49 protein-coding genes (2 of these 49 running past the window's edge) are annotated in these 57671 nt (G+C 71.6%); 36 read left to right on the top strand and 13 right to left on the bottom strand.

Annotated features, from left to right (window positions below):
• The 7 genes from rpsA to aroD all read left to right on the top strand — a co-directional run.
• A protein-coding gene (gene rpsA / locus JOF44_RS00750; RefSeq protein WP_209886144.1) for a 30S ribosomal protein S1 crosses the window boundary here: on the top strand, nucleotides 1-159 show its end. It extends 1347 nt beyond the left edge of the window; only the last 159 of its 1506 coding nucleotides appear in the window; its start codon lies beyond the left edge, outside the window; it ends in the stop codon at nucleotides 157-159.
• 144 nt (nucleotides 160-303) lie between these two features.
• Entirely contained in the window at nucleotides 304-1134 is an 831-nt protein-coding gene (locus tag JOF44_RS00755) for an HAD-IIA family hydrolase (protein ID WP_209886147.1), read from the top strand.
• 260 nt (nucleotides 1135-1394) lie between these two features.
• Nucleotides 1395-2195, top strand: coding sequence for a hypothetical protein (locus JOF44_RS00760; RefSeq protein ID WP_209886150.1), 801 nt, complete (start codon nucleotides 1395-1397; stop codon nucleotides 2193-2195).
• Nucleotides 2196-2312: 117 nt separating this feature from the next.
• The gene (gene aroC / locus JOF44_RS00765; RefSeq protein WP_209886153.1) at nucleotides 2313-3563 is read left to right on the top strand and encodes a chorismate synthase; all 1251 of its coding nucleotides are present in this window, start codon (nucleotides 2313-2315) and stop codon (nucleotides 3561-3563) included.
• The gene (locus JOF44_RS00770; RefSeq protein WP_209886156.1) at nucleotides 3560-4114 is read left to right on the top strand and encodes a shikimate kinase; all 555 of its coding nucleotides are present in this window, start codon (nucleotides 3560-3562) and stop codon (nucleotides 4112-4114) included. Before aroC ends, JOF44_RS00770 begins: the two co-directional genes overlap by 4 nt.
• The gene (aroB, locus tag JOF44_RS00775; protein ID WP_209886159.1) at nucleotides 4111-5193 is read left to right on the top strand and encodes a 3-dehydroquinate synthase; all 1083 of its coding nucleotides are present in this window, start codon (nucleotides 4111-4113) and stop codon (nucleotides 5191-5193) included. Before JOF44_RS00770 ends, aroB begins: the two co-directional genes overlap by 4 nt.
• A 10-nt stretch (nucleotides 5194-5203) precedes the next feature.
• The gene (gene aroD / locus JOF44_RS00780) at nucleotides 5204-6007 is read left to right on the top strand and encodes a type I 3-dehydroquinate dehydratase (protein ID WP_342591620.1); all 804 of its coding nucleotides are present in this window, start codon (nucleotides 5204-5206) and stop codon (nucleotides 6005-6007) included.
• Nucleotides 6008-6011: 4 nt separating this feature from the next.
• Here the strand turns inward: aroD and JOF44_RS00785 are convergent, their stop codons facing one another.
• Nucleotides 6012-6950: a trimeric intracellular cation channel family protein gene (locus tag JOF44_RS00785; RefSeq protein WP_209886161.1), complete on the bottom strand. Its 939-nt coding sequence runs from the start codon at nucleotides 6948-6950 to the stop codon at nucleotides 6012-6014.
• Nucleotides 6951-7007: 57 nt separating this feature from the next.
• Between JOF44_RS00785 and coaE the strand changes: the two genes are divergently transcribed.
• Both coaE and uvrB read left to right on the top strand, forming a co-directional pair.
• Complete coding sequence (gene coaE / locus JOF44_RS00790) at nucleotides 7008-7658, top strand: dephospho-CoA kinase (protein ID WP_209886163.1); 651 nt, start codon at nucleotides 7008-7010, stop codon at nucleotides 7656-7658.
• A 51-nt stretch (nucleotides 7659-7709) separates the two neighbouring features.
• Entirely contained in the window at nucleotides 7710-9812 is a 2103-nt protein-coding gene (gene uvrB, locus JOF44_RS00795; protein ID WP_209886166.1) for an excinuclease ABC subunit UvrB, read from the top strand.
• Between the two features lie 180 nt (nucleotides 9813-9992).
• Here the strand turns inward: uvrB and JOF44_RS00800 are convergent, their stop codons facing one another.
• Together JOF44_RS00800 and JOF44_RS00805 are read right to left on the bottom strand one after the other, a co-directional pair.
• A complete protein-coding gene (locus tag JOF44_RS00800) occupies nucleotides 9993-10496 on the bottom strand; it encodes a mycothiol transferase (protein WP_209886169.1) in 504 nt (167 codons plus the stop codon).
• Entirely contained in the window at nucleotides 10493-10990 is a 498-nt protein-coding gene (locus JOF44_RS00805) for a pyrimidine dimer DNA glycosylase/endonuclease V (RefSeq protein WP_209895556.1), read from the bottom strand. The genes JOF44_RS00800 and JOF44_RS00805 overlap by 4 nt, the downstream gene beginning before the upstream one ends.
• A gap of 265 nt (nucleotides 10991-11255) precedes the next feature.
• Here JOF44_RS00805 and JOF44_RS00810 point away from each other — a divergent pair, with 265 nt between their 5' ends.
• Nucleotides 11256-11756 (top strand): hypothetical protein, encoded by a 501-nt coding sequence (locus JOF44_RS00810; protein ID WP_209886172.1) that lies wholly within the window; start codon nucleotides 11256-11258, stop codon nucleotides 11754-11756.
• Between the two features lie 53 nt (nucleotides 11757-11809).
• Here JOF44_RS00810 and JOF44_RS00815 read toward each other — a convergent pair whose 3' ends face one another.
• From JOF44_RS00815 to JOF44_RS00825, 3 genes are all read right to left on the bottom strand, one after another.
• Nucleotides 11810-13387, bottom strand: a complete 1578-nt coding sequence (locus tag JOF44_RS00815) for a DUF222 domain-containing protein (RefSeq protein ID WP_209886175.1) — start codon at nucleotides 13385-13387, stop codon at nucleotides 11810-11812.
• Nucleotides 13388-13615: 228 nt separating this feature from the next.
• Nucleotides 13616-15358, bottom strand: coding sequence for a bifunctional 3'-5' exonuclease/DNA polymerase (locus tag JOF44_RS00820; protein ID WP_209895558.1), 1743 nt, complete (start codon nucleotides 15356-15358; stop codon nucleotides 13616-13618).
• The gene (locus JOF44_RS00825; RefSeq protein WP_209886177.1) at nucleotides 15352-16041 is read right to left on the bottom strand and encodes an MBL fold metallo-hydrolase; all 690 of its coding nucleotides are present in this window, start codon (nucleotides 16039-16041) and stop codon (nucleotides 15352-15354) included. The genes JOF44_RS00820 and JOF44_RS00825 overlap by 7 nt, the downstream gene beginning before the upstream one ends.
• Nucleotides 16042-16112: 71 nt before the next feature.
• On the opposite strand from JOF44_RS00825, the gene uvrA reads away from it, so the two are divergent.
• From uvrA to secG, 9 genes are all read left to right on the top strand, one after another.
• Nucleotides 16113-19025, top strand: a complete 2913-nt coding sequence (uvrA, locus tag JOF44_RS00830; RefSeq protein ID WP_209886181.1) for an excinuclease ABC subunit UvrA — start codon at nucleotides 16113-16115, stop codon at nucleotides 19023-19025.
• Nucleotides 19026-19037: 12 nt separating this feature from the next.
• Entirely contained in the window at nucleotides 19038-20978 is a 1941-nt protein-coding gene (gene uvrC / locus JOF44_RS00835) for an excinuclease ABC subunit UvrC (RefSeq protein WP_209886184.1), read from the top strand.
• 40 nt (nucleotides 20979-21018) lie between these two features.
• Entirely contained in the window at nucleotides 21019-21915 is an 897-nt protein-coding gene (gene rapZ / locus JOF44_RS00840) for an RNase adapter RapZ (protein WP_209886188.1), read from the top strand.
• Nucleotides 21912-23042 carry a gluconeogenesis factor YvcK family protein gene (locus JOF44_RS00845; protein ID WP_209886191.1) on the top strand — a complete coding sequence of 377 codons (1131 nt, stop codon included), beginning with the start codon at nucleotides 21912-21914 and terminating at the stop codon, nucleotides 23040-23042. The genes rapZ and JOF44_RS00845 overlap by 4 nt, the downstream gene beginning before the upstream one ends.
• Nucleotides 23026-24024, top strand: a complete 999-nt coding sequence (gene whiA / locus JOF44_RS00850; RefSeq protein WP_209886194.1) for a DNA-binding protein WhiA — start codon at nucleotides 23026-23028, stop codon at nucleotides 24022-24024. Before JOF44_RS00845 ends, whiA begins: the two co-directional genes overlap by 17 nt.
• Before the next feature lie 141 nt (nucleotides 24025-24165).
• Nucleotides 24166-25170: a type I glyceraldehyde-3-phosphate dehydrogenase gene (gap, locus tag JOF44_RS00855; protein WP_209886197.1), complete on the top strand. Its 1005-nt coding sequence runs from the start codon at nucleotides 24166-24168 to the stop codon at nucleotides 25168-25170.
• A gap of 147 nt (nucleotides 25171-25317) precedes the next feature.
• Complete coding sequence (locus JOF44_RS00860; protein ID WP_342591622.1) at nucleotides 25318-26520, top strand: phosphoglycerate kinase; 1203 nt, start codon at nucleotides 25318-25320, stop codon at nucleotides 26518-26520.
• Nucleotides 26517-27290 carry a triose-phosphate isomerase gene (tpiA, locus tag JOF44_RS00865; protein WP_209886200.1) on the top strand — a complete coding sequence of 258 codons (774 nt, stop codon included), beginning with the start codon at nucleotides 26517-26519 and terminating at the stop codon, nucleotides 27288-27290. The genes JOF44_RS00860 and tpiA overlap by 4 nt, the downstream gene beginning before the upstream one ends.
• A 102-nt stretch (nucleotides 27291-27392) precedes the next feature.
• Nucleotides 27393-27635: a preprotein translocase subunit SecG gene (secG, locus tag JOF44_RS00870; RefSeq protein ID WP_209895562.1), complete on the top strand. Its 243-nt coding sequence runs from the start codon at nucleotides 27393-27395 to the stop codon at nucleotides 27633-27635.
• 105 nt (nucleotides 27636-27740) lie between these two features.
• Here the strand turns inward: secG and pgl are convergent, their stop codons facing one another.
• The 4 genes from pgl to tkt all read right to left on the bottom strand — a co-directional run bounded on the left by pgl (nucleotide 27741) and on the right by tkt (nucleotide 34476).
• On the bottom strand, nucleotides 27741-29456 hold the full coding sequence (gene pgl, locus JOF44_RS00875; protein WP_209886203.1) for a 6-phosphogluconolactonase: 1716 nt from the start codon (nucleotides 29454-29456) through the stop codon (nucleotides 27741-27743).
• Nucleotides 29453-31009, bottom strand: a complete 1557-nt coding sequence (gene zwf / locus JOF44_RS00880) for a glucose-6-phosphate dehydrogenase (protein WP_209886206.1) — start codon at nucleotides 31007-31009, stop codon at nucleotides 29453-29455. Before zwf ends, pgl begins: the two co-directional genes overlap by 4 nt.
• Nucleotides 31010-31085: 76 nt before the next feature.
• Nucleotides 31086-32198, bottom strand: a complete 1113-nt coding sequence (gene tal / locus JOF44_RS00885; RefSeq protein WP_209886209.1) for a transaldolase — start codon at nucleotides 32196-32198, stop codon at nucleotides 31086-31088.
• Between the two features lie 169 nt (nucleotides 32199-32367).
• The gene (gene tkt / locus JOF44_RS00890) at nucleotides 32368-34476 is read right to left on the bottom strand and encodes a transketolase (RefSeq protein ID WP_209886212.1); all 2109 of its coding nucleotides are present in this window, start codon (nucleotides 34474-34476) and stop codon (nucleotides 32368-32370) included.
• A 335-nt stretch (nucleotides 34477-34811) separates the two neighbouring features.
• Between tkt and JOF44_RS00895 the strand changes: the two genes are divergently transcribed.
• The 11 genes from JOF44_RS00895 (at nucleotide 34812) to JOF44_RS00945 (ending at nucleotide 46640) form a co-directional block, all read left to right on the top strand.
• Complete coding sequence (locus tag JOF44_RS00895; protein ID WP_342591623.1) at nucleotides 34812-35774, top strand: heme o synthase; 963 nt, start codon at nucleotides 34812-34814, stop codon at nucleotides 35772-35774.
• On the top strand, nucleotides 35771-36769 hold the full coding sequence (locus JOF44_RS00900) for a site-specific tyrosine recombinase XerD (protein WP_342591624.1): 999 nt from the start codon (nucleotides 35771-35773) through the stop codon (nucleotides 36767-36769). Before JOF44_RS00895 ends, JOF44_RS00900 begins: the two co-directional genes overlap by 4 nt.
• A 164-nt stretch (nucleotides 36770-36933) precedes the next feature.
• Complete coding sequence (locus tag JOF44_RS00905; RefSeq protein ID WP_209886218.1) at nucleotides 36934-37806, top strand: ParA family protein; 873 nt, start codon at nucleotides 36934-36936, stop codon at nucleotides 37804-37806.
• Nucleotides 37806-38693 carry a pseudouridine synthase gene (locus JOF44_RS00910; protein ID WP_209886222.1) on the top strand — a complete coding sequence of 296 codons (888 nt, stop codon included), beginning with the start codon at nucleotides 37806-37808 and terminating at the stop codon, nucleotides 38691-38693. The genes JOF44_RS00905 and JOF44_RS00910 overlap by 1 nt, the downstream gene beginning before the upstream one ends.
• Nucleotides 38690-39799 carry a prephenate dehydrogenase gene (locus JOF44_RS00915; RefSeq protein WP_209886225.1) on the top strand — a complete coding sequence of 370 codons (1110 nt, stop codon included), beginning with the start codon at nucleotides 38690-38692 and terminating at the stop codon, nucleotides 39797-39799. Before JOF44_RS00910 ends, JOF44_RS00915 begins: the two co-directional genes overlap by 4 nt.
• Nucleotides 39800-39819: 20 nt before the next feature.
• Nucleotides 39820-42075 carry a bifunctional cytidylate kinase/GTPase Der gene (gene der, locus JOF44_RS00920; RefSeq protein WP_209886229.1) on the top strand — a complete coding sequence of 752 codons (2256 nt, stop codon included), beginning with the start codon at nucleotides 39820-39822 and terminating at the stop codon, nucleotides 42073-42075.
• 97 nt (nucleotides 42076-42172) lie between these two features.
• Nucleotides 42173-42646, top strand: a complete 474-nt coding sequence (locus JOF44_RS00925) for an NUDIX hydrolase (protein ID WP_209886231.1) — start codon at nucleotides 42173-42175, stop codon at nucleotides 42644-42646.
• On the top strand, nucleotides 42643-43260 hold the full coding sequence (locus JOF44_RS00930; protein ID WP_209886233.1) for a hypothetical protein: 618 nt from the start codon (nucleotides 42643-42645) through the stop codon (nucleotides 43258-43260). The genes JOF44_RS00925 and JOF44_RS00930 overlap by 4 nt, the downstream gene beginning before the upstream one ends.
• Before the next feature lie 85 nt (nucleotides 43261-43345).
• The gene (locus JOF44_RS00935) at nucleotides 43346-44767 is read left to right on the top strand and encodes an extracellular solute-binding protein (RefSeq protein WP_342591627.1); all 1422 of its coding nucleotides are present in this window, start codon (nucleotides 43346-43348) and stop codon (nucleotides 44765-44767) included.
• A complete protein-coding gene (locus JOF44_RS00940) occupies nucleotides 44764-45717 on the top strand; it encodes a carbohydrate ABC transporter permease (protein WP_209886235.1) in 954 nt (317 codons plus the stop codon). The genes JOF44_RS00935 and JOF44_RS00940 overlap by 4 nt, the downstream gene beginning before the upstream one ends.
• Nucleotides 45714-46640, top strand: a complete 927-nt coding sequence (locus JOF44_RS00945; RefSeq protein WP_377785022.1) for a carbohydrate ABC transporter permease — start codon at nucleotides 45714-45716, stop codon at nucleotides 46638-46640. The genes JOF44_RS00940 and JOF44_RS00945 overlap by 4 nt, the downstream gene beginning before the upstream one ends.
• A 13-nt stretch (nucleotides 46641-46653) precedes the next feature.
• Here JOF44_RS00945 and JOF44_RS00950 read toward each other — a convergent pair whose 3' ends face one another.
• The gene (locus JOF44_RS00950) at nucleotides 46654-47856 is read right to left on the bottom strand and encodes an acyltransferase family protein (protein ID WP_209886237.1); all 1203 of its coding nucleotides are present in this window, start codon (nucleotides 47854-47856) and stop codon (nucleotides 46654-46656) included.
• Nucleotides 47857-47977: 121 nt separating this feature from the next.
• On the opposite strand from JOF44_RS00950, the gene JOF44_RS00955 reads away from it, so the two are divergent.
• Both JOF44_RS00955 and JOF44_RS00960 read left to right on the top strand, forming a co-directional pair.
• A complete protein-coding gene (locus tag JOF44_RS00955) occupies nucleotides 47978-49255 on the top strand; it encodes a sensor histidine kinase (RefSeq protein WP_209886239.1) in 1278 nt (425 codons plus the stop codon).
• On the top strand, nucleotides 49252-49872 hold the full coding sequence (locus tag JOF44_RS00960; RefSeq protein ID WP_209886242.1) for a response regulator: 621 nt from the start codon (nucleotides 49252-49254) through the stop codon (nucleotides 49870-49872). Before JOF44_RS00955 ends, JOF44_RS00960 begins: the two co-directional genes overlap by 4 nt.
• Before the next feature lie 30 nt (nucleotides 49873-49902).
• Here JOF44_RS00960 and JOF44_RS00965 read toward each other — a convergent pair whose 3' ends face one another.
• Nucleotides 49903-50784, bottom strand: a complete 882-nt coding sequence (locus JOF44_RS00965) for a formyltetrahydrofolate deformylase (protein WP_209886245.1) — start codon at nucleotides 50782-50784, stop codon at nucleotides 49903-49905.
• Between the two features lie 87 nt (nucleotides 50785-50871).
• Nucleotides 50872-53067, bottom strand: a complete 2196-nt coding sequence (locus JOF44_RS00970) for an MMPL family transporter (RefSeq protein WP_209886247.1) — start codon at nucleotides 53065-53067, stop codon at nucleotides 50872-50874.
• Nucleotides 53068-53175: 108 nt separating this feature from the next.
• Here JOF44_RS00970 and JOF44_RS00975 point away from each other — a divergent pair, with 108 nt between their 5' ends.
• From JOF44_RS00975 to JOF44_RS00990, 4 genes are all read left to right on the top strand, one after another.
• A complete protein-coding gene (locus tag JOF44_RS00975) occupies nucleotides 53176-53778 on the top strand; it encodes a MarR family transcriptional regulator (RefSeq protein ID WP_209886249.1) in 603 nt (200 codons plus the stop codon).
• A 277-nt stretch (nucleotides 53779-54055) separates the two neighbouring features.
• Nucleotides 54056-55315 carry an aspartate aminotransferase family protein gene (locus JOF44_RS00980; protein WP_209886251.1) on the top strand — a complete coding sequence of 420 codons (1260 nt, stop codon included), beginning with the start codon at nucleotides 54056-54058 and terminating at the stop codon, nucleotides 55313-55315.
• Nucleotides 55315-56523, top strand: coding sequence for an ectoine hydrolase (gene doeA, locus JOF44_RS00985; RefSeq protein WP_209886254.1), 1209 nt, complete (start codon nucleotides 55315-55317; stop codon nucleotides 56521-56523). The genes JOF44_RS00980 and doeA overlap by 1 nt, the downstream gene beginning before the upstream one ends.
• Nucleotides 56524-56536: 13 nt before the next feature.
• Nucleotides 56537-57671, top strand: the 5' portion of a protein-coding gene (locus JOF44_RS00990; protein WP_209886257.1) for an NAD-dependent succinate-semialdehyde dehydrogenase. It continues 242 nt past the right edge of the window; only the first 1135 of its 1377 coding nucleotides appear in the window; the start codon lies at nucleotides 56537-56539; its stop codon lies off the right edge, out of view.

Below are 57671 nucleotides of genomic sequence, written 5' to 3' on the forward strand. Positions count from 1 at the left end.
GCCGTCGAGTCGTCGTCCTCCTCGTCCTCGTCCTCCTCCTCGACCCCGGCGGCTGCGCCCGCGGCGCAGTCCTCCTACCAGTCGAGCACCACGGACGAGGGCACCCTGGCCTCCGACGAGGCCCTGGCCGCCCTGCGCGCCAAGCTCACCGGCAACTGATCGACTGATCCGACCGTCGCACGCAGCGGCCCGGCCCCGAGGGGGTCGGGCCGCTGCGTCGTTCCCGGGTCGGACTCCGGGAACGTCCTCGACGCGCCCCGAACGTCCCTGCATCCGAGGGCTCTCGCAGGGCACACTGGTGCCATGACCACCGCGCTCGATGACCATCCGATCCATTCCTGGCTCACCGACATGGACGGGGTGCTCGTCCACGAGCAGTCCGCCCTGCCCGGGGCGGCCGACTTCATCGCGGCGCTGCAGCGCTTCGGGCGGCCCTTCCTGGTGCTCACCAACAACTCCATCTTCACGCCCCGGGACCTGCGTGCCCGCCTGTCCCGCAGCGGCTTCGACATCCCCGAGGAGTCGATCTGGACCAGCGCCCTGGCCACCGCCCGCTTCCTCGCCGAGCAGGCCCCCGGCTCCGCCGCCTATGTGATCGGTGAGGCCGGTCTCACCAGTGCGATGCACGAGGAGGGGTTCATCCTCGCCGACAGCGACGTCGAGTTCGTGGTGCTGGGGGAGACCCGCACCTATTCGTTCGAGTCGATCAGCCGTGCCATCCGCCTGATCACGAACGGGGCGAAGTTCATCGCCACCAACCCGGACGTCACCGGACCCAGCGCGGAGGGGCCGCTGCCGGCCACGGGCTCCGTCGCCGCCATGATCACGGCGGCCACGGGCATCCACCCGTACTACATCGGCAAGCCGAACCCGCTCATGATGCGCACCGCGCTGAACCGCATCGGTGCCCACTCCGAGACCTCTGTGATGATCGGGGATCGGATGGACACCGACGTGAAGTCGGGTCTCGAGGCGGGCATGCGGTCCGTGCTGGTGCTCACGGGCTCCACCAGCGAGGACGAGATCGCGCAGTACCCCTACCGTCCCACCGCCGTTCTGGACGGCATCGCCGACGTCGTCCCGCTCGTCGAGGCGCTCACCCCGCTGGAGTCCGTCGAGCTCGACGAGGACTGAGCGCGGGCGCCCCCGTCCGGCCGCGCCGCCGACGGCGGACTCCCGCCACCGTGCGTGATGACGATGTGCAGGCCCCGTGGACGTCCCGGCGAGGGTGCTTGACCCGTCCGCCCCGCTCTGGAAAGGTCATGCCTGACCCGAGAACCGGTCAAGGAACGGTCAAGTCGTGTCGAGCGCAAGCTCGTCGACGTCGACCGTTCCGCCCGGCGGGTCCCCGGGACGCCAAGGGGCGCCCCGGCCGCAGAGCGAAGGAGACGACGATGACTCGCCGACATCCGATCAGGGCCGTGGCCGCGCTGGGACTGTCCGCCCCGCTGGTGATGGGACTGACCCTCGCCGGGGGAACCCTCGCCTCCGCCGACCCGGCTCCGCGGCCCGCCGCCGAAGCGTCCCGGGAGGCACCCCACGAGGCATCCGGCGAGGCCGACCACCGCACCGACGCCCCGACGGACGTGTTCACCACGGGCCCGGAGGTCTTCACGCCGCAGCAGCGGGCCGATGGGGACACCTCCGTGTCCGCGGCCGTCCTCGGCGAGCGGCTCGGGGACCGCGCCGGCGATCCGGGGGCAGAGGATCGGGCCGACTGCGCCGGGGGCCTCGATCTGAACGACGCGGCCACCGCGGTGCCCTGCACGGTGACCGGCGCCGACGGCGCGGAGGAGACCTTCTATGCCTATATGGCTCCCGCTGCCGTCGCGGACACCGACTACGCCCTCTACTTCTCCCAGGGCGCCCCGCTGTCGACCGAGGCTGCGACGGCCCTGAACGACGGCCTGAACGGCACCGGTGCCTACCCGGTCTTCGACGAGACCGACCCCGACACTCCGCGGGTGCTGGACCGGACGCTCGCCGCCGAGCGGGCGAACTACGTGCTGGACGGCGTCGGCCGGGACGACCTGGTCGTCGAGTCCGTCGCGGCGGAGGTCGATCTCCGCGAGGCCGAGCCGGTCTCGGGCACGGCGGTGGAGACGGCATCCGGCCGCTCCGTGGAGGTGACCCTGCTGCCGATCCCCACCGACGGGGAGGCTCCGGGGATGCTGGTGAGCATCGAGGGCCCGTGAGCCGTCCGTCGTGAGCTCCGCCCGGCGTCGCGCCGTCGCCCGGGCGGGGCGCCGAGGCGGCGCACGCCCGGCGGACGACGACTCCTCTCCTCAGCGCCGCATGAGAGGATCGGGGCCATGTTGCGCTGGCTCACGGCCGGGGAGTCCCACGGCCCGTCCCTCATCTCCCTGCTCGACGGCGTCCCCGCCGGTGTCGAGCTGACCAGTGACGATCTGAAGGCGGCCCTGGCGCGTCGCCGGCTCGGACACGGCCGCGGCAGCCGCCAGAAGTTCGAGCAGGATGTCCTGCGGATCCACGGCGGCCTCCGTCACGGGCGCACCCTCGGCTCCCCGCTGGCGATCGAGATCGCCAACTCGGAATGGCCGAAGTGGGAGAAGGTCATGAGCGCCGATCCGGTGCCGCGGGAGGACCTCGTGGTCGACGCCGGCACCGGGGACGAGCGCGAGATCGCCCGCAACCGGGCCCTGACCCGGCCGCGCCCCGGCCACGCCGACCTCTCCGGCATGCTCAAGTACGGCTTCGACGAGGCCCGTCCGATCCTCGAGCGCGCCAGCGCCCGGGAGACCGCGGCCCGCGTGGTCGCCGGCCGCGTCGCGAGCGCGATCCTCGAGCAGACCGCCGGGATCCGACTGGTCTCCCACACCCTCGCCGTCGGCACCGTCCGCGTTCCCGAGGACGCCCCCCTGCCGACGCCGGACGACGACGCCGCGCTGGACGCCGACCCGCTGCGCTGCTTCGATCCCGGGACCTCGGAGGCGATGGTCGCCGAGGTCGACGCGGCGAAGGCCGACGGAGACACCCTCGGCGGCGTCGTCGAGGTCCTCGCCTACGGCGTCCCCGTGGGGCTGGGATCCCACACCCAATGGGATCGCAAGCTCGACGGCCGCCTCGCCCAGGCCGTCATGTCCATCCAGGCCATGAAGGGCGTCGAGATCGGGGACGGCTTCGCCACCGCCGCCCGCCGCGGCTCCGCCGCGCACGACGAGATCCTCGCCGCCGGGGACGAGGGCGGCACCACGGCGACCCCGCGCGCCACCAACCGCGCCGGCGGCCTCGAGGGCGGCATGAGCAACGGCCAGGTGATCCGCGTGCGCGGCGCCCTGAAGCCGATCTCGACCGTGCCGCGCGCCCTGCGCACGATCGACGTCGCCTCCGGCGAGCAGACGACCGCGAACCATCAGCGCTCCGACACGTGCGCCGTCGCCCCCGCTGCCGTCATCGCGGAGGCCGTGGTCGCCCTCGCCCTGGTGGACGCCCTGCTCGAGAAGACCGGCGGCGACAGCGTCGAGGAGATCCGCGCGCACCTCGAGGGCACCGTCTCGCTGCAGTCGAGGATCGTGGGCGGCCGCGCGGGCGGGGCCTCGTGACGGGACCCGCCGTCATCCTGCTCGGCGCGATGGGCGCGGGCAAGACCAGCGTCGGCCGGGAGCTCGCCGCCCGGTTGGACCTGCCCTTCGACGACCTCGACGCGATGATCGTCGCCGAGGCCGGACGTCCCATCCCGGACATCTTCGCGCACGATGGCGAGGACGGCTTCCGTCGGCTCGAGGCGGCGGTGCTCGAACGGGCCCTGAGCGCATCCCGGGGCACCCGCGGCGTGCTCTCCCTCGGCGGCGGAGCCGTCATGGCCCCGGAGTCCCGGGAGCGCCTGCGGGGCGGGCCCATCGTGCTGCTCGAGGTCGAGGAGCAGGTGGCGGCCGTGCGGCTCGGCCGTGGCCACGGACGCCCGATGCTCGCCGGGGGAGAGGACCCCATGATCCGCTGGCGCGAGCTCGCCGCCGAGCGCGGCCCCGTCTACCGGGAGCTGGCTCGATGGCGCATCGACGCCGGACGCGGGACCGCCCCGGCGGTCGCGCGCGCCATCACCGACATGATGGGCCAGGACCTGCTGTCCGGCCCCGAGGAGAAGAACGCATGAGCACGACCGTGATCCCCGTGACCACCCCGACCGGCGGCTACGACGTCCGCGTGGGCCGGGGAGTCCTCGCCGACGTCCCGGGCCTGGTCCCGCAGCGGACCCGGCGCGTGGTGATCGTCCACCAGCCGAGCCTGCGCGAGGTCGCCGAGGAGGTCCGCGCCGCGATCGCGGAGACCGGACGGGACGCCTTCGCCGCCGAGGTGCCCGACGGGGAGGAGGCCAAGACCGCGCAGGTCGCCGGCTTCCTCTGGGGCGTGTGCGGGCAGGCCGAGATCGGACGCCAGGACCTCGTCATCGGCCTCGGCGGCGGGGCCGCCACCGACCTGGCCGGCTTCGTCGCCGCCTCCTGGCTGCGCGGCGTGGACGTGCTGCAGATCCCCACCACCGTGGCCGCCATGGTCGACGCCGCCGTCGGCGGGAAGACCGGGATCAACACGGCCGAGGGCAAGAACCTCGTCGGCGCCTTCCATCCGCCGCTGGCGGTGATCGCCGACCTCGACGTGCTCGCCGGGCTCGGGGCGCACGACGTCGCCGCCGGTCTCGCCGAGGTCGTCAAGGGAGGGTTCATCGCCGACCCCCGCATCCTCGAGATCATCGAGGAGGACCCGGCCGCGGTGCTCGACGTCGGAACCGATGCCTTCCGCGAGGTCGTCGAGCGCAAGATCCGGATCAAGGCGGAGATCGTCTCCGCGGACCTGACCGAGCAGGGTGAGCGCGAGATCCTCAACTACGGGCACACGCTCGCCCACGCTATCGAGCGCAACGAGCGCTACCAGTGGCGTCACGGCGCCGCGGTGTCCGTCGGCATGATGTTCGCCGCGGAGCTCTCGCACCTGGCCGGCAAGCTCTCGGAGGCCGAGGTGGACCGGCACCGCCAGGTCCTCACCTCGCTGGGGCTGCCCACCACGTACCGCGACCGGCAGTGGCCCAAGCTCGAGGACGCCATGAAGCGTGACAAGAAGACCCGCGCTGGCCTGCTGCGGTTCGTGGTGCTGGACCGGATCGGATCCGTCTCCCGCCTCGAGGGGCCCGACCCCGCGCTGCTGCTGTCCGCCTACGCCGCCATCACGGCAGACTGAGGAGGAGACCGTGAACGACATCGCTGCGAGGACCGCGACGGTCCGAGGCATCGAGCTGGGCCGCGCCCGGCCCGAGATCATCGTGCCGCTGGTCGGCGACGACCACGAGGCGCTGCTGGCCCAGGCCGACGCCGCGGTCGCGACCCCGGCGCGGATCCTCGAGTGGCGGATCGACCGCTTCCGCCCGGACCTCGAGGACGCCGAGGAGCACCGGGAGTCCGTGCTGTCCTCGCTGTCTCCTCTGCGGGCCGCGCTCGGGCCGGACAAGGCCCTGCTGGCCACGTACCGCACGGCCGCGGAGGGCGGGGGCCGACAGCCCCGCGACACCGACCTCGCCATCCTGCTGGAGGCCCTCATGGGCTCGCGACGGGCCGGGACGCAGTCCCAGGTCGACCTGATCGACGTGGAGACCTCCCGATCCCCGGAGATGGTCTCGCGGGTGATCGCGACCGCGCACCGCAACGGCGTGGTCATCATCGGCTCCCATCACGACCTCGAGGGGACCGGGGACGAGGACGAGCTCATCGAGCGGATGCGCGCCCAGCGCGCTCTCGGCGCCGACGTCCCCAAGATCGCCGTCACCCCGCACAGCGCGCGCGACGTGCTGACCCTGCTGTCGGCGAGCCTCACGGTCGCCGCCGAGGGGCAGGGACCGCACATCGCGATCGCCATGGGGTCGCTCGGCGTGGTCAGCCGCGTCTCGGCGGAGACCTTCGGCAGCGCCGCGACCTTCGCGTCCGTCGGGCGCGGCTCCGCCCCCGGCCAGCTCGAGGCCGACGACGTTGCCCTGATGCTGGAGCGCCTGCGCCCCTGACGTCTCAGCGCGCTCGGGAGCCCTCCGGTCCGGGATCGTCAGGGGGCTCCTCGTCCGTGCTGCCCGTGCTCTCCGTGCTCTCCGTGCTGCCCGTCTGCGGGAACTCGACGTCCTCGCCGTCGTGCTCGGCGAAGGTGCGCTCGGCGTACTCGCCGGCGTCGACGTCCAGGAAGCCGATGTCGTCGGCCAGGTCGTCCACCGTGGCATCGACCACGGGGATCGCGCCGGTCTCGTGCGCCACCCGCTCCCGCTCGGAACGTCGGGTGCGGCGCACCAGCGCCTTCAGCTGGGAGGCGGACATCGTCACCTGCCACTCGCTGTGCGCGGGCAGCGACCAGCGGCGCCAGGCCGCGAGCCCCGCCAGCAGGGCCCCGATCCCGACGGCCACCAGGACGTACGGGGAGGGGATCCCGAGTGCGACGACCCCCCAGGTGCCGACGGCCGTGACCAGCGCGCCGGTCGCATAGAGGGGGCCGCCGCCGAAGATCGCGGGGACGCGCCCCACCAGCACATCGCGGATCACCCCGCCGCCCACGGCGCTGACGACGCCCAGCAGGATCGCCGGCAGCGGATCCAGGCCGTAGCCGATCGACTTCGCCGTGCCGGTCGCCGCCCACAGCGCCATCGCGGCGATGTCCAGCACGGAGACCAGGTGCCGCCACCACGCCCCCTCGGCCGTGATCAGATAGGCGAACAGCGATCCGCCCAGCGCGCAGGCCAGGTACCAGCCGCCGTCGAAGGCCGCCGGGGTGCCGTAGTCGAGGATCAGATCACGCACCAGGCCCCCGCCCAGGCCCGCGACGATCCCGATGAATGCGAAGCCGACGGCGTCGAAGTTCAGCCGAGCCGCCAGCGCCCCGGCGGCCACACCCATGACGGCCACGCCGATCAGGTCCAGCACGCGCAGCAGGTCGTTGGTCACGAGCAGTTCGAGGGGGTCCACGGATTCGACGGTAGTCCTCCGGCCGCCCCGGGGCATGCCTCCCCGTACGATCGGAGCATGACACCGGCCACCTCCGCATCCCTGACGCGTCTCGGCCTGACCGGCGGCATCGGATCCGGGAAGTCCACGGTCGCGGCGCTCTGGCGGGCGGCGGGCCACCGGGTGATCGACCTGGATGCCTATTCCCGCGCGGTCCTCGACGTGCCGGGCGAGGGGGTCGAGGAGGCCGTGGCCCGTTTCGGCGAGGGACTGCGCACCCCGGCAGGCACCATCGATCGTGCCGCCCTGGCGTCGATCGTCTTCGCCGACCCGGCGGCGCGCGCCGATCTGGAGGAGATCGTGCTGGGCCGCGTGGATCGCGCGGTCGGCGCCGAGGAGCGCCAGGCGGCCGATGCGGGCGAGCTCTTCGTGATCCACGACAGCCCGCTGCTGCTGGAGAAGCATCAGGAGGCCGGCTACCGGGCGGTCGTCGCCGTGCTCGCCCGGCGCGAGGACCGCATCGAGCGAGTGATGCGGGACCGCGGCAAGGACCGCGCCTATGTCGTCTCGATCATGGCCGCCCAGGTCACCGACCTGGATCGGATCCGGCGCGCGGATCGCCTGGTGCTGAACACCTCCGGGCGCGACGTCCTGGCCGATCGCGCCGAGCACGCCCTGGCCGTCGTCACGGCCGGGCTCGGGGATCTCGCGGATTCCGCCGTGCGCTGACCGTGCGGCCCGACCGTGTCGCCCGTCGGCCCCGGGTCGTAGGCTCGTCCCATGCGTCCTGTCACCGATCTGGTCCGTGCCGAGCATCCCTTCGAAGTCGTCTCCGAGTACAACCCCTCGGGCGACCAGCCGCGCGCGATCGCCGACCTCACCCGCCGCATCAACGATGGGGAGCAGGACGTCGTGCTGCTGGGTGCGACGGGCACCGGCAAGTCCGCCACGACGGCGTGGCTGATCGAGCAGGTCCAGCGCCCCACTCTGGTGATGGCCCACAACAAGACCCTCGCCGCGCAGCTGGCCAGCGAGTTCCGGGAGCTGCTGCCGCACAACGCGGTGGAGTACTTCGTCTCCTACTACGACTACTACCAGCCGGAGGCGTACGTCCCGCAGTCGGACACGTACATCGAGAAGGACTCCTCGGTCAACGCCGAGGTGGAACGCCTGCGGCACAGCGCGACCAACTCCCTGCTGACCCGCCGCGACGTGGTGGTGGTCTCCTCGGTCTCCTGCATCTACGGCCTGGGCACCCCGCAGGAGTACGTCGACCGCATGGCGCAGCTGTCCCGCGGCCAGCAGCTGGACCGCGACGAGCTGCTGACCCGCTTCGTGGACATGCAGTACGACCGCAACGATGTCGCCTTCGAGCGCGGCACCTTCCGGGTGCGCGGCGACACCGTCGAGATCATCCCGATGTACGAGGAGCTCGCCATCCGCGTCGAGTTCTTCGGCGACGAGATCGATGCGCTGTACACGCTGCACCCGATGACGGGGGAGGTGATCCGCGAGGAGGACCACATCCACATCTTCCCCGCTTCCCACTACGTCGCCGGCCCCGAGCGGCTGACCCGTGCGATCGGGACGATCGAGGTCGAGCTCGGCGAGCGCCTCGAGGAGCTCGAGAGCCAGAACAAGCTGCTCGAGGCGCAGCGGCTGCGCATGCGCACCACCCATGATCTGGAGATGCTGCGGCAGATGGGCTCGACCAACGGCGTCGAGAACTACTCCCGTCACCTCGACGGGCGCGATCCCGGCACGGCGCCGAACACCCTCATGGACTACTTCCCCGAAGACTTCCTGCTGGTCATCGACGAATCTCATGTGACCGTCCCGCAGATCGGTGCCATGTTCGAGGGGGACCGCTCCCGCAAGCGCACCCTGGTCGACTTCGGCTTCCGCCTGCCCAGCGCGCTGGACAACCGCCCGCTGACCTTCGCCGAGTTCACCGAGCGCACCGGGCAGACCGTCTACCTCTCCGCGACGCCCGCCGACTACGAGCTGGGCAGGTCCGACGGGTACGTCGAGCAGATCATCCGCCCCACCGGCCTGGTGGATCCCGAGGTGATCGTCAAGCCCGTCAAGGGCCAGATCGACGATCTGCGCGAGGAGATCGACAAGCGGGTCCAGCGCGACGAGCGCGTGCTGGTGACCACGCTGACCAAGCGGATGGCGGAGGATCTGACGGATTTCCTGCTGGAGAACGGGGTGCGCGTGCAGTACCTGCACTCCGACGTCGACACCCTGCGCCGCATCGAGCTGCTGCGCTCGCTGCGCCAGGGCGAGTTCGACGTGCTGGTGGGCATCAACCTGCTGCGTGAGGGCTTGGACCTGCCCGAGGTCTCGCTGGTGGCGATCCTCGATGCCGACAAGGAGGGGTTCCTGCGCTCGCGCACCTCGCTGATCCAGACCATCGGCCGTGCGGCCCGCAACGTCTCCGGGCAGGTCCACATGTACGCGGACACCGTCACCGACTCGATGCAGTCCGCGATCGACGAGACCAACCGGCGCCGCGAGAAGCAGATCGCGTTCAACACCGAGAACGGCATCGACCCGACTCCGCTGCGCAAGCGGATCGCGGACGTGACCGACATGCTCGCCCGCGAGGACATCGACACCGACACGCTGATGGCGACCGACTACCGCTCCGGGAAGGAACGAGTCTCCCGGGACAAGGCGCGCGCCAACGCCGTGGACGCCGTCAGCGGCCGCACGGTCGACCTCGGGGACGATCCGGTCGGTTCCCTGACCGGCATGATCGACGAGATGACCGGCCAGATGCACCAGGCCGCCGAGACCCTCCAGTTCGAGCAGGCGGCCCGTCTGCGGGACGAGGTCCAGGAGCTGAAGAAGGAGCTGCGCGCGATCCAGCGGTCCTGAGCGGGCCGCGCGGGGACCGTCCAGGACGCTCCCCGTGGAGATCGGTGAACTCGGGCGCAGCGGGGCGGTGGGGGTTCACTCCGAGGTCGCCGAGGAGCACGACCTGGTCGTGGTCGACACACGCCCCGCGCCCGAGCGGGATTCCGCTCGCTCGAGGCCTTTCACGCGAGCAGAGGCCTGTCAGCCGACCACCAGGTCCTGATGGCCGTCCATCGCTTCCCGAGCCATGTCGAGATGCCCTGCATGGACCGCGGTCTCGTCGATCACCCGCAGCAGGATCTCCCATCCCGTCAGGAGTCGAGGCGCGTCGAACACCTCGACGGGCGGCCACCACAGGGGCGGTGCGTTCAGATCGGCCCGGGCGAGGGCCGCGTCACCGAGGGCTGTCTCACGTCGGTACGCCTCGCGGAGCGCGGGTCCGGGCAACGGCGGCGCGCGCCAGCCGTCCCGGAGCTGATCGATCGCGGTGCCGTCGCCGCCCAGCACTGCGCGGAGCCAGAAGCTCTCGACGTCATGGATCAGGTGGCTGAGCATCGAGCGCGGCGTCCAGCCGGACGGAGCTGCGACATGATCGAGCTCCGACTCACCCAGCCCGTCGATCGTGCGCAGCACATGGTCTCGATGCCGTACGAGGTCGCGCAGCGCGAGGGAGCGGGCGACCGATTCCTGTGCGGAGTCCGTCATGCTGGTCCTATCTCAGGGGCGGCAGGGCCGGGGGAGCGGGGACGGCCCCCGGGAGACGCGCGCTCCCAGGAGGCGACGGCCCCGGGCACAACGGTGAACAGCGGATGGGGCTCGGGCGCCGCGAGGCGCCGCACTCGCTGCCAGCGTACCGGGTCGCGCTGCTCGAGCTTCGCCAGCAGATGCTCCCATTCACAGGCGAGCTGACCGTCAGGGACGGGGATCCGCGCCGGGCGCGCCCCGCCGTTCGGCGCCTCGTCGATCCGGGTGCGATCGAAGCGGTATCCCCGCGCCGTGGCCTCCTCGGCCAGGACGTCGAGATAGGCACCGAGGGCTGCGAGCGGATCGACCTGCGCCCGGAACCGCTCGAGCTGCGGGTGGGAACGGTAGCCGCGCGTGCGGCCGGCGAGCACCGCCTGGGCCAGCAGTGATTCGCGCCAGCAGCCCGTGAGGCCCTGGCGCTCGAGGTGTCGGGGGTGCAGTGACCAGAGGCGCATCTGCCCATCCTCCTGCACCTCGTGGATCCGGGCCAGCGGACTGCGGCCCGCACCGTGTCCGGCCCGGTGCACGGGCCATGTCCTTCCGCGCGGGATGCCGATGGGGGGACTATCCGCCACCCATGAGGTCCCCACCGGACGTCGCCGGGGATGCGATCTTCGGTCGGGTGACGTGCTGAGGCCGCTTCGATACGGTGAAGTCCGCACCGAGGCGGTCGCCGAGAGCGTCCACCTCTGACACCGACACTCAGGAGCGACCTGACCGATGCCTGCAGCACGACGCGACCAGATCCTTCCCCTCGCCGTCGGGGGAGCGGCCGCGGCCGCTCTCGGCATGGTCCCGCTGCATCGGCTGCCGCGCCCGGTGCAGGTCGCCTATGTCCTCGTCCCGGCGGTGCTCACCGCCACGATCACCTACGCTGCCGAGGGGGCGCGGAGCCCCCGGCAGGTGGACGGGACAGCGACGACGCCCCTGGCCCAGGCTCCAGCCCGAACCCCGGCTTCCGCGTCGGCCGCGGAGGATGCGCAGCCCACCGACGGCGAGAGCAGCAGGTCGCAGCCGTGGTTCGCCCGATTCGGCCTGTCCGTCGGGCTCGGCGCCGTCGTCGCCGGAGGGGGTGTCGCCGCGATCCGGATCGACCATCGGGTGGAGAACGCTCTGCGATCCCGCGGTGTGCCGTCGCCACGCCTGGTCATCGGACTCGCGACCGGGGTTCTCACCGTCGCCTCGGTGGCGATCGATGATTCCGGGGACTCCGAGGGGTGACCGGCGCCCGGTCGGATGCGATGGAGCCCTCATGGACATTCGGCCCTCAGGGATCACGCGGCAGATTCCAGCACGCTGCTGCAGAGAGCATCGACGCAGTCTGCGAGCCGGAAGCGTGCGCCGCCCGTCGTCGCAGCGATGCGCTCGGGATCGGTGTCCTGCCCCGCGCTGGAGACGGTGGGGGCGTCGGGCCGCACGCGCACGGACTCGTGCAGGGCGGGCCAGCGAGCCTGGACGGAGTGGGCCGCACGGTCCAGCACCTGGAAGCGCGGCGCGAGCGGGGTCGCGCGAGCTGTGTCGGGGACGAGGCGGAGTCCGCCTTCGTGAACCATCACATGGTGGCGTCGGCACAGCAGGGCCAGGCCCTCGATGTCGGTTGCTCCGCCCTCTGACCAGGGCGTGGTGTGGTGGGCGTCGAGGTGACGGCTCTGATGGCAGCCGGGGAAGCTGCAGACACCGTCGCGCAGGCGCAGGGCGCGCCGCTGGGCTCGGGATGCGAGACGTCGGGACCTGCCCAGGTGCAGCACCTCGCCCCCGGCATCGGTGATCATCAGCGCGACCTTTCCGGTGCAGGCCAACCGCTCCGCCGTGCGGGGCTCCAGAGGCCCCTGTCCGACGACGCCGCAGCGCGGGGGCGTTCCTGCGGGAACGTCGGCGGCGGCGCCGGTCCCGGGTGTCGGGACCGGTGCGAGGTCGGGGCCGACGGCGGCCGACGCAAGGGAGGGCTCAGACGTTCCCGCGGGAACGTCTGGAGCGAGGGCGTGCTCGGGCGTTCCCGCGGGAACGTGGTCGGTGAGCGTGTCGGCGCTGACCTCGACGATGACCAGATGGCGGTCCTCCCCGGAACGGTCGTCCGGTTCGGCGTCGAGAAAGGTGCGGGCGATGTCGTGCAGGGCATCCGCTTTGCGCTGTTCCAGGGTCGGGGTGGCGCTGATCTCCGCCGCCTTCGCCGCGAGGTCATCGGGGCTCGGCTCCGCGGCACCGCTGCTCGACAGATCCTCGGCGTCGGATTCTGCCATCGAGGGGTCGTGACCGTCGCGGTCCAGGGCCAGGTCCAGAGCGGTGACCACCTCGGCGCCCATCTCGGCCGGCAGCACTGCCCGGATCTCGACCATGCCGTCCCCGCGGGTCTGCCAGCGGGCCTCGCGGATCGCGTCCTGTTCGAGGCGGCTGCCGTCGACGGCGCGGAAGGAGGAGATGGCCCGGGCGAGTTGGGAGGCGGTCATCGCCCGGGCCATCTCCACCAGCATGGTCTCGTCGACGCGCCCGACGACGCGGGTGATCTCTCGGACCTTGGAGTAGGACAGCCGACCGGCCCGGAACTCCTCGACGGTCAGCGGCATCTCCGGCAGGGCCCGGGACACCCGCACGTGCTCGCGAGAGGTGCCCGGGGTCATCGAGCACGCCCAGGCGAGCCAGTGGGCCGTGGACTTCAGGCCCACGAAGCACCTCGTCCCATCGCGAGCGTCGAAGTCGGCGACCATCAGCAGCAGTTCGCAGGTGGCTTCGGCGATCAGAGCCGCCTGCTGCTGGATCTGCTGCCCCAGTTCCTCGGCCTCCGGCCGGGCGAGACGGTGGGGACGGGGTGAATCCGACTGATCGGGTCTCGGGGGCAGCGGGGTGAGGGTCATGACGGTCTCCAACCGGCGGGGGTTCTGGACTGCAGTCCCAGTGCACCAGAGGGCACCGACATCCGAGACAGGAGACCGAGCGCTGTGGACCGACGCGGGGTGGGGAGGATGGTGTCTGGGAGCTGGGAGCTGGGAGCTGGGAGCTGGGAGCTGGGAGCTGGGAGCTGGGAGCTGGGAGCTGGGAGCTGGGAGCTGGGAGCTGGGAGCTGGGAGCCGGCCCCGATGGGCTCACTTCGCCGGCGAGCGCTCCGTGATCGTCAGGTCCAGCGGGAAATCGACGACGCTGCCGGGGAACAGCAGACGTCCGGCCGCTTCGGCGGAAGTCAGGATCGCCGAGGCGGCGGCGTCGGCCTGCGCGGCCGGGGCATGAACGATCACCTCGTCGTGCAGGAAGAAGACGAGGTGGGCCCGTCGGGCGAACACCGGGCCCGAGGGCGTCGCCTGCTCCGCCTCCGGGACCGGATCGAAACCGGCCAGGGACAGCCGCAGCGCCGCGAGCCAGGACAGCGCCCATTCCGCGGCCGTGCCCTGGACGACGAAGTTGCGGGTGAACCGGCCCCGGTCGCGGGCCGCACGCCGTGCGCGCTCCTGCTCTCCCGAGGCGGCATCGGGGAGGTTCGCGGTGGTCTGCGCGCGGGTCCACTCGGCCTCCGGGGCGGGGGAGGAGCGGCCCAGCCAGGTCGAGACGGTCCCGCCCCGCTCCCCGGTGGCGGCGGCCTCGTCGACCAGGCGCATCGCCGCGGGGAAGTTCCGCCGCAGCCGCGGCACCACCCGGCCGCTGTCCCCCGTGGTGCCGCCGTACAGCGCGCCGAGCACTCCTACCTTGGCCTCCTGGCGGGTCTCGACCACGCCGGCGTCGACGATGCCCGCATAGAGGTCGCGATCCGCGCCCGCGGCCGCCATCGCGCTGTCGCCGGACATCGCGGCCAGCACGCGCGGTTCCAGCTGGGACACGTCGGCACTGACCAGACGCCAGCCCTCGTCGGCCCGCAGTGCGGGGCGCAGCTGGCGCGGGATCTGCAGCGCCCCGCCGCCACTGGCCGCCCAGCGGCCCGTGACCACGCCGCCGGGGACGTAGACGGGCCGGTATCGGCCGTCGTCGACCCACTCGTCCAGCCAGGTCCAGCCGTTGGCGGTCAGCAGGCGGGACATCTTCTTGTAGCGCAGCAGCGGCTCGATCGCCGGGTGGTCGTGCTCCAGCAGCTCCCACTGCGAAGTGGACTCGACGTCGATCTCCGCCCGGTGCAGGGCGCGCAGGAGCTTCGGCGGGGAGTCGATGCTCAGCGTCGGGTCACCGAGCGCGCTGCGCACCTCCGCGGCGGCCTCGACCATCCGCGCCGGCGCCTGCCCGGTGCCCGGGCGGGGGCCGAGCGCCTCGGCGAGGATGCGGTCGTGCTCGGCGACGTCCCAGGGGACCCCTGCGGCGTGGAGCTCGGCGGCCACCAGCGCCCCGGCCGATTCGGCCGCCACCAGCAGTCGCAGCCGGCCCGGATCGGCGGAGCCATCGGTCGCCGCGCGGTGCCGGGCGAACTCGGCGAGCGACTCCTCGAGGTCGTGCGGGACTCCACCGCTGCTCGCCGAGGCGTCCAGGTCGAACAGCGTCGCGCCCTGGTCCGGGGCCGCCTCGAGGCCCTGGTCGATGGGGGCGTCCCATGCCGTCGCCGCGCGCACCGGCCCAGGATCCTCCACGAGCTGCGAGTGACGCAGGATCACGTGGATCAGACGCAGGTCGTGGCAGCGGGAGACAGTCACCCCGGCCGCCAGGAGCTGCGGATACCAGGAGGCCGTGTCGCTGAAGACCCAGCGCGGTCGATGCGCGCCCTCGTGGTGCCGGGCGTGCTCGGGCCACTGCTCGGCGGTGAGGTGCGCGGTCTGCAGCTCGCCGCCGTCGGCGTCGAGGTCGACCACCGTCACCGCACCGCGGGCCCCGCGGCCCACGACGGACCAGACCGGGGCCTGCTGGCTCACCAGCCCCGCTCGCGCCACTCGGGCAGCGACGGGCGCTCCGCGCCGAGGGTGGTGTCGTCCCCGTGCCCGGGGTAGACCCAGGTGGCGTCGGGAAGACGGTCGAACACGCGGCGCTCGACGTCCTCGATCAGCTGCGTGAAGCGCTCGGGATCCGAGTCGGTGTTGCCCACGCCGCCGGGGAACAGCGAATCGCCCGTGAAGAGGTGGTGCGTCTCGGTGCCCTCCTCATCGGCGCCGCGCCACAGCACGGCGACCGAGCCCGGCGTGTGGCCGCGCAGCGCGATGATCTCGACCTGCTGCTCGCCGACCTCGAGCACGTCCCCGTGGGAGAGCGGGTGATCGGTGGCGGTCATGATCCGTTCGGCGTCCGGGCCGCCGGCCGCCGTGCGCGCGCCGGTGGCGGCGGACAGCTCGGCGAGCGCCCCGATGTGGTCGTGATGGCTGTGGGTGGTGACGATCAGGTCCAGCTGCTCCTGCTCGGACCCCTCGGCGACCAGACGGCGCAGCCGCTCCGGCTCGGCGGCCGCATCGATCAGCAGCTGCGCGCCGGTCGACCGGCAGGTCAGCAGATAGGTGTTGTTGTTCATCGACCCCACCGAGGCCTTGCGGATCTGCAGCCCGGGAAGGGTGCGCAGAGCGCTGTCACCATGGGGTTCGACGTGTCCGGTGTACTCGTTGGCGACCATGCCCCCAGTATGTCGCGTCTCTCCCCGGCGAACAACTGTTCGAACGTCGGTGACGCTCGTAGGATGTCCGGGTGACTGATTCCCTCGTCGTCCGCGGTGCGCGCGAGCACAACCTCAAGAACATCGACATCGATATCCCCCGGGACCGCCTGGTGGTCTTCTCCGGGCTGTCCGGATCCGGTAAGAGCTCCCTGGCCTTCGACACCATCTTCGCCGAGGGCCAGCGCCGGTACGTGGAGTCGTTGTCGGCCTATGCCCGGCAGTTCCTGGGGCAGATGGACAAGCCCTCGGTCGATCTCATCGAGGGGCTCTCCCCGGCGGTCTCCATCGACCAGAAGTCCACCAACCGCAACCCGCGCTCGACGGTCGGCACGATCACGGAGATCTACGACTACCTGCGCCTGCTGTTCTCGCGCACCGGCGTCCAGCACTGCCCGATCTGCGGCGAACCGGTCAGCTCCTCCTCGGCCGAGCAGATCGTCGACACCCTGCTCGAGCAGAGCGAGGGCACCCGCTTCCAGCTCCTGGCCCCGGTCGTGCAGGGCCGCAAGGGCGAGCACGTCGATCTGATCAGCGCGCTGCGCTCCCAGGGCTACGCCCGCGCCCGGGTCGACGGGACCACCCGGCGCCTGGACGAGGAGATCAGCCTCGAGAAGAACATCAAGCACACCATCGAGGTGGTCGTGGACCGCCTCGCGGCCAAGCCCGACGCGCGCCGCCGCCTCACCGACTCGGTCGAGACCGCGCTGCGTCTGGCCGAAGGCATCGTGGTGGTCGACTTCGTGGACCTCGAGGAGGGCTCCGAGGACCGCCTGCGGCGCTTCTCGGAGAAGCGTGCGTGCCCCAACGACCACCCGCTGGCCATCGACGACATCGAGCCGCGCACCTTCTCGTTCAACGCGCCCTACGGCGCCTGCCCCGAGTGCACCGGCATCGGGATGCGCCTCGAGGTGGATCCCGAGCTCGTGATCCCGGACGAGGACCTCAGCCTCGCCGACGGGGCGATCGCGCCGTGGGCCATGGGCTCCGCGGATCGCCACCAGGAGGTGATGGCCGCGCTCTCCGAGGAGCTGAGCTTCTCGATGGACACGCCGTGGCGGGCGCTGCCGGAGCGGGCCCGGGAGGCCCTGCTGCACGGCAAGGATTACAAGGTCCACGTGAAGTACTGCAACCGCTTCGGGCGCGAGCGGACCTACGCCACCGGGTTCGAGGGCGTCATGCACTTCCTCGAGCGTCGCCACTCCGACACCGAGTCGGACTGGGCCAAGGAGCGCTACGAGCAGTTCATGCGGGAGGTGCCGTGCCCCGCCTGCCAGGGCGCGCGGCTGCGCCCGGAGGTGCTCGCGGTCACCGTCGGCGGCCGGTCCATCTCCGAGGTCACGGAGATGTCGATCCGCGACGCGCTGACCTTCCACGAGGGTCTCGAGCTCGGCGTGCGCGAGGCCGCGATCGCCGACGAGGTGCTCCGCGAGATCCGCTCCCGCCTGGGATTCCTGCTCGACGTGGGACTGGACTACCTCAACCTCGCCCGGGCGGCCGGGACGCTGTCCGGCGGGGAGGCCCAGCGCATCCGCCTGGCCACCCAGATCGGCTCCGGACTGGTGGGAGTGCTCTACGTGCTCGACGAACCCTCGATCGGACTTCACCAGCGCGACAACGATCGCCTCATCGGAACCCTGACGCGGCTGCGGGACCTCGGCAACACGCTGATCGTCGTCGAGCACGACGAGGACACCCTCAACGCCGCCGACTGGGTGGTGGACATCGGTCCGCTGGCCGGTGAGCACGGCGGCCAGGTGATCCACTCCGGGTCGGTCGAGGGGCTCAAGAAGAATCCGAACAGCCTCACGGGCCGCTACCTCAGCGGCGAGCTGTCGATCCCGCTGCCCCTGACCCGTCGACCGGTGGACCGCTCCCGGATGGTCACGGTCGTCGCCCCGCGCGCCAACAACCTCGTCGGACAGGACGTCAGCTTCCCGCTGGGGGTCCTGACCGCGGTCACCGGAGTCTCCGGCTCCGGGAAGTCGTCCCTGGTCAACGACATCCTCTACGGGGTCCTCGCCAAGGAGCTGAACCGGGCGCGGATCGTGCCGGGCCGACACAAGCGCGTCACCGGGCTCGAGCATCTCGACAAGGTCGTCCACGTCGACCAGTCGCCGATCGGCCGCACCCCGCGCTCGAACCCCGCCACCTACACCGGGGTGTGGGACCGGGTGCGCACCCTGTTCGCCCAGACCGCCGAGGCGAAGATCCGCGGCTACACCGCCGGGCGCTTCTCCTTCAACGTCAAGGGCGGACGCTGCGAGGCCTGCTCCGGCGACGGCACCTTGAAGATCGAGATGAACTTCCTGCCCGACGTGTACGTCCAGTGCGAGGTGTGCCACGGCCAGCGGTACAACCGCGAGACGCTCGAGGTGACGTTCAAGGACAAGAACGTCGCCGAGGTGCTGGACATGTCGATCGCGGAGGCGCTGGAGTTCTTCGACGCCGTGCCCGCGATCCGTCGCCAGATGCAGACCCTGGTCGACGTCGGCATGGGATACGTGAAGCTCGGCCAGTCCGCGACCACGCTCTCCGGCGGCGAGGCGCAGCGCGTGAAGCTCTCCTCGGAGCTGCACAAGCGCTCCAACGGCCGCACCGCCTACGTGCTCGACGAGCCCACCACGGGGCTGCACTTCGAGGACGTGCGCAAGCTGCTCTCGGTGCTCGGCGGCCTGGTCGACAAGGGCAACACCGTCATCATCATCGAGCACAACCTGGACGTCATCAAGACCGCCGACCACGTCATCGACCTCGGCCCCGAGGGTGGCGCCGGCGGCGGTCGCGTCGTGGCCACCGGCACCCCGGAGGACGTCGCGGCGGTGACCGGCTCGTACACCGGGCACTTCCTCGCCCCGATGCTCGAGGCCGGCCGCTCCGGCAGCGCCGAACGCACGGACCGCGCCGACCACACCGATCGCGCAGTCCGCTCAGGACGACGCTGAGGTCCGCTCTCCATGGCTGATCCCTCCACCTATCGCCCCGCCACCGGCTCCATCCCGACGAAGCCGGGGGTGTACCGCTTCCGTGACGAGCACGGGCGCGTCATCTACGTCGGCAAGGCGAAGAACCTCCGCCAGCGCCTGGTCAACTACTTCCAGGACCTCGCGGTGCTGCACGAGCGCACCCGGCGCATGGTCACCACGGCGGCGAGCGTGCAGTGGACGGTGGTGGGCACCGAGGTCGAGGCCCTCACCCTCGAGTACACCTGGATCAAGGAGTTCGACCCGCGGTTCAACGTCAAGTTCCGCGACGACAAGTCCTACCCCTATCTCGTGATCACGATGGGGGAGGCGGTGCCTCGGGTGCACATCACCCGTCGGCCCCGTGCCAAGGGCGATCTGATCTTCGGGCCCTACCCGCAGGTGGGGGCGATCCGGGAGACCCTCGACCTGATGCTGCGGGTGTTCTCGATCCGGTCCTGCACCCCGGGTGTCTACCGTCGGGCCGAGCGCTCCGGTCGCCCCTGCCTGCTGGGTTTCATCGGCAAGTGCGCCGCGCCCTGCGTCGGCGACATCTCGATCGAGGACCACCGGCGCCTCGCCGAGCAGTTCGCGGACTTCATGGCCGGCAACACGGCCACCTACACCCGCCGCATCGAGCGGCAGATGCGCGATGCCGCCGCGGCGATGGACTACGAGACCGCCGCCGGGCTGCGCGACGACCTCGCGGCGCTGGACAAGGTCATGGAGAAGAACTCGGTGGTGCTCTCGGATGCCACCGACGCCGACCTCGTGGGCCTGGCCCAGGACGAGCTCGAGGCCTCCATCCAGGTCTTCCACGTGCGCGGCGGCCGGATCCGCGGCCAGCGTGGGTGGACCGCCGAGATCCTCGACGAATCCACCGCCCCCGATCTCGTCGAGCGGGCCCTGACCACCCTGTACGCCGAGGGCACCGCCCCCAAGGAGGTGCTGGTCCCCGTCCAGCCCACCAACCGCGATCAGGTGCTCGAGCTGATCGGCCGCCCCGTCGACCTGCGGATCCCGCAGCGCGGCGAGAAGAAGGACCTCCTGGCCACGGTCACCGAGAACGCGACCGACGCGCTGCGCCTGCACCGGCTGAAGCGCACCGGGGACCTCACGGCCCGCACCAAGGCGCTCGAGGACCTGGGGGAGGCGCTGGAGCTGGCCGAGCCCCCGCTGCGCATCGAGTGCTTCGACATCTCCCACTCCTCGGGCACCAATGTGGTCGGCTCCCAGGTGGTCTTCGAGGACGGGCTGCCCAAGAAGAGCGAGTACCGCCGCTACTCGGTGACCGGCTCCGCCGCGCGCGACGACACCGCCTCGATGCACGACGTGCTCACCCGGCGTCTGAAGCATCACCTGGACCCGCCCGAGAAGACCGAGGAGGAGTCGCGGCGCTTCGCCTATCCGCCCTCCCTGATCCTGGTCGACGGCGGACCTCCGCAGGTCGCCGCCGCCCAGCGCGTCCTCGACGAGCTCGGCATCACGGACATCGCCCTGGCCGGCATCGCCAAGCGGCTCGAGGAGATCTGGCTGCCCGGGGACGAGTACCCGGTGATCCTGCCGCGCACCAGCGAGGCCCTGTTCCTCGTCCAGCGCCTGCGTGATGAAGCCCACCGCTTCGCGATCACGTACCACCGCTCCAAGCGGGGTCGGGCCATGCAGGCCAGCGCCCTGGACGGCATCCCGGGCCTGGGCCCGGCCCGGCGCCGCGCTCTGCTGGACCGCTTCGTGACGGTCTCCGCGATCCGGGATGCGAGCCAGGACCAGCTCCAGGAGGTGGACGGGATCGGTCCCGCGTTGGCCGCGCAGTTGCTGGCCGCGCTACGATCCGAGCAGGCGACGGACTCCGACGCCGTGAGGGACGACAGCACGGACGAGGACTCTCTCGACGTCGCGGTGGACATGGCCACCGGCGAGATCCTCGACCGCTGAACCGGCCCCGCGCAGCCCACGACCCGGGAAGGAATCTCCCATGCAGGACGATCCCTCGACGGCGCCCCCCTCCGATGCGACCGGGGACATCGTCATCATCACCGGGCTCGCCGGTGCAGGGCGGGAGACCGCCGCGCACGCCCTCGAGGACATGGGGTGGTATGTCGTCTACAACATCGCCCCCCAGCTGATCATCACCCTGTACGAGCTGCGCGCCAGCGCCGTCGGCCGCGAGAACCGCTTCGCGGTGGTGGTCGACCCCCGCTCCGGTCCGTTCTTCTCCGAGCTCTCCGACGTGGTCGCCGACCTGCGCCGCTCCGACCTCCGCCTGCGCCTGCTTTTCCTCACCGCCGACGAGTCCACGCTGGTGCGCCGCTTCGACTCCGTGCGCCGCCCGCATCCGCTGCAGGGCGAGGAGGGGGTGCTCGAGGGGATCCGTCGCGAGCGCGAGATGCTCGCGCCCTACCGGCGCATGGCCGATCTGGTCATCGACACCTCCCCGCTGAACGTGCACCAGCTGACGATGAAGATGCGCTCCGTCTTCGGCACCAGCGAGGAGCAGCGCCTGACGGTGACCATGCTGTCCTTCGGCTTCAAGTACGGGATCCCGCTGGAGGCCGACCACGTCAGCGACGTGCGCTTCATCCCCAATCCGTACTGGGTGCCCGAGCTCAAACCCCTGCGCGGGACCGACCGCGAGGTCTCAGACTTCGTCCTCGGCGACGCCAACGCGGGGGAGTTCGTCGGCAAGTACCTCGAGATGATCACCCCCGTGCTGCGCGGGTACAGCGCCGAGAACAAGCACTTCACGACCCTCGCGATCGGCTGCACCGGCGGCAAGCACCGCTCCGTCGCCGTGGCCGAGAACCTCGGGGACCAGCTGCGCTCGGCCGGGTACGCGGTCCGGATCCGCCATCGCGATCTGGGGCGCGAATGAACACCATCGCCTCCCGCTCCGGCGGGCATCGTCTGCGCACCGCCGACCGCTCCGCCAGCGCCCGCCGCGGCCGGCGCGGCGATCCGCAGCGACCGCTGCGCGTGGTCGCGCTCGGCGGCGGCCACGGCCTGGCGGCGAACCTGCGCGCCCTGCGCCTGCTGACCGACGACATCACCGCAGTGGTCACCGTCGCCGACAACGGCGGTTCCTCCGGCCGGATCCGCACCGAGATGCCCGTGCTGCCCCCGGGCGATCTGCGGATGGCGCTGGCGGCGCTGTGCGAGGACTCCGACTGGGGATCCATCTGGGGCGATGTGATCCAGCACCGCTTCGCAACCGACGGGGAGCTGGACGGGCACGCCCTGGGCAATCTCCTGATCGTCTCGCTGTGGCAGATCCTCGAGGACCCCATCGAGGGCCTCGACCAGATGGCGGAGCTGCTCGGCGCGCGCGGGCGCGTGCTGCCCATGGCGCTGGAGCCGCTGGACATCGAGGCCCGCGTGCGCGGCACCGACGGCACGGTGCGCTCCATCAGCGGCCAGTGGCAGGTCGCCACCGCCGAGGGCCGCGTCGAGCAGGTGCGTCTGGTCCCGCCGCGGCCCCGGGTGCCCGAGGCGGTGCTGGAGGCCATCGGCCGTGCCGACTGGATCATCGTCGGTCCCGGCTCCTGGTACACCTCGGTGCTGCCGCACCTGATGATCCCCGAGATCGCCGAGGCGATCCGCACCAGCCCGGCCCGGCGCTGCATCACCACCAATCTGACGGTGGGGGCGCAGGAGGCCGAGGGGATGACCAGCCTGGACATGCTCGACGTGCTGCTGGAGCGGGCCGACGGCTGTCGTTTCGACGCCCTGGTCGCCGACCCCACGACCCTGGACGACGCCCTGATGCTGGCCCAGGCCGCGGAAGCCCGCGGGATCCGGGCGCTGCTGCGTCAGGTCAGCGTCGGCGACGGTCGCCCTCATCATGACCCGGTGCGGCTGGCCGCGGCCTATCGGGACCTGTTCGACGACGCCTACGGCGACGTCGAACCCACCCGTGGCACCACCGCCCCGGGCACGACCTACGGCACGGCGACGGCCGAAGACCCATCGAACGAGGAGGACCTGCATGGCGCTGACGGGTGAGGCCAAGGAGGAGCTGAGCCACCTCGAGGTGACCCGGCCCTCGGCCCGCAAGGCGGAAGCGGCGGCGATGCTGCGCTTCGCCGGCGGGCTGCACCTGGTCGCCGGACGGGTCGTGGTCGAGGCGGAGCTCGACTCCGCGGCGGTCGCGCGGCGGCTGCACGCGATCATCGGGGACATGTACGGCCACCGTGCCGATCTCGCGGTGCTCGCCCCGGCCGGGATCCGCCGCACCACCCGCTATCTCGTGCGGGTGGACCGCGAGGGCGGGATGCTGGCACGCCAGACCGGACTGCTGGACGCCCGCGGGCGCCCCGTGCGCGGCATGCCGCCGTTCGTCGTCGGCGGGGCCGCGGTCGATGCGGAGGCCGCCTGGCGCGGCGCGTTCCTCGCCCGCGGCACCCTGACCGAACCGGGACGCTCCTCGGCGCTCGAGCTGTCCTGCCCGGGCCCGGAGGTCGCCCTGGCGATGGTCGGCGCCGCACGGCGCCTCGGGGCGGCCTCCAAGGCGCGCGAGGCCCGGGGCGCGGACCGGGTGGTGCTGCGTGACGGGGACGCCATCTCGACGCTGCTGTCCCGCATGGGTGCTCGGGCCACCGTGCGGACCTGGGAGGAACGCCGCACCAAGCGCGAGGTCAAGGCCACGGCCCACCGCCTGGCGAACTTCGACGACGCGAATCTGCGCCGCAGCGCCCGGGCGGCGGTGGCCGCGGGCCAGCGCGTCCAGCGGGCCCTGGAGATCCTCGGCGACGAGGTCCCCGAGCATCTGCAGTCCGCGGGGCGGCTCCGGCTGGAGCACCGCCAGGCCAGCCTCGAGGAGCTCGGGCGCCTCGCCGATCCGCCGCTGACCAAGGACGCCGTCGCCGGACGGATCCGTCGGCTGCTGGCGATGGCCGACAAACGGGCGGAGGATCTGGGACTGCCGGGGACCGATGAGGAGGTCGACGAGAGGCAGCTGCCGACGTCTCCGGATCCCGGGACGTGATACGTCCCGTTCCCGGACCCTCAGGCATTGATAGGATTGTTCCGGTCGTCGGTCACAGCCGGCGCCGTCCCAGCGTACGAGGGCGTGCGCGCCACTGCCAGTACCCGCATTTCGCAGATTCCTGCGAATCAAGGAGGAACCGTGACCATTAAGGTCGGAATCAACGGATTCGGTCGCATCGGGCGCAACTACCTGCGCGCAGCGCTCGAGCAGAAGGCTGACATCCAGATCGTCGGGGTCAACGACCTCACGGACAACGCCACGCTCGCGAATCTCATCAAGTACGACTCCATCGGTGGTGTGCTGCCCTACGAGGTCTCCCACGACGAGGACTCGATCACCGTCGGCGAGACCACCTTCAAGGCGTTCGCCGAGCGCGACCCCAAGAACATCCCGTGGGGCACGATCGGCGCCGACGTCGTCATCGAGTCCACCGGCATCTTCACGGATGCCGAGAAGGCCAAGGCCCACCTCGAGGCCGGTGCCAAGAAGGTCATCATCTCCGCTCCGGCGAAGAACGAGGACGCGACCTTCGTGATCGGCGTCAACGACGGCGACTACGACCCGGCGAAGCACGACATCGTCTCGAACGCCTCGTGCACCACCAACAGCCTCGCTCCCGTGGCCAAGGTGCTCAACGACGAGATCGGCATCGTCAAGGGCCTGATGACCACCATCCACGCCTACACCTCGGACCAGGTGTTGCAGGACGGTCCCCACAAGGATCCCCGCCGTGCCCGCGCCGCCGCCCTGAACATCATCCCGACCACCACCGGCGCGGCCAAGGCCGTGGCGCTGGTGCTGCCGGAGCTCAAGGGCAAGCTGGACGGCTACTCGCTGCGCGTGCCGGTCCCCACCGGCTCGATCACCGACCTCACCTTCGAGGCCTCCCGCGAGGTCACGGTCGAGGAGGTCAACGCCGCGATCAAGAAGGCCGCCGACGGACCGCTGAAGGGCGTTCTGCGCTACACCGAGGACCCGATCGTCTCCAAGGACATCGAGGGCGATCCGCACTCCGCGATCTTCGATGCGCAGCTGACCAAGGTCAACGGCAACCAGGTGAAGATCTTCTCCTGGTACGACAACGAGTGGGGCTTCTCCAACCGCCTCGTCGAGCTCTCGCAGCTCGTGGGCAAGTCCCTCTGATCCTCGCTGTCCCGTCCTGACCACCAGGACATCCCCGGAGCCCGCCGGTCGCCACCCCGAGGGGTCGGTGTCCGGCGGGCTCCGTTCGTCCGACGGCCTCGTGCGCACCCCGTTGCCGCACGACCACGACCCGAAGGAACCACCACCGTGCTGAAGACCATCGATGCGCTCGGAGAGCTGCGCGGCACCCGCGTGCTCGTCCGTGCCGATCTCAACGTCCCGCTGGACGGGACCACCATCACCGACGACGGCCGCATCCAGGCCGCCCTGCCCACCCTCACCCGCCTCGTCGAGGCCGGTGCCCGCGTCGTGGTGATCTCCCACCTCGGCCGCCCGAAGGGCGCCCCGGAGGACAAGTACTCCCTGCAGCCCGTCGTCGGCCGCCTCGGCGAGCTGCTGGGCCAGGAGGTCGCCTTCGCGACCGACACCGTCGGCGAGTCCGCGCGAGCGGCCGTCGACTCCCTCGCCGACGGCCGTGTCGCCGTGCTCGAGAACCTCCGCTTCCACCCCGGCGAGACCGCGAAGGACGAGGGCGAGCGGCTCGCCTTCGCGAAGGAGCTGGCCGCCCTCGGGGACGCCTTCGTCTCCGACGGCTTCGGCGTCGTCCACCGCAAGCAGGCCTCGGTCTACGAGCTGGCGACCCTGCTGCCGGCGGCCGCCGGCGACCTGGTGCTGAGCGAGGTGGAGGCCCTCCGGAAGGTCACCGACGAGCCGCAGCGACCCTTCGTGGTCGTCCTCGGCGGCGCGAAGATCGCCGACAAGCTCGGGGTCATCGACGCGCTGCTGGGCAAGGCCGACCGCCTCCTGATCGGCGGCGGCATGGCCTACACCTTCCAGAAGGCGAAGGGCTACGAGGTCGGCGACTCGCTGCTGGATACGAGCAAGCTCGACGTCGTGCGCGAGTACATGGAGCGGGCAGAGCGCAACGGGGTCGAGCTGGTGCTGCCGGTCGACACCGTCGTGGCCCCCGAGTTCTCGGCCGACGCGCCCGCCACCGTGGTCGCCGCCGACGCCATGCCGGCCGACCAGGAGGGCATGGACATCGGTCCGGAGACGGCGAGGCTGTTCGGCGAGAAGATCGCCGACGCCGCCACCGTCTTCTGGAACGGCCCCATGGGGGTCTTCGAGTTCGAGAGCTTCGCCGGCGGCACCAAGGCCGTCGCCGACGTCCTGGCCTCGGCCGACGGCTACACCGTGGTCGGCGGTGGCGACTCCGCCGCCGCGGTCCGCACCCTCGGATTCGACGAATCCCTCTTCTCGCACATCTCCACCGGCGGCGGCGCGAGCCTCGAACTCATCGAGGGCAAGGACCTGCCGGGCATCTCGATCCTTCAGGAGGACACCAAGTGAGCACCCGTACCCCGCTGATGGCGGGCAACTGGAAGATGAATCTCGACTGGAAGCAGGGCCTGGCCCTGGTCGAGGAGCTGGGCGACCAGCTCAAGGGCGTCAGCACGGACACCGTGGAGGTCGCCGTGCTGCCCCCGTTCGTGGACCTCCGCACCGTGCAGATGGTGGTCGAGGCCGACAAGCTGCCGATCACCTACGGCTCCCAGGACGTCTCCGCGCACGAGTCCGGCGCCTACACCGGGGAGGTCTCCGGCTCCATGCTGAAGGCCCTCGGCGCGACCTACACGACGGTCGGGCACTCGGAGCGCCGTCAGCACCACGCCGAGACCGAAGAGGTCACCAACGCGAAGGTGAAGGCGTCCTTCGCCGCCGGGCTGGTCCCGATCCTGTGCGTCGGCGAGCCGCTCGAGGAGCGTCAGGCCGGCAAGCACGTCGAGTACACCCTGGCGCAGCTCACCGGCGGCATCGAGGGGCTGGACGCCGAGCAGGCGAAGCAGATCGTCATCGCCTACGAGCCGGTGTGGGCCATCGGCACCGGCGAGGTCGCCACCCCGGACGACGCCCAGGAGGTGTGCAGCGCCATCCGTGACGCCCTGCGCGGCCTGTACGGGAACGAGGTCGCCGACGCCGCGCGCGTCCTGTACGGCGGCAGCGTGAAGTCCTCCAACGTGGTCGAGCTGATGGGCAAGGAGGACGTCGACGGGGCCCTCGTCGGCGGCGCCTCGCTCAAGGCCGAGGAGTTCGCGAAGATCGCGGGCTTCCAGGGCTGAGCGAGAGCTGTCCCACGCGGGCCGGATCCCTGAGGGGTCCGGCCCGTGGCGTATGCTGTATCGGTCATCCTGTCGTCGTGGAAGGTGCTCCTCCCCGTGGATCTGTCCCTGCTGAAGCTCATCCTTCAGATCCTGCTGGCCGTGTTCGGCCTCCTGGCCATCATGCTCGTGCTCCTGCACAAGGGACGTGGCGGCGGCCTGTCCGACATGTTCGGCGGCGGCGTGTCCTCCTCGGCCAGCGCCTCGGGCGTGGCCGAGCGCAACCTCAACCGGCTGACGGTGTCGATCTGCGTGCTGTGGGGGCTGACCTGCGTCGGGCTCGGCGTGCTGGAGCGCTTCCTCTGAGCGCGAGCTCCTGAATCCCGGACGAAGGGCCGGTCACCGCGAGGGTGACCGGCCCTTCGTCCGTTCTGCCGCGGCGGGTGGGGACCGCCGGCCGGGGCGTCCGGCTCAGCGGCCGTGCTGCGAGGCGGCCGCCCGGTCGAGGAACCAGGTGGTCGAGTGCAGGCCCCGCACGGCGGAGGCCGGGACCGTCCAGGGCTCGATGGGCCCGTGCGCCGCGGCGACCGCTGCGGCCTTCTCCTCGCCGGCGACCAGCAGCGCCACGTGACGAGCCGAGTTCAGCACCGGCCAGGTCAGCGAGATGCGCTCGGGCGGAGGCTTCGGGGAGCCGGTCACCGCGACGGCGGTGGCCCCGACCTGTCGCTGGTCCGGGTGCTCGGGGAACAGGGAGGCGATGTGCCCGTCCGGGCCCACCCCCAGCATGAGCACGTCGAAGAACGCCCGGCCGCGGGTGCGGAACGGCTCGTCGCCGCCGGACTGGTCGAGCTGCTGGCCGTACCAGGCGGCGGCTTCCTCCAGGGACATGCCGTCGGCGGGGGAGGGCATCACGTGGATGTTCCGCGGCGGCATCCCCGCCTGCTGCAGCGGTTCCAGCAGCCCGGACCGCACGGCGACCTCGTTGCGGTCGCTCGAGTCCGGATCCACGTAGCGCTCGTCGCCCCACCAGATGTGCAGACGGGAGACGTCGACGTCCGCGGCGGCCAGAGCCGCCGGGAGCGCCTGGGCCGTCGCCGTGCCGACCGTGCCGCCGGTGACCACGAGGTGGGCGAGGTTGCGCTTGTCCAGAGCCGTGGCCAGCTGGGCCGCGGCGGCCTCGGCGGCAGCGGTGGCGACCTCCGCCCCGTCGGCGAGCACCGTGTCGGTGGCGTCGGGCTTGCCGCTGGCGTAGGTGCCGGAGTCGTCGATCGCGCTGAAGGCCGTGGCGAGGACCTCGCCGTAGACCTCGTCGGGATCCAGCCGGCGCAGCTCCTCGGCGAGCAGCTCGTCGAGCGACCGGCGCGGCATGGTGACGTGCTGGCCGCTGTCGTCGCCGGGCAGCGTCATCACGATCGACTCGTCGCTGACACGGGTGAGGTCGATGACGCCGTCCTCCCGGATCAGCCGCACCCCGTGCACCCCGGCCGTGCCGGTCGGGCCCGAGGAGTCCTCGACGATCTCGGTGTCGACCCCGAGGCTGTGCGAGAGCCAGGCGGCCATCAGGACCACCGAGGGGTTCCCGGGCGCGCCGGAGACCTCCACCCGCTGCGGCACGGTCACCGGCGGGACCTCGAAGGCGCTGGCGACCAGCCCGCGCCAGCGGGTCAGCCGCGCCCAGGCCAGATCCGAGTCGCCGCTGGTGTATCCGCGGCGCAGCCGCTTGAGCGTCTCGAGCGGCCCCTCGCACGCGGCGGAATCGGTGATGCGCCGCTGCGACATGGAGCCCAGCACGTCGTGGACGGGAGAGGACGGGGCGCTCTCCGGCCACCAGGTGACGATCGGGGCGTCGGGCAGAAGCAGCGCCATGACCAGGGTGTCCAGCGAGGCCATCAGGTCCCCGCGGGTCCGCAGAATGACGATCTCGCCGGCACCCGCGTCGCGCCCGACACGGATCTCGGCGTCGAGCCCCGAGGTCTCGGCCTCCGGATCGGCGTCGACCACCAGCACCCGGGCGGGATGCTCGTGGCTCGCGCTGATGGCGGCCTGGAGGGGCTCCTCGATGTCGCCGGTGGCGATGATGATGAGCGTCAGGACCCGGCCGATGGTGTTCGCGCCGAAGGTCTCCCGCATCTCGATCATCTTCTTGTCGATCGATGATGCGGTGGTGTCGGTCAGGGTGGTGATCACGGTCGCCTCCAGGTACGTCCGTCACGAGCGAGCATCTCGTGGGCGGTGTCGGGGCCCCAGCTGCCGGGGCGGTAGGGCGCCGGCTTCAGGTTCTCGGCCCAGAACTCGGTGATGGGGTCGAGGATCTTCCAGCTGAGCTCGACCTCCTTCTGCCGCGGGAACAGCGGCGGATCGCCCAGGAGCATGTCCAGGATCAGCCGCTCGTAGGCCTCGGGGGACTCCTCGGTGAAGTTCATGCCGTAGGCGAAGTCCATGGTCACGTCCCGCACCTCCATCTGGGTGCCGGGCACCTTGGAGCCGAAGCGCATGGTGACGCCCTCGTCGGGCTGGACGCGGATGACGATCGCGTTCTGGCCCAGGTCCGCCGTGTCGGTGGAGCGGAAGGGCAGGAACGGGGCCCGCTTGAACACCAGGGCGATCTCGGTGACCCGTCGACCCAGCCGCTTGCCGGCGCGCAGATAGAACGGCACGCCCGCCCAGCGGCGGGTGGCGATGTCCAGCCGCAGAGCGGCGAAGGTCTCCGTCACCGAGTCGTCGGGGATGCCGTCCTCCTCGAGGTAGGGACGGACCTCCTCGCCGCCCTGCCAGCCGCCCACGTACTGGCCCCGGGCGGTGTGCGCCCCGAGGTCCTCGGGCAGCTCGAGCGCGGAGAGCACCTTCTCCTTCTCCGCGCGCAGATCGGAGGCGCGGAAGGAGACCGGCTCCTCCATCGCGGTCAGGGCGAGCAGCTGCAGCAGGTGGTTCTGGATGACGTCCCGCGCGGTGCCGATGCCGTCGTAGTACCCGGCGCGCGAGCCGATGCCGATGTCCTCGGCCATCGTGATCTGCACGTGGTCGACGTACCCGGCGTTCCAGACCGGCTCGAACATCTGGTTGGCGAAGCGGAGCGCCAGGATGTTCTGGACGGTCTCCTTGCCCAGATAGTGGTCGATCCGGAAGACGTCCTCGGGGCGGAAGGCCTTCTCGACGACGTCGTTGAGCTCCCGGGCGGAGTCGAGGTCGTGGCCGAAGGGCTTCTCGATCACCACGCGCCGCCAGGAGCCGTCCCGCGGGGTGTTCAGCCCGGAGTTCGCCAGCTGCTCGCAGACCTGCGGGAACGCGTCCGGCGGGATCGAGAGGTAGAAGGCGTGGTTGCCGCCGGTGCCGCGGGTGCGGTCGAGCTCGCCGACGACCTCGGTCAGCCGCTCGAAGGCGGCGGTGTCGTCGAAGGTGCCCGTGACGAAGCGCAGACCCCCGCGGAGCTGTTCGAAGACGCTCTCGGAGAACCCGGTGCGGGAATGCTCGGCCACGGACGTGCGCACGTAGTCGGCGAAGTCGTCGTCGGACCAGTCGCGGCGCCCGTAGCCGACCAGGCCGAAGCTGGGCGGCAGCAGACCGCGGTGGGTGAGGTCGTAGATCGCCGGCAGGAGCTTCTTGCGGGCGAGATCGCCGGTGACCCCGAACATCACCATGGAGCTGGGGCCGGCGATGAGGGGGAGGCGGCGGTCGCGAGGATCGCGCAGCGGGTTGGCGACGTCCTCCGCTCCGACCGGGGGAGTGCTGGTATCGGTCACGATCGTCCTTTCTCGGACACGGACTCACGAGAGCACGGCCCGCCCCGGAGGGCAGGACCGTGCTCGCCGCGAACTCTCAGGCGCTGACGTCGTCGATCGACGCCGAGACGGTCTCCAGGAGACCCTCCCAGGCCTTCTCGAACTTCTCGACGCCCTCGCGCTCGAGGACGGCGTAGACGTCGGCCAGATCGACGCCGGCGGCCTCGACCCGATCGAGCACGGCCTTGGCGGAGACGGCCTTCTCGGCGGTCAGGGCCGGGGCGGGCTCGGAGTGGTCGGCGACCGCGTCGAGAGTCTTCTCCGGCATGGTGTTCACGCTCGGGGACGAGACAAGCTCGTCGACGTAGAGCGTATCGGGGTAGTCCGGGTTCTTCACGCCGGTGGACGCCCACAGGGTCCGCTGGGTGTTGGCGCCCTTCTCGGCCAGCGCCGCGAAGCGCTCGGAGTCGAAGGCCTCGAGGTACCGACCGAAGGCGACCTGGGCGTTGGCCAGCGCAGCGCTGCCGCGCAGCGTCTCCGCCTCGCCGCCGAGCGCCGCGAGGCGGTCGTCGATCTCGGCGTCGACGCGGGAGACGAAGAACGAGGCCACCGAGTGGATCCTGGAGAGGTCCTTGCCGGCCGCGGCAGCCTGTTCGAGGCCGCTGAGGTAGGCGTCGATGACCTCGAGGTAGCGATCCACGGAGAAGATCAGGGTCACGTTGACGCTGATCCCTTCGGCGATCGTCGCGGTGATGGCGGGCAGACCCTCCTTCGTCGCGGGGATCTTGATGAAGACGTTCTCGCGGCCGACGACCTCGTGCAGGTGCTTCGCCTGGGCGACGGTCTTCTCGGTCTCGTGCGCCAGACGCGGGTCGACCTCGATGCTCACCCGGCCGTCGACGCCCTGGGTGGAGGCGTGCAGATCGGAGAAGAGATCGGCGGCGCTGCGGACGTCATCGGTGGTGAGCACCTCGACGACGGCGTCGACGTCCTTGCCCTCGCCGGCGAGGCGGGCGATGTCGTCGCCGTACTCCGAGCGGCCGGAGATCGCGGACTGGAAGATCGAGGGGTTGGTGGTCACCCCGACGATGTTGCGGGTGTCGATGAGCTCCTGCAGGTTGCCCGAGGACATCCGCTGGCGGGAGAGATCGTCCAGCCAGATGGAGACTCCGGCGTCGGAGAGGGCCTGGGTGCGGGGATTCTGGGTCATATGCGTTCCTTCCGGGCGCGGCGCGCCCTGCGTCGAACTGCGGTCACCCTCGTCAACGTACGAGACGCGGATCCTCTTCCACGTCGTGGCGGAGGGAACCCGGTCGCTCGCGCGAGAGAGTGGGGGAGAGGACGCGGGGCGGGGCCCGGAGGACCCGCCCCGCGACCGATCAGGCGCCGGCGGCGGCCAGGGACTCCTTCGCGGCGGTGACCACGGCATCGGCCGTGAACCCGTACTCGCGGAACAGGGTCTTCGCGTCGGCCGAGGCCCCGTAGTGCTCGAGCGAGACGGCGCGGCCATGGGTGCCGAGGAACCGGTACCAGGGCATCGCGATGCCTGCCTCGACGGTGACGCGGGCGGTCACCGACGACGGCAGCACGGACTCGCGGTAGGCCTCGTCCTGCTCGTCGAACCATTCGACCGACGGCATGGAGACCAGGCGGGCGGGCACGCCCTCGGCCTCGAGCTGCTTCTGCGCCTCGGCGGCGTACTGCAGCTCGGACCCGGTGCCGATGAGGATGACCTGCGGAGCGCCCGAGGACGCCTCCTTCATCACGTAGCCGCCCCGGACCAGGTTCTCGGCCCCGGCGTACTCGGTGCGATCGAAGGTGGGCATCGCCTGGCGGGACAGGACCAGGCCGACCGGGCCGTGGTCGCGCTCGAGGGTCGCCTTCCACGCCTGCGCGGTCTCGTTGGCGTCGGCCGGACGCACGATCGAGAGGTTCGGGATCGCGCGGTAGGCCGCCAGGTGCTCGACCGGCTGGTGGGTGGGGCCGTCCTCGCCGAGGCCGACGGAGTCATGGGTCCACACGTAGGTGGCCGGGACCTTCATCAGCGAGGCGAGGCGCACGGCGCCGCGCATGTAGTCGGCGAACTGGAAGAAGGTGCCGCCGTAGGGACGGGTCAGCCCGTGCAGGGAGATGCCCGAGAGGATGGAGCCCATGGCGTGCTCACGGATGCCGAAGTGCAGCGTGCGGCCGAACTCGTTCCCGGCGAACTCGGCGGAGCCGTACTCCTCGGGCAGGAAGGACGGCTCGCCCTTCATGGTGGTGTTGTTCGAGCCGGCGAGGTCGGCGGAGCCGCCCCACAGCTCGGGCATCACCGGGGCGAGGGACTCGAGGACCTTGCCGGAGGCGGCGCGGGTGGCGATGCCCTTCTCGTCGGCCTCGAAGGTCGGGAACGCCTCGGCGAAGCCCGCGGGCAGCTCGCGGCTCCGCAGACGGTCCAGGAGTGCGGCGGCCTCGGGGTTCGCGGAGCGCCAGGCCTGGTAGCCCGTGTCCCACTCGGCCTTGGCGGCGGCGGCGCGCTCGGCGAGGGAGCGGGTGCGCTCCAGCACGTCGTCGTCCACCTGGAACTGCTGCTGGGGATCGAAGCCGAGGACCTCCTTCAGCCCGGCGACGGCCTCGGTGCCGAGCTTGGCGCCGTGCACGGCATGACTGCCGGCGAGCTCGGGGATGGGCCAGCCGATGATCGTGCGCAGGCGGATGAAGGTCGGCTTGTCGGTGACCTCCTGAGCCGCGAGGATCTCGGCCTTCAGCGCGGCGACGTCCTCGCCGTACACAGAATCGGCGGCGCCGCCGTTCCTCCAGTCGACGGTGCGCACGTCCCAGCCGTAGGCGGCGTAGCGCGCGGCGGTGTCCTCCTGGAAGGCGATGGAGGTGTCGCCCTCGATGGAGATCTCGTTGTCGTCCCACAGGACGATGAGGTTGCCGAGCTGCTGGGTGCCGGCGAGCGAGCTGGACTCGCTGCTGACACCTTCCTGGAGGTCGCCGTCGGAGGCGATCACGTAGGTGAAGTGGTCGAAGGGGCTGGTGCCGGGGGCGGCCTCGGGGTCCAGCAGGCCGCGCTCGCGGCGCTGGGCCATCGCCATGCCGACGGCCGAGGAGATGCCCTGGCCGAGGGGGCCGGTGGTGACCTCGACGCCCCGGGTGTGGAAGTTCTCGGGGTGCCCCGGGGTCTTCGAGCCCCAGGTGCGGAACTCCGCGAGGTCCTCCTTCTCGAGGCCGAAGCCGCCGAGGTAGAGCTGGATGTACTGGGTGAGGCTGGAGTGGCCGGCCGAGAGCACGAAGCGGTCGCGGCCCAGCCAGTCCGGATCGGTGGGATCGTGGCGCATCAGGTCCTGGTAGAGCAGGTATGCGGCGGGCGCCAGGCTGATCGCGGTGCCGGGGTGGCCGTTGCCGACCTTCTCCACCGCGTCGGCGGCGAGGACGCGGACGGTGTCGACCGCCCGCTTGTCGAGCTCGGTCCAGCCCTCGGGGGCCTTGAACGTTTCGGTCACGAGGAGTGCTTCCTTTCACCGGAGTGCGGCCGCTGCGGCCGCTCGGACGGACTGCTCCGCTCGGCGCGGCCCGACCTGCGTCCTGCGAGGTCGGGGCCGAGCGCGGAGCGACGTGCCCACCTTAATGCGAGCCGGCCTCCGGCACATCTTGGTCCAGCCTGTTGCCCCGGGGCCCCGGGGCCCGGACCGCCCGAAGCGCAGGCGCGGGTCGCGCCCGGGGCGGCGACGGTGCCGGGGCTCACCCCCGTGGTGACTGGGACCTCAGGGGGCGAGCGACTAGACTGGCCGGGTTCATGCGACGGCTGCGTCGCGCTCAGGAGGAAGGACGGTGGGCGGTGTCCGCCACCCAGGGAGCTTCGGTCCGGGACTCGGGTCAGGGCGGTGATCGGCCCCCTCGCCCCCATGACCGGACGGCGCGTTCGGTGCTCCGGGCGTATGTGGCGCTGACGAAACCGCGCATCATCGAGCTGCTGCTGATCACCACCATCCCCACCATGTTCCTGGCGGCGGGCGGCTTCCCGTCCCTGTGGCTGATCATCGCCACGGTCGTCGGCGGCTATCTGGCCGCGGGCGGCGCGAACACGCTGAACATGTACCTCGAGCGCGACATCGACGCGATGATGAAGCGCACCCGCCATCGGCCGATCCCCTCGGGGGCGGTCTCGCCCCGTGCGGCCCTCGTCTTCGGGCTGTCCCTCTCGGTGATCTCGACGGTGTGGCTGGGCGTGCTCGTGAACTGGGCCTCGGCCGCCTTCGCGGTCGGCGCGATCCTGCTGTACGTCGTCTTCTACACGATGATCCTCAAGCGCCGCACGAGCCAGAACATCGTCTGGGGCGGCGTGGCCGGCTGCATGCCGGTGCTGATCGGCTGGTCGGCCGTCACCGGCACGATCTCCTGGACGGCGGTGCTGCTGTTCCTGGTGATCTTCTTCTGGACCCCTCCGCACTACTGGCCGCTGGCCGAGAAGTTCAACCGCGACTACGCGGCCGCCGGGGTGCCGATGCTCCCCGTGGTCGCCTCCCGCAGCACCGTCGCCCGCCAGATGGTCATGCACACGCTGGCGATGATCACGGCCAGCCTCGCGATCATCCCGCTGGGCCACACGGGATGGGTCTATGCCGTCAGCGCCGTCGCCGTGGGCGCCTGGTTCGCCTTCCTGGTCATCCGCTACGCCGTGCGCGTCGGCAAGGGACTCAGCGGGAAGGCTCTCGGCCCCATGGCGGTCTTCCACGGATCGATCACCTACCTCACGCTGCTGTTCGTCGCCCTCGCGGTCGATCCCTTCGTGCACCTGTGAGCCCCCGCGGCGGTCCGAATCCCCCCGGGGAGCCGTCGCTGCGCCCCGGGGACCGGCGGATCCTGGAGCAGTACCTCAGCCATCTGCGCATCGAGCGCGGGCTGGCCGCCAACACGCTGGCCGCCTATCGGCGCGACCTCGAGCGCTACCTGCGTCATCTCGCCTGCGAGGACGTCGACCCCGCGGCGGTCGAGCCGGAACGGCTGACGGCCTGGCTGCAGGCCCTGCGCACCGGGGCCGACGGGGGCACCGTGCTGTCGGCCGCCTCGGCGGCCCGCTCGCTGGCCGCCGTGCGGGGGCTGCACGCTTTCCTCGACGACGAGCGGGTCTCGAGCACCGGGGATCCTTCGCGCGCGGTGCCCACCCCCTCGTTGCCCGGCCGGTTGCCGCACCCGCTGGCCCTCGACCAGGTCGAGGCGCTGCTGGAGGCGGCCGGACGCCCCGGCACCGGGCGGGACGCCGCCGAGCGGGCGCTGCGGGACCGCGCGCTGCTGGAGATCCTCTACGGGCTCGGGGCTCGCATCTCCGAGGCGACCGGCCTCGATCTCGACGACGTCGACCGCGACCAGCGCTCCGCGATCCTGCGGGGCAAGGGGGACAAGCAGCGGGTGGTGCCGGTGGGCCGGTACGCCCTCGAGGCGCTGGATGCCTATGTCACCCGCGGTCGGCCGGTGCTCGCGCGCCACGGCACCGGGACTCCCGCCGTCTTCCTCGGCTCCCGCGGCACCCGGCTGACCCGCCAGGCTGCCTGGCAGGTGGTCCAGCGGGCGGCCGAGGAGGCCGATCTCGCGGATCTTCCCGAGCCGATCAGTCCTCACACGCTGCGCCATTCCTACGCCACGCACCTGCTGCACGGGGGAGCGGACGTCCGCAGCGTGCAGGAGCTGCTGGGGCATGCATCGGTCACCACGACCCAGCTGTACACGCAGGTCACCGTCGATTCCCTGCGCGAGACCCACGCCGGCGCCCACCCTCGGGCCCGCCGGGGGGCTTAGACTTGTCCCTCACGACGACCTCGCCCCGCGACGGCCGCCGTCCCCATGACGCCGACGACTGCTCGCAGCCGTCGCTCCCCGGTCTGGGGCCCGTCCCGTACCGTGCACGGGGCGGCACCTCCCGGCCGCGCACCAGACCACGAAGCCGACGACAGGACACCGACGTGAGCTCGACCTCCAACCAGCAGCTGGACATCGACCTCGGCCCCACCGGCCGTCCGATGCCGGAGCTGCCGGAGCCAGCCCCGCTCGACGACCACGGACCGGCCCGGATCATCTCGATGGTCAACCAGAAGGGCGGGGTGGGCAAGACCACCAGCGTCATCAACCTCGGCGCCGCGCTCGCGGAGATGGGTCGCAAGGTGCTGCTGGTGGATCTCGATCCGCAGGGCGCGCTGAGCGCCGGGATGGGCGTGAACCCCTACGACCTCGACGTGACCGTCTACAACCTGCTCATGGAGCGCGGTCACGATGTGCACGAGGTGATCCGCTCCACCAGCACCGACGACCTCGACGTGCTGCCGGCGAACATCGACCTCTCCGCCGCGGAGGTGACCCTGGTCAACGAGGTCGCCCGCGAGATGGCCCTGGCGCGGGTGCTGCGCCCGGTCGCCGACGACTACGACGTGATCCTCATCGACTGCCAGCCGTCCCTGGGCCTGCTGACCGTCAACGCCCTGGCCGCCAGCCACGGCGTGATGATCCCGCTGGAAGCGGAGTACTTCGCCCTGCGCGGCGTGGCCCTGCTGGTGGAGACCATCGAGAAGGTCCAGGACCGCATCAACCCGCGCCTGGAGATGGACGGCATCGTCATCACCATGTTCGACCCCCGGACCCTGCACGCCCGCGAGGTCTGTCAGCGCGTCGTGGAGGCCTTCCCCGACAAGGTCTTCCACACCACCATCAACCGCACCGTGAAGTTCCCCGACGCCTCCGTCGCCGCCGAGCCCATCATCTCCTTCGCCGGTTCGACGAAGGGCGCCGATGCCTATCGGCAGCTGGCCCGGGAGCTGATCTCCCGCGGCGCGGCCGCCTGATGGCGACGAAGGGCTCCGACGGCCGCTCCGGGGCTGCCGGGCGACGTCGTCGCAGCGCCTTCACCCCGCCCCGCACCGTGCGCCTGCGCGACGACCAGGGTGCTCGCGTGGCCCCGGCCGCCGACGAGCAGGGCGCGGACGGCGACCTCCACCGCGAGGACGGGGAACGGCTCCAGAAGGTCCTGGCGCGCGCCGGCTTCGGGTCCCGCCGGGCCTGCGAGACGCTGATCTCGACCGGGCGGGTCGCGGTCGACGGGGCGACGGTGCGGGAACAGGGTGTGCGGATCGACGCCGGGACCCAGGTGGTCCACGTCGACGGCCGGCGCCTCCAGCTCGACACCGCGAAGCGGACCGTCGTGCTGCACAAGCCGCGGCACGTGGTCTCCGCGATGAGCGACCCCGAGGGGCGTCGCGACCTCACCGAGTTCTCCTCCCGGTTCCCCGAGCGGCTCTACCACGTGGGCCGCCTGGACTACGAGACCGAGGGGTTGCTGCTGCTGACGAACGACGGCGAGCTCGCCCACCGCCTGACCCACCCCAGCTTCCTGGTCGAGAAGACCTACGTCTGCCGCTTCGACGCCCCCGGCGGGCCGCCCCGATCCCTGGTGCGGGCGCTGCGCGACGGGGTCGAGCTCGGCGATGGTCCGGCCCGCGCCGATTCCGCCCGGGTGCTCGCCCAGGACGGCCGGGAGGCCGTCGTCGAGGTCACCCTCCATGAGGGTCGCAACCGGATCGTGCGACGCATGTTCGCCTCCCAGGGATTCGAGCTGACCACTCTGGTGCGCACCCGGATCGGCCCCGTGCTGCTCGGCGACCTCGGCGCGGGGGAGACCCGCGAGCTGAGCGGACGGGAGCTGGGCACCCTGATGGCCGAGGTCGGACTGTGAGCGCCCTGGTGCCGTCCCCGGTGCGGATCATCGGCACGGGGCTGATCGGTGGATCCCTCGGGATGGCGCTGCGGCGCTCCGGCGCCGAGGTGCAGGTCGAGGACGTCTCCCCGGGCACCACCGCGCTGGCCGTCGAGCTCGGCGTGGGCACCGCGACCACCGCGCAGGACCCCGCCCCGGCCCTCGTGGTCGTCGCCGCCCCGCCGGACGTGACCGCGCGGATCGTCGCGGACTCCCTGGGACGCTGGCCCCGGGCCCTGGTCACCGACGTCGCCAGCGTCAAGCAGATCGTGCTCGAGGGCGTGCGCCACCACGCGGATCCCGAGGATCTCCCGCGCTACATCGGGGCGCACCCCATGGCCGGCCGCGAGGTCTCCGGGGTGATCGCCGCCCGCGGGGACCTGTTCCAGGGACGGCCCTTCGTGGTCGCCCCGCACGAAGACACCCGGCCGGAGGCCGTCAGCGTGCTCAAGGGGCTGGCCGCCGAGATCGGCTCGGTCCCGGTCGTGATGCGGCCGGCGGCCCACGACCTCGCCGTCGCCCACGTCTCCCACGCTCCGCAGGTGATGTCCAGCCTGCTCGCCACGAGCCTGCTCGCTCCCGACGAGGCGGCCCTCGGCCTGGCCGGTCAGGGGCTGCGGGACACCACCCGGATCGCCGACTCCGATCCGCGGCTGTGGGTCGAGATCCTCGGCGCGAACGCCGCGGCCGTCTCGACGGTGCTCGAGGAGGTGCGCGCACGGCTGGACGATGTGCTCGCGGCCCTGGGGACCATGCCGGGCGATCCGGACCCGTCCGTCGGCTCCCGGCGCGCCCTGGCCGAGCTGATCGCCGACGGCAACCGAGGGGTGCGCCGCATCCCCGGCAAGCACGGCGGGGCCACCGACGCCTTCGCGACGCTGACCGTCCTGGTGCCGGACCGCCCCGGGGAGCTGGCCCGCCTGCTGACCGAGATCGGCGAGATCGGCGTGAACCTCGAGGACCTCCGCCTGGAGCACGAGCTGGGACGGGAGGTGGGCCTCGCCCACGTCGCCGTGGACGCCGCCCGTGAGGACCTGCTCACGAGATCCCTCACGGAACGCGGCTGGAGGGTCGCCGACGCCTGAGCGCCCCGTATCCTTGCCGGATGCACACCAGCGCGCCGCACGACTCCTCCGCCCCCGCGAGAGCGGGCTTCGACCAGGGCATCACCATCGCGATCGACGGCCCGGCCGGCTCGGGCAAGTCGACCGTCTCCCGGCTCGTCGCCGAGGCGCTGGACGGCGGCATCCTGGACACCGGGGCGATGTACCGCGCCGTCACCTGGAGCTGCCTGGCCGACGGCGTCGACCTGGCGGACCGCGAAGCCGTCGCCGCGGTGGCCGAGGCGATCGACCTGGACCTCGGCACGGATCCCGCCGGTGCGACCGTCGCCGTCGGGGGCACCGACATCACCGCCGAGATCCGCACCGAGCGCATCTCCCAGCGGGTCAGCGACGTCGCCACCAACACGCTGGTGCGCGCCATTCTGCAGCGCCGCCAGCGCGAGGTCCTGTTCGCCACCGCCGGCGCCCGCGGCTTCTGCGTGGCCGAGGGTCGGGACATCACCACCGTCGTCGCCCCCGATGCCCATGTGCGCGTGCTGCTGACCGCCTCCGACGAGGAGCGCATGCGTCGCCGCGCCGCCGAACTGGACCTCGAGGACACCGAGGACACCCGCGCCCGGATGGCCGACCAGGTGCTGCGCCGGGATCGGGACGACTCCACCGTCTCCGAGTTCCTCACCGCCGCCGAGGGGGTCGACGAGGTCGACACCACCGGGCTCGGGATCGAGGACGTCGTCGAGCAGGTGCTGATGCTCGTCGCCGCCGCCGAGACCGCCCAGGAGGAACGGCTGCACGGGACCGCGGAGGCGCCCGTCGCACCGGCACCCGCGCACCCCGGACCTGCCGCGGCAGATCCTCACGGCACCTCCGATCACGACCTCGAATCCGCTCTGCGGGTCGGTCTCGAGGACTACGAGCTGGACGAGGCGGACCGGGAGCTGCTCGAGGGGGAGCACGGCGAGGCCGCGGTGGCCGCCGCGCCGCGGAACCTGCCGGTCGTCGCCGTCGTGGGTCGGCCGAACGTCGGCAAGTCCACCTTGGTCAACCGCATCCTGGGCCGCCGCGAGGCCGTGGTCGAGGACCAGCCCGGAGTCACTCGCGACCGCGTGTTCTACGAGGCCGAATGGGTCGGCAGAGACTTCTGGCTGGTCGACACCGGAGGCTGGGAGGACCGGGTCCAGGGCATGGCGCACCGGGTCGCCGAGCAGGCCGAGGTCGCGGTCTCCCTGGCCGACGTCGTGCTGTTCATCGTCGATGCGAACGTCGGCATCACCACCACCGACGAGCAGCTGCTGCGCGTGCTGCGCCGCGCGGACCGTCCGGTGGTGCTGGTGGCCAACAAGGTCGACGACCAGCGCGGCGAGCTCGAGGCCGCCGCCCTGTGGAACCTCGGCCTGGGGGAGCCGCACCCCGTCTCGGCGCTGCACGGCCGCGGCTCCGGCGACCTGCTGGACGCGGTCCTCGAGGCGATGCCCGAGGAGGGCCGGGGCGGGGCCGTCGACCGCGGCCCGCGCCGCATCGCCCTGCTGGGTCGCCCCAACGTCGGCAAGTCCTCCCTGCTGAACCGCCTCGCGCGGGAGCGCCGGGTGGTCGTCGACGAGGTCGCCGGCACCACCCGCGACCCGGTCGACGAGAGGATCACCCTCGGCGGCAGGGACTGGACGTTCGTGGACACCGCGGGGATCCGCCGTCGCGTGCTGCAGTCGCAGGGCGCGGACTACTACGCCTCCCTGCGCACGCGCGCCGCGCTGGACCGGGCCGAGGTCGCCGTGGTGCTGCTGGAGGCGAACGAGCCGATCTCCACCCAGGACCTCAAGATCATCGACCTGGTGCTCGAGTCGGGCCGGGCACTGGTGCTGGCCTTCAACAAGTGGGACCTGCTGGACGAGGAGCGCCACGCCCAGCTGGAGCGGGAGATCGAGCAGAACCTCGGCCATGTCGCCTGGGCGCCCCGGGTCAACATCTCCGCGCAGACCGGGCGCCACGCCGACCGCCTCGTCCCGGCCCTGGACGAGGCGCTGGAGTCCTGGGACCGTCGCATCCCGACCGGCCGTCTGAACGCCTTCCTCGGCACGCTGGTCGCCGCGCACCCGCATCCGCTGCGGGGCGGCAAGCAGTCGCGGATCCTGTTCGCGACGCAGGCCCGCACCCGGCCGCCCCGGTTCGTCATCTTCGCCAGCGGATTCCTCGAGCACGGTTACCGCCGCTTCATCGAGCGGCGCCTGCGGGAGGACTTCGAGTTCACCGGCTCCCCGATCGTCATCGGCGTCCGGATCCGGGAGAAGAGGCGACGCTGATCAGCGGCACAGCCGCCGCGCGGCCGTCGCACGGCCGCCGTCGGCGGACCGACTCCGCACCCCCGCACCCCACGCGGCCCCCGTCCCGAGGAGAAGCATGGCCACCCCCGACTTCGTGCTCGCCCTGCGCGAGAAGCTCGGACACGAGCTGCTGTGGCTGCCGGGCGTCACCGCGATCGTGCTCGACCGCGAGCGCGCCCGCATGCTCGCGGTGCGTCGGGCGGACAACGGCGCCTGGACCCCCGTGACGGGCATCATCGACCCGGGCGAGGAGCCGGCCACGGCCGCGGTCCGCGAGGTCGCCGAGGAGGCCGGGGTCGACTGCACGCCGCTGCGCCTGCTCGACGTGCGCACCCTCCCGCCGGTCACCTATCCCAATGAGGACCGCGCCCAGTACCTGGACCTGTGCTTCCTGTGCGAGCACACCGGCGGCGAGCCCTTCCCGGCCGACGGGGAGAACACCGAGGCTCGCTGGTTCCCGATCAGCGAACCGCCCGCGCTGAACACCCGCTTCACCCAGCAGCTCCAGCTCGCCCTCGCCGGCGACCTCTCGGCGCGCTTCCGCGCATGAGCGCCGGCGAGCCGCTGCCCGGGACCCGGGTCACGATCCCGCTCACCCCGCGCGAGGGGGACATGGCCGTGGTGCGGGTGATCGCCGCGCCGCGACGCGACATGGTCCGCGCCGGCACGCTCGGCGATCCGCTGAGGCCCTTCGCCGACGCCCTGCTGGTCGACGTGGCCGTCGATGACCGGATCGTGCTGCCCGGGGCGTGGGTCGAGCCGGAGGTGCTCCGGCGCGGCACCGCGCTGGAACCGGTGCCGGTCGCCGCCGGCGACCTGCGCCCCCCGGCCGTCATCGCCGGCACCCCGGAGCGCGCCGCCCTGCACTGGGGAGAGACGGTCTGGCCCCTCGAGCTCGGGGGAGCGGTCGCGATCCCGTCGGCCGGCCGTGCCGCGCCGCATCCGCTCGCCCGGCTGCGTCGCCTGGTGCTGGTGGCGCTCGGCCGACGCAGGGAGATCGCGCTGACCCTCTGGCAGGCGCCGGACTTCGAGATCCCCTGGCACGACGTGCGACTGCTGCCGCACGCGGCCCGCTGGTTCGAGCTCGCGCAGGTCCCGCCGGGGACCCGCTACGCCGACGCCGAGCGGCTCCAGGGCGTCGGCCGCGCCCGCTCCCGGTCCTGAGGGGGCGCTGCGACGGCAGATCCGCGTCCGACGCGCCGGGACGGTGATGGTGTGACGCGCGTCGCAGAGGCTAAGGTCGAGCATCGTGCCCGATGTCGACGAGGAGGTCTTCGTGGCTCCAGGACCGCTCACCCGGTCGTCCCCCGACCGCCGCACCTTCCTGCGCCTGAGCGCCGGAGTCGCGACGGTCGTTCCGCTGGCGGCCCTGGCCGGCTGCGCCGGCACCAACGGTGACCCCACGGTCATCCGGATCGCCTTCCAGCAGTTCGGCTCCGGAACCATCAAGGAGCAATGGATCACCACCGCCGCCGAGGAGTTCTCCGCCGAGAACCCGGAGCTGACGGTGGAGCTGGTCCCGATCGTCGCCTCCGAAGGGGACTACTTCACCAAGAACGAGCTGCTGATGAGCTCGCCGCGCACCAGCCCGGATCTGGTGTACGAGGACTCGTTCATCCTGCTCTCCGACGTCGGGGCGGGCTATCTGCAGCCGATCACCGATCTGGCCGAGGGCTTCGAGCACTGGGACGACATCGCCGACGCCTCGAAGGTCGCCGTCACCGGGGAGGACGGGGAGATCTACGGGATCCCCATCACCACGGACACCCGCGCCATCTGGTTCCACCAGGAGGTCTTCGCGGAGGCCGGACTGCCCGAGGACTGGCAGCCCGGCAGCTGGGAGGACATCCTCGAGGCAGCCCGCGCGATCCGCGACTCCGACAGCGAGGCGACCCCGTTCTTCATGTTCGCGGGGACGCCGCAGGGCGAGAAGGCCTCGATGCAGGGCTTCGAGATGCTGCTGTACGGCACATCGTCCGACAGCTGGCTGTACGACCGCGAGACGAAGAAGTGGATCATCGGCTCGAGCGGATTCATCGACTCCCTCGCCTTCCTGCAGACGATCTTCGAGGAGGACCTGACCCTGCCGCCGGCCCAGCTGCTGGACCCGAACATCTCCGAGTCGATCTACACCACCCTGCTGCCGGAGAAGAAGCTCGGCATGCTCGTGGACGGCTCCTGGATCTCCCAGAACTGGACCGAGTCCGCGGCCCGGCCCTGGCCCGAGTGGCCGGACGTGATCTCTCTGGCGGACATGCCCACCCAGGACGGCGGCGGCAACGGCACCGTGACCCTCGCCGGCGGCTGGGGCCTGTCGATCCCGCGGCACGTCACCGATCGCGAGGTCGCCTTCGCCTTCCTCGAGAAGCTGGTCTCCACCGAGACCCTGGTGGACTACGCGATCGCCGACAACCACATCACCGTGCGCGAGGACGTCGCGGCCGACGAGCGCTACCAGGGCTACTCGCCGGCGGTCGGCTACTTCACCGACCTCCTGGAGACCGCCTACTACCGCCCGGCGCTCCCGGCGTATCCCGAGGTGTCCTCGGCCATCCAGGAAGCGATGGAGGCCGTGATGACGGGAGTCGGCCCCGAGTCGGCGGCCGCCGCGTACGACGCCACCGTCACCGACATCGTCGGCCCCGAGAACGTGCAGGAGGCCAGCGCATGAGCACCAGCGCCCCCACGAGGGAGCACGAACCGCCCCCCGCTGCGGCGTCCTCGACGCCGCCGAAGCGCGGAAGGCTGGGCAACCGCCTGACCACGACCCGGGCGGTGCCGATGGTTCCGGCCTTCCTGCTGCTGATCGCGTTCATGCTGGGACCGATCGTGTACTCCGTGTACCTCGCGTTCACCGACAAGGCCATCCGCGGCAAGGGAGCCGAGGACGCCGAGTTCGTCGGCTTCCAGAACTTCACCGACGCGTTCACCGACGGCGACTTCTGGAACTCGGTGATCCTGACCCTGATCTTCACGGTGGTCTCCGCCGTGATCGGCCAGAACATCATGGGCATGCTGCTGGCCCTGCTGCTGGAGCGCGCCCACCGGGTGATCTCCTCCGTGGTGACCGCGATCGTGATCGCCGCCTGGATCCTCCCGGAGGTGGTCGCCGGCTACCTGCTGTACACGTTCTTCTCCCCCGAAGGGTCGCTGAACGCGATCATCACGGCGATCGGACTGCCGCCGCAGCAGCTGCTGTTCAGCGCGCCCATCATCGCGGTCTCCTTCGCGAACATCTGGCGCGGCACCGCGTTCTCGATGCTCGTGTACTCGGCGGCGCTGAGCTCCGTGCCCGGCGACGTCTACGAGTCCGCGTCCCTGGACGGGGCCGGCCCGGTGCGCCGGTTCGTCTCCGTGACGCTGCCGCTGATGCGACCCGCGATCGCCACCAACCTGATGCTGACCACCCTGCAGACGCTGTCGGTGTTCGGGCTGATCTTCATCATGACCGGCGGCGGTCCGTCCCGGCAGAGCCAGACGCTGCCGCTGTACATGTACGAGCAGGCGTTCTCCTACGGCCAGCTCGGCTACGGCACCGCCGTGGCCCTGCTGCTGCTCCTGATCGGAGCCGTGGCCTCCTTGGTGTACCTGCGTCTGCTCCCGGAGGAGGACAAGCGATGACCGCGATCGACGAGACCACGGATCCCGCGACGCGGGAGGACCGCGGCGGTGCCGGATCCGGCGGCGGCTCGCGGCTGCGACCGCGCCGTTCCGGCATGGGACCGCGCGAGCGCAGCAGCACGATCGCCAGCACGGTGGTGATGCTGGTGATCGGCGCGGCCTTCCTGGTCCCGCTGCTGTGGGTGGTGCTGGCCTCCTTCAACACCGAGGCGTCGCTGTCCATCGCCTGGCCGGAGAACTGGTCCCTGGGCAACTTCGCCGCGATCTGGAACATGGAGACCACCTTCCGGCCGCTGCTGAACTCCCTGATCCTGTGCGGCGGGGCGACGATCGTCACCATGGTCACGGCCGTGCTGTGCGCCTACCCGATGTCGCGGTACCGGTTCCGTGCCAAGCGTCCGCTGCTGCTGGGGATCATCTTCTCCACGGGGCTGCCGATCACCGCGATCATGATCCCGGTCTACTCGCTGTTCGTGCAGGTGAACCTGATCGACTCGATGGGCGGGGCGATCCTGTTCCTCGGCGCCAGCTCCCTGCCGTACGCGATCTTCCTGACCAAGGGGTTCATGGACGGGGTCCCGGTGGAGATCGAGGAGTCCGCCTGGACCGAGGGCGCCGGGGTGTATCGGGCCCTGTGGTCCGTGGTGCTGCCCCTGATGCGTCCCGGCCTGGCCGTGGCGACCATCTTCACCTTCGTGATGATGTGGGGGAACTTCTTCGTCCCGTTCATGCTGCTGCTGAGCCCGGAGAACCTTCCCGCCGCGGTGACGCTGTACACCTTCTCCTCGCAGTACGGGCAGGTCGCCTACGGGCAGCTGGCCGCCTTCTCGATCTTCTACTCGCTGCCGGTGGTGGTGCTGTACCTGTTCCTGGGCCGCAGCCTGGGTCAGGGCTTCGCCGCGGCGGGCGGCGTCAAGGGATGAGCACGACGGGCTCTCACGCCGCGGCCCGGCGCCGCCGCAGCGCCCGGGGCCGGCGGTGCCCGTTCAGCCACTTCCCGAGCCAGGTGGAGCGCACCAGGAGGTCGTAGCTCACCAGCAGCACCGCCATCACGAGCGTGAGCGCGACGGCGAGCTTGACCAGGATCGGCGCGCCGAGATCCGCCAGGGGCACTTCCACCAGCAGCAGCAGCGGGAAATGGATGAGATAGACCCAGTAGGAGGAATCGGCCAGGTACCGCACCCAGCGGATCTCCTGATTCACGAGTCGGCCCATGAGCCCGAGCAGCCCGTAGACCCAGGCCCATCCGGCGAGCGCCGCGACGATCGCCACCAGGACCGGCGGCGTGGACGACGGTGCCAGCAGGGCGAGCGGGCTGAGGACGACGGCGGTCACCAGCTGCGGGATCCACTGCCGCTCCACCCGGCCCAGCGCCTCGGGGTGCGCGCGCAGGAACCAGCCGGCCAGGAAGGCGCCGGAGTAGGCGATGCTCGCGCCCGCGACCGGCATGAGTGTCGTGGGTTCGGTGATGGACGCGACGTTCCCGCCCTGGACCACCAGGGCCACGGCGTACGGCGCTGCGACCAGCACGAGGCCGAACGGGGAGGCCAGCGCCGAGGCGATGCGGCGGGAGGCCCGCTCCGCCCGGGCCGGTCCCAGGAGGCGCACGAGCACGGCGCGCACGAGGACCACCACGAGCACGATCTCGAGCAGCAGCAGCAGGAACCACAGGTGCAGCGTCGGCAGGGCGAGGATTCCTGTCGGTGCCCCGGGCGCAGGCGGCGGGGGAGTGAAGGGCCCCAGGTCACGGACGACGGTGTTCAGCACCGCTGCGCCGATCACCAGCAGGAACAATCCCGGCAGGAAGACGACCAGCGGCAGACCGATCCGCTTCAGGCGGTCCCGCACGTAGGCGCCGGCCCCGCGCCGGTGCAGCACCATGTGCCCGAAGTAGCCGGCCAGCATCATGAACAGGTTCATGCGGAAGAGGTGGATCACCCCCACCGCGGCGGCCGCATCCGGGGAGTCGTGCGTGTCGTCGATGAGCCAGACATCGCCGGGGAAGAAGGGCATCAGGGCGTGCAGCAGCACGCCGAGCAGGAGCGCCCCGCCGCGCAGCGCGTCGAGGTGGTGCAGGCGGGCCGGGGCGGCGGACGGAGGGGACGTCGTCGACGTGCTGGGGGCGAGGGGCTGTGACATGTCCTCGACGCTAGGGGCGCGGGAGCCCGGCCCGCCTCGCCCGATCGGTCGCCGGGGGATCCACCGATCAGAGGATGCCCGGGCCCTGGTGGGTTCGACCGGGACGGGGAACACTGGGTCCATGGCCATGCTCCCTGCCCCGGCGGTCCCGCGGACCGGCCCCGGACCGGGCCCCGAGCCCGATCTCGGGCCCGGGACCGGTGCGTCGTCCGTGCGCCCCGCCCCGGAGCAGGGCCCGCTGGGCGAGAAGCTCGAGGTGTGGATGCCCCCGGTGCTGCTGCTGGTGTCCTGGTCCGTGGGGTGGATCGCCTCGCGCACCTGGATGACCGGCGACCTCATCCTGTGGGCGCTGGGACCGACGCTGCTGCTCCTTGCGCTCCGGGCAGCGCTGGAGAGGACCCGGCGAGCCGGCGGGCCGGGATCGCGCCCGCTGGAGCTGCTCTACGCCCTCCACCTGGTCCTGGTCGCCGTCGCGATCCTGCTGAACCCGATGAGCTGCATCTACGCCTTCGTCGGCTATCTCGATTCGGGACGCTTCCTCAGCGGGGGTCGCGCCCGCGCCGTGGTCGTGGCGACGGCGCTGCTGAGCGCCGTCGGGCAGGTGGGCGGGATCGGGGTCGTGGCCGCGGAGACGTGGTTCTTCGTGGGGCTGGCCGCGGTGAACCTGCTGATCGCTCTGGGGATGATGCACCTGGCGGGGGAGCGGGAGCGGATCCTGGACGAGCGCGAGCAGGCGCTGGCCGAGAACGACCGGGTCCACCGGGAGAACTTCCGTCTGCACGAGCAGCTGATGGCCGGAGCGCGCCGGGCCGGGGCCGGCGAGGAGCGGGACCGGCTCTCGCGGGAGATCCACGACACCGTCGCCCAGGGCCTGGTCGGGGTCATCCGCCAGCTGGAGGCGGTCGGGCCCGTGGACGATGCGCCCTCGCGGCAGCGCCTCGAGATCGCCGAGGAGGCCGCCCGCGACTGTCTGCTCGAGGCCCGACGGGCGGTCGAGGCGCTCGGGCCCCACCAGCTGCACGACGCCGACCTCGTCGAGGCGCTGTCCGCGCTGGTGGCCCGCTGGGCCCGGACCCACCGCGTGGTCGCGACCCTCGATGCCGACGACGCGCCGCGGGAGGCGCGCCACGGGGACGTGCTGGTGCGCGTCGCCCAGGAGGCGCTGGCGAACGTGGCCCGTCACGCCGGGGCGCGGACGGTCACGGCGACCCTCTCCGTCGAGGAGCGCATGGTCCTCCTGCGCATCGCCGACGACGGCCGCGGCGTCGATCTGGACGCCGTCGAACGCGGCCACGGCCTGGCCAACATGGCCGAGCGCACCCGCCGGGTCGGCGGGGATCTCGACGTCACCTCGGCCGTCGGCCGGGGCACCACGGTGACGGCGAGGGTGCCGCGATGAGCCCGGTGCGGGTGGTGGTGGTCGATGATCATCCGGTGGTGCGCGACGGACTGGTCGCGATGCTCGGGTCCGAGGAGGACATCGAGGTGGTCGGCACCGCCGGGGACGGCGCCGAGGCGATCACGGTGAGCGATTCGGCCGGCCCGGACGTGGTGCTGATGGATCTGCGGATGCCGGGGACCAGCGGGATCGAGGCGATCCGGACCCTGCGCCTGCACGGGCGCACGACCCCACGGATCCTGGTGCTGACCACGTACGACACCGACCGTGACATCCACGGTGCGCTCGAGGCGGGGGCCGACGGCTACCTGCTCAAGGACACGCCCCGCCAGGAGGTGGTCCGGGCCGTGCACGATCTCGCCGCAGGCCGTGCGGTGCTGGCGCCCGCAGCGCTCGCGGCTCTGACCGGGAGCCGCGCCGGACGCATCGTCCTCAGCGCGCGGGAGGCCGAGGTGCTGCGCCTGGTGGCCGACGGCTGCACGAACCGTGCGGTCGCCTCCCGGCTCGGGATCGGCGAGGCCACGGTGAAGACGCACCTGATGCACATCTACGACAAGCTCGGGGTCGGCGACCGGGCCTCGGCGGTGCGCACGGCGTGGGAGCTCGCTCTGGTCTGAGCGGGCGGAGACCGCGGAGACGGAGCGCGGTCAGCGGAAGATGACGGTGCGAGCCCCGTCCAGCAGCACCCGCGACTGCGCGAACCAGGCGACCGCCTGGCGCAGCGTGCGCACCTCGGCGTCCTGGCCGATCGCCATCAGCTCCTGCGGGGAGCGGGTGTGGTCCACCCGGATCACGTCCTGCTCGATGATCGGGCCCTCGTCGAGATCGCTGGTGACGAAGTGCGCGGTGGCCCCGATCTGCTTGACGCCGCGGGCATGTGCCTGGCGATAGGGATTGGCGCCCTTGAAGCCCGGCAGGAACGAGTGGTGGATGTTGATGCAGCGCCCGGACAGCTCCGCGCACAGCTCGGGGGAGAGGATCTGCATGTACCGCGCCAGGACCACGAGCTCGATGTCGTGCTCGTCGATCGCCGTGCGCACCCGATCCTCGAAGGCCGCCTTGGCCCCGTCGCCCTGGGTGGACAGGTGCTCGAAGGGGATCTCGTGGAATCTCGCCAGGGGCTCGAGGGTGGGATGATTGGCCAGGATCAGCGGCACCTCGATGGGGAGGTGGCCCGCGTCGACCTGGAACAGCAGGTCGTTCAGGCAGTGCTTGGCGGTGGAGCCGAGCACGAGGGTGCGGACGGGGCGTCCCACCACATCCAGCCGGTGCTCGATGCCGAAGCGCTCGATGACCGGCGCGAGGGCCGCGGCGATCTCCTGCGTCGAGGCGCCGGTGGTCAGCTGCAGACGCATGTAGAAGCGGTGGGTGCTGCCGCTCTCGAACTGGCGCGACTCCGTGATGTTCCCGCCCACCTCGACGATCGCGCCGGTGACCGCGTGGACGATCCCGGGGCGGTCCTCGCACACGAAGGTGAGGACGTACTCGACGGCGGGGGCGGGGGTACCGGTGGGGCTCGGACTGCTCATGCCGGGATTCTAGGAGCCTCCGGGGCGCGGGCACCGATCTGCCCGCATACCGGGGCCGGGCGGAGGGCGCACATCACGTCGGCACCCTCACGGCGAGCCTGTGCGCCACAGTCGGGAGGGCCACCAGATGGCCTTGCCGACATCGAGAGCGAGCGCCGGGACCAGCAGGGTGCGCACCACGAAGGTGTCCAGCAGCACTCCGAAGGCGACGATGAACGCGATCTGGGCGAGGAACAGGATGGGGATCACCGCCAGCGCGGCGAAGGTGGCGGCCAGCACCAGTCCGGCGGAGGTGATCACCCCGCCCGTGACGGCCAGCCCGCGCACGACGCCCGCTCGGGTCCCGTGCCGCCGAGATTCCTCGCGCACCCGGGTCATGAGGAAGATGTTGTAGTCGATCCCGAGCGCGACCAGGAAGACGAATCCGTACAGCGGCACCGCCGGATCGGCCCCGGGGAAGTCCAGGACGTGCTCGAAGACCAGCGCCGCGACCCCGAGCGCGGTGCCGAAGGACAGCACGGTGGTCGCCACCAGCAGCACAGGGGCGAGCAGCGAGCGCAGCAGCAGCATGAGGATCACGAGGATCACCGCCAGCACCACGGGGATGATCAGCGTGCGGTCGTGGACGGAGGCATCGTTGGTGTCGATCGAGGTGGCGGTCACTCCGCCCACGATCTCCTCGAACCCCTCCTGGTCCAGAGCCGCGCGCAGGTCGCGGACCGTCCGTTCGGCCGCGGCCGAATCGGGCGCATCGGTGAGGGTCCCCTGGACCAGGACCCTCCCCTCGACGACGGTCGGGTCCGCGGCGGGCGTCCCCGGCGGGCCCTGCGCGCCGATGCCGTCGGCGGTCACCGGGGCGGAGCCGCTGGGGGAGTCCGCCGCGACCACGGAGACGGAGGCGATGCCGTCCTCGGCCAGCAGCACGTCGGCCGTGGCCTGGAGGTCCTCCTGATCGACGATGACCTGCACGGGGCTGCCGGCTCCGGCCGGGAAGTGCTCGCCGAGCGCCTCCTGCCCGGCACGGGCGGAGGAGGAGCCGAGCACCAGATCCGACTGCGGGACCCCGTCGGCGTCCAGCGAGAGGGCACCGACGCAGCCGGCCGCGAGCACCAGCGCGGTGAGGATCCACAGCGGTCGCGGACGACGGGAGACCGCTGCGGCGACCCTGCCCCACCCGCCGCCGTCCGTCCCGGAGGCGTCCTCGGCGGCCGGTGCGGGGTCGTACCGCGGGCGGCGCGGCCAGAAGGCGGCGCGACCCGCGGCGTACAGCAGGGCGGGCAGGAACGTCAGCGCCGCGAGCATCGCGAAGGCGATCCCGATGGCCGCGACCGGCCCGAGGGTGCTGTTGGACTTCAGCTCGGACAGCAGCAGGCACAGCAGGCCCGCGATCACCGTCCCTCCGGAGGCCAGCACCGGCTCGACGGTGCCGCGCAGGGCGGAGACGGTGGCGGCCCACGTGCTCTCCCGGTGACGCAGCTCGTCGCGGTAGCGGGCGACGTACAGCAACGAGTAGTCGGTGGCCGCGCCGATGACCAGGATGAACAGGATTCCCTGGGTCTGCCCGCTCAGCAGCAGGATCCCGGCGCTGGCGAGGTGCCAGATCACCAGCAGCGCCGCACACAGGGCGAACAGGGAGGTGGACAGCACCATCAGCGGCAGCAGCAGGGAGCGGTAGACGATGATCAGGATGACCAGCACGGCGGCCAGCGCCACCCCCAGCAGCAGGAAGTCGATCCCGGCGAAGGCCGCGGCGAGGTCGGCCGAGAACCCGGCGGGTCCGGTCACGGACGAGGTCAGGCCCTCCGGCAGGTCGGTGGCCAGCTCCTGCTCGAGCTGCTCCACGACGGCGCCGATGTCGGCGTCGGCGTCGATCGGGACGAACACCTGGGCCGCCCGGGAGTCCTCGGAGACGATCGGCGGGGAGACCTCCTCGATCACCGCCTCGAGCGCGGAGAGCTCCTCGGCGGCGTCGGTGAGCGCCGTGACGTCCTCGTCGGAGAGCTCGCTCTCGGAGGTGACCACGATGATCGCGGGGATCGCCTCGGAGCCCGTGAACTCCTCGGCCAGCGCCTGGACCTCCGTCGCCTCGGCCGAGTCCGGCAGGTAGGCGGTGCGGTCGTTGGAGGAGACCTCGTCGACCCGCCCGAAGTACGGCCCGCCGATGCCGGCGGCACCCAGCCAGATCAGGATCAGCAGCGCGGGCAGGATGATGCGCAGAGCCCGCGGCACGCGGGGCACGGGCCGGCGATGGGTGGGGCCGGATGACCCTGCGTGGTCGGTCATGGAGGGATCCTTCGGGCGAGGGGTGCGTCGCGGACAGTCTGCCATACATTGCTAGCTTGGCGAGATATATGGACGGTGTGATGCTTCCGGGCGGCTATCATCGCTCCCATGAGCCACCAGGAGCAGGAGCAGCCCGCGGAGCCCCCCTCGCTGCCGGCGGTGTACAGCCTCGCCGCGAGTGACCCCGAGGCCGTCCTGGTGGACCGGACGGGTCTCTCGGAGCGGGACCTCCTCCAGATCGACGCCCTGATGGCCGCCCTGGGGCAGCTGCGCACGGCGGAGAAGGAGCTCGCCGGCGCCTCGCTGCGGTACATGGATCTCGGGGAGACCGACATGCGGGCCCTGCACTTCCTCATCGCCTGCGAGAGCACCGGGGCCCTCGCCACCCCCAGCGCGATCTCGCAGGCGCTGGAGATCTCCACCGCCTCGACCACCAAGCTCCTGGACCGCCTCGAACGGGCCGGGCACATCCGGCGCCGTCGGCACCCCTCGGACCGCCGCGCCCTCGTGATCGACATCGAGCCCGTCACGCGCGAGGCGGCGATGCGCACCGTCGGCGCGCAGCAGGCGCGCCGCGTGCTCGCCGTCCGCCGGCTGAGTCCGGCGCAGCGCGATGTCGTCATCGGCTTCCTTCAGGACATGGCCGCGGAGATCTCGGTCGCCGGGGTGGACTGGGCCGCGCAGCCGGGGGAGTCCGATGGCCCGATCTGAGCGTCGTCCGCGCGGGGGGAGGCGTCTCCGGCCCGCGCTCGCACGGGCGTGCGGGCAGGCCGTCCAGAGGCTGCACAGAGCGGTGACCTACCGATCGGTCGGATACGTGACCTGCATCGGGACACGTGTCCAGACCTCCCGGCGATGGGGATCTTGACGGAGTGCGACACGGAAGGTGAAAGTCGGCATAACGGCTCACTCTTGCCAGACGAGGCGATCTTCGCTATGAGGGCCGGGCATGGAGATCGGGTCGCCTTCCACCGTAGAGAGGTCTCCCATGGACACCACTGTTTTCGAAGCACACGAATCCGAGATCCGCGGCTACTGCCGCAACTACCCCACGGTGTTCGCCTCGGCCTCCAACGCGCGGCAGGTCGATGAGGACGGCCGCTCGTTCATCGACTTCTTCGCCGGCGCCGGCGTGCTGAACTTCGGGCACAACAACCCCCGGATGAAGGAGGCCCTGATCGACTTCATCCAGGCCGACGGCATCACGCACAGCCTGGACACCTACACCACCACCAAGCGGGACTTCGTCTCCCGCTTCCACGAGGTGGTCCTGGCCCCGCGCGGCATGGATCACCGGATGCAGTTCATGGGCCCGACGGGGTCCAACGCGGTCGAGGCGGCGATGAAGCTCGCACGCAAGGCCACCGGCCGGCGACAGATCGTGGCCTTCAGCCACGGGTTCCACGGCATGACGCTGGGTTCGCTCGCGGCCACCGCCAACGACGCCTTCCGGCAGTGGTCCGGGGTGCCGCTGGAGAACATCCACCGGCTGCCGTTCGAGACCGCTCCGGGCGGGGACACGGCGCTGGCGGAGTACCGGGAGGCGCTGGCGGACCCCTCGAGCGGGCTGCTGGCCCCGGCGGCGTTCCTGATCGAGCCGATCCAGGCCGAGGGCGGCGTCAACGTCGCCAGCAAGGAATGGCTGCACGAGGTCCAGGACCTCGCCCGCGAGGTCGGAGCCCTGGTGATCTTCGACGACATCCAGGCCGGCATCGGCCGCACCGGCAGCTACTTCTCCTTCGACGGGATGGGTCTGGACCCGGACATCATCACGCTGGCCAAGGGCCTGGGCGGCTTCGGCACCCCGATCGCCATGAACCTCAACAAGCCCGAGATCGACGATCACTGGTCGCCCGGCGCGCACACCGGCACCTTCCGCGGACCGGGCCTGTCCTTCGTCGCCGGTGTCGTGGCGCTGGACTATTTCACCGATGACTCCTTCCTCGACGACGTCCGGGCCAAGGGCGAGCGGCTGCGTGAGCGTCTGGTGAAGATCGTGGAGGCGAACCCCGATCGGGGCTGGGAGGTCCGCGGCCGCGGCATGATCCAGGCCCTGGACACGGGCGACGGGGCCTTCGCCAAGCGCGTCCAGAAGGAGGCCTTCGACGCCGGGCTGCTGATCGGCCCCTGCGGGAGCGGGGGGCGGGTGATCAAGCTGATCCCGCCGCTGACCATCCCCGAGGGCGATCTCACCGAGGGACTGGACCTGCTCGAGCAGGCCATCGACGCGGCCACGAGGGCTCTCTGATGCGCCGCCGGTCCGATATGACGTTCGAGCCCGAGGAGTACGAACGTCGTGTGCGGGAGCTGCGGGAGCGCATGGTCCAGCGCGAGCTGGACGCCGTGATCATCACCGATCCCGAGAACCTGATGTACCTCACGGACCACCAGACCACCGGGTACTCCTTCTTCCAGGCCCTGATCGTGCCGCTGGAGGCGGACGCGGTGATGATCACCCGTGCGCTCGAGGAGTCCAACGTGATCGCGCGGACCTGGGTGGAGCACTCCCGGCCCTATCCGGATACCGGGGACGCGATCCTCGAGCTGGTCAGCACCCTGCGGGATCTGCGGCTCAGCGACTCCCGGGTGGGCTATGAGCGCAACAGCTACTACTTCCCCGCCTATCAGCAGGATCGCTTCCACGACGCCTTCGGCGAAGGCCTGGTGGACTGCTTCGGCATCGTCGAGGAGGGGCGGATCCGCAAATCGCCCGCCGAGATCGACGTGATGCAGCTCGCGGCGTACGCCGGTGAGGCCGGGATGGCCACGGGGCTGCAGGCGGCGGTGGCCGGGGCCACCGAGAACGAGGTGGCCGCCGCCATCACCGCCGCGATGTTCCGCTCCGGCGGGGAGTTCCCGGCGGTGCTGCCGTATGTCGCCTCCGGTCCTCGCTCGATGATCGGCCATTCCACCTGGGAGGGCCGCATGATCCGTCCCGGAGAGCACGTGTATCTCGAGGTGGGCGGGTGCTACCGCAGGTACCACACCGCCCTGATGCGCACCGCGGTCAACGGGGCGCTCTCGGACTCGATGTACTCCGCGCAGGAGCTGATGAAGCACACGCTGGCGGAGCTGCGCAGCCTCATGAAACCGGGGGTGACCGTCGCCGAGGTCGACCGGCTCGCCCGGTCGATGATCGAGAGCAACGACGTGGGCGCCCAGCTGGTGACCCGCGCGGGCTACTCGATCGGCATCGCGTTCCCACCCTCCTGGGACGAGGGCTACATCCTCTCCCTGATGGACGGGGACGACCGTCCGCTCCAGGAGGGCATGACCCTCCATGTCCTCCCGTGGATGTGGGGTGTGGACGGCAACAAGACCGTCGGCATCTCGGACACCGTCCGCATCACCGAGGACGGCTGTAAGTCGTTCTTCACGTTGCCCGAGGACTTCACCGTCCACGAGAGCTCCGCCCGTTCGTTCCCGACCCCCGCCGCCGTCCCGCACGGCTTCTGAGAGGAGCGGCCTCATGACCATGCTGACCGCCATCGACCCCACCACCGGCGCCGTCGTGCGCGAGGTGCCCGCCGCGACGCCCGCGGAGATCACCGAGATCATCGACCGCGCCGAGGTCGCCTACACCTCCTGGAAGGAGCACACCCTCGCCGAGCGCGCCGAGGTGCTGCGTCGCGTCGCCACCTATATGCGCGAGCACACCGAGGAGCTGGCGCCGCTGATGACCGAGGAGATGGGCAAACCCATCGGCGAGGCGCGGGGGGAGGTGGGCAAGGCCGCCTGGGCCGCCGAGCACTACGCCGAGCACGCCCCCGCGTACCTGGCCGACGAGCATCTCGACTCCGACGCGACCTCCTCCTACGTCCAGTACCTTCCCCTGGGCCCGGTGCTCGGGATCCTGCCCTGGAACGCCCCGTTCTGGGTCGCGTTCCGCTTCTGCGCCCCGGCGCTCATGGCCGGGAACACCTGCGTCATGAAGCACGACCCCCACGTGCCGGGCTGCGCCGCCGCGCTCGAGGAGGTGTTCCGGGCCGTCGGCGCCCCCGAGGGAGTGTTCCAGACCCTGCTGGCCCGGACCGAGGACGTCGAGCAGGCGATCCGCGATCCCCGGATCCGGGCGGTCTCCTTCACCGGCTCCGACCGGGCCGGGGCCCAGGTCGCCGCGATCGCGGGCAGCGAGATCAAGCCCGCGGTGCTCGAGCTCGGCGGCTCCGACCCCTGCATCGTGCTGGCCGATGCCGATCTGCCCAAGGCCGCGGAGGTCTCGGCCCTGTCGCGGATCATCAACGCCGGCCAGTCCTGCATCGCCGCGAAGCGGGTGATCGTGGAGCGCTCCGTGCACGATACGTTCGTGGAGCTGCTGGCCGCGCAGCTGCGGGACCTGGTGGTCGGCGATCCCCGCGATCCGGCCACGAAGGTGGGGCCGATCGCCCGCGAGGAGCTGCGCGAGAGCCTCCACCGGCAGGTCACCTCGAGCGTCGAGGCCGGGGCCACCTGCGTGCTGGGAGGCGAGATGCCTCAGGGCGAGGGCCTCTTCTATCCGGTGACCCTGCTGACCGGCGTGGAGCCGGGGATGGCCGCCTGCACCGAGGAGACCTTCGGGCCGATCGCCGTGGTGATGGTGGCGGAGGACGCGGAGCACGCCCTGG

This window comes from Brachybacterium fresconis (genome assembly GCF_017876515.1).
Classification (GTDB): domain Bacteria; phylum Actinomycetota; class Actinomycetes; order Actinomycetales; family Dermabacteraceae; genus Brachybacterium; species Brachybacterium fresconis.

Bases quoted from the DNA above. Each gene is read 5' to 3' on its own strand.
- JOF44_RS00755 (WP_209886147.1), top strand. From the start codon at position 304: ATGACCACCGCGCTCGATGACCATCCGATCCATTCCTGGCTCACCGAC.
- JOF44_RS00760 (WP_209886150.1), top strand. From the start codon at position 1,395: ATGACTCGCCGACATCCGATCAGGGCCGTGGCCGCGCTGGGACTGTCC.
- aroC (WP_209886153.1), top strand. From the start codon at position 2,313: ATGTTGCGCTGGCTCACGGCCGGGGAGTCCCACGGCCCGTCCCTCATC.
- aroB (WP_209886159.1), top strand. From the start codon at position 4,111: ATGAGCACGACCGTGATCCCCGTGACCACCCCGACCGGCGGCTACGAC.
- coaE (WP_209886163.1), top strand. From the start codon at position 7,008: ATGACACCGGCCACCTCCGCATCCCTGACGCGTCTCGGCCTGACCGGC.
- uvrB (WP_209886166.1), top strand. From the start codon at position 7,710: ATGCGTCCTGTCACCGATCTGGTCCGTGCCGAGCATCCCTTCGAAGTC.
- JOF44_RS00800 (WP_209886169.1), bottom strand. From the start codon at position 10,496: ATGACGGACTCCGCACAGGAATCGGTCGCCCGCTCCCTCGCGCTGCGC.
- JOF44_RS00805 (WP_209895556.1), bottom strand. From the start codon at position 10,990: ATGCGCCTCTGGTCACTGCACCCCCGACACCTCGAGCGCCAGGGCCTC.
- JOF44_RS00810 (WP_209886172.1), top strand. From the start codon at position 11,256: ATGCCTGCAGCACGACGCGACCAGATCCTTCCCCTCGCCGTCGGGGGA.
- JOF44_RS00815 (WP_209886175.1), bottom strand. From the start codon at position 13,387: ATGACCCTCACCCCGCTGCCCCCGAGACCCGATCAGTCGGATTCACCC.
- JOF44_RS00825 (WP_209886177.1), bottom strand. From the start codon at position 16,041: ATGGTCGCCAACGAGTACACCGGACACGTCGAACCCCATGGTGACAGC.
- uvrC (WP_209886184.1), top strand. From the start codon at position 19,038: ATGGCTGATCCCTCCACCTATCGCCCCGCCACCGGCTCCATCCCGACG.
- rapZ (WP_209886188.1), top strand. From the start codon at position 21,019: ATGCAGGACGATCCCTCGACGGCGCCCCCCTCCGATGCGACCGGGGAC.
- JOF44_RS00845 (WP_209886191.1), top strand. From the start codon at position 21,912: ATGAACACCATCGCCTCCCGCTCCGGCGGGCATCGTCTGCGCACCGCC.
- whiA (WP_209886194.1), top strand. From the start codon at position 23,026: ATGGCGCTGACGGGTGAGGCCAAGGAGGAGCTGAGCCACCTCGAGGTG.
- tal (WP_209886209.1), bottom strand. From the start codon at position 32,198: ATGACCCAGAATCCCCGCACCCAGGCCCTCTCCGACGCCGGAGTCTCC.
- JOF44_RS00910 (WP_209886222.1), top strand. From the start codon at position 37,806: ATGGCGACGAAGGGCTCCGACGGCCGCTCCGGGGCTGCCGGGCGACGT.
- der (WP_209886229.1), top strand. From the start codon at position 39,820: ATGCACACCAGCGCGCCGCACGACTCCTCCGCCCCCGCGAGAGCGGGC.
- JOF44_RS00925 (WP_209886231.1), top strand. From the start codon at position 42,173: ATGGCCACCCCCGACTTCGTGCTCGCCCTGCGCGAGAAGCTCGGACAC.
- JOF44_RS00930 (WP_209886233.1), top strand. From the start codon at position 42,643: ATGAGCGCCGGCGAGCCGCTGCCCGGGACCCGGGTCACGATCCCGCTC.
- JOF44_RS00940 (WP_209886235.1), top strand. From the start codon at position 44,764: ATGAGCACCAGCGCCCCCACGAGGGAGCACGAACCGCCCCCCGCTGCG.
- JOF44_RS00945 (WP_377785022.1), top strand. From the start codon at position 45,714: ATGACCGCGATCGACGAGACCACGGATCCCGCGACGCGGGAGGACCGC.
- JOF44_RS00950 (WP_209886237.1), bottom strand. From the start codon at position 47,856: ATGTCACAGCCCCTCGCCCCCAGCACGTCGACGACGTCCCCTCCGTCC.
- JOF44_RS00955 (WP_209886239.1), top strand. From the start codon at position 47,978: ATGGCCATGCTCCCTGCCCCGGCGGTCCCGCGGACCGGCCCCGGACCG.
- JOF44_RS00960 (WP_209886242.1), top strand. From the start codon at position 49,252: ATGAGCCCGGTGCGGGTGGTGGTGGTCGATGATCATCCGGTGGTGCGC.
- JOF44_RS00965 (WP_209886245.1), bottom strand. From the start codon at position 50,784: ATGAGCAGTCCGAGCCCCACCGGTACCCCCGCCCCCGCCGTCGAGTAC.
- JOF44_RS00970 (WP_209886247.1), bottom strand. From the start codon at position 53,067: ATGACCGACCACGCAGGGTCATCCGGCCCCACCCATCGCCGGCCCGTG.
- JOF44_RS00975 (WP_209886249.1), top strand. From the start codon at position 53,176: ATGAGCCACCAGGAGCAGGAGCAGCCCGCGGAGCCCCCCTCGCTGCCG.
- JOF44_RS00980 (WP_209886251.1), top strand. From the start codon at position 54,056: ATGGACACCACTGTTTTCGAAGCACACGAATCCGAGATCCGCGGCTAC.
- doeA (WP_209886254.1), top strand. From the start codon at position 55,315: ATGCGCCGCCGGTCCGATATGACGTTCGAGCCCGAGGAGTACGAACGT.